Source organism: Verrucomicrobiia bacterium (assembly GCA_035946615.1).
Classification (GTDB): Bacteria; Verrucomicrobiota; Verrucomicrobiia; order Limisphaerales; family UBA8199; genus DASYZB01.
In genome coordinates, this window is record DASYZB010000128.1 from 1 (window position 1) to 43,808 (window position 43,808).

A 43,808-nucleotide genomic window follows, 5' to 3' on the forward strand; every position below is an offset into this window, starting at 1 on the left:
CGAACTGCCGCCCGAAGAGTTGAAGAAGGTGCCCAATGTGGCGGGGAGCCTGGGTGAGGCCCTGGATTGCCTCGAGAAAGACCACGAGTTCCTGCTCAAGGGCGACGTGTTCACGTCGGATTTTCTGGACATGTGGATAGCGGCCAAACGCAAGGAGCATGACGCCTTGCGCCTCCGGCCCCATCCATATGAGTTTTTCCTCTACTATGACGTGTAGTAGAGGATGCTCGGGGGTAAAGCGGAACGACGGCGCGGACGAAAGTCCGCGCCGTTTTTCGCCTCTCTGCCTGTGACGGTGGCGAAACCCTGACCCAACTTTCGCCCCCGGTACGGCAAAGCGCGGCGCGCCGGCCCTGCCTCCCAAAAAGGGTTCAAGGCTGCCCAAAATTCCCAAAATGAAGTATTGCATCCGGCAAGCAATTGGGTGAAAACTATTTAAATTTTAGTGTGATTCAGGCGGGGACGTGATTCCCTAAGAAATTCGGGCAAATCAGATATGAACGATGACGGCAGTCGGAGTTGGCGGAGCAAAGCCCCTGGGCGGCAGGGGCTGTATGACCCGCAATTCGAGCATGAGGCCTGCGGTGTAGGATTTGTGGTCAACATCAAGGGCCGCAAGTCCCATGGCATTATTCAACAGGCCCTCAAGGTCCTGCTGAACCTGGACCATCGCGGGGCGTGCGGGTGTGAGGCCAACACCGGGGACGGCGCCGGCATTCTCATCCAACCGCCGCACGAGTTTCTTAAGCTGGTTGCCAAAGAAGGGAAGGTCAAATTGCCTGGAGCAGGCGAGTACGGCGTGGGCATGGTGTTTCTGCCGCCCGATAGCGCGCAGCGCGCCGAGTGCGAGAAGGTCTTTGCCGGGATTATCGCCGAGGAAGGCCAGCGCCTTCTGGGCTGGCGCACGATTCCGACCAATAACAATTCCCTGGGGGCCACCGCTCGAACCTCGGAACCACTCATGCGCCAGGTCTTCATTGACCGTAACTCGAAGGTCTCGGACAACATGGCCTTCGAGCGCAAGCTGTATGTCATCCGCAAACGGGCCGAAAATGCCATCCGCTACTCGGGCAAGGTTGCTGGAGGCGAGTTCTTTTACATTTCGAGCCTTTCCTTCAAAACGCTGGTCTATAAAGGGATGCTCCTGACCACGCAGCTCAGCGAGTATTATCCGGACCTGTCGCACCCGGCGATGGAATCGGCCTTGGCGCTGGTCCATTCGCGTTTCAGCACCAACACCTTCCCAAGTTGGAATCGGGCCCATCCTTACCGGTACATGGCTCACAATGGCGAGATCAATACCTTGCGCGGCAATACCAATTGGATGCACGCGCGCCAGGCCATGTTCGAGTCCGAGTTGTTCGGTGACGACATTAAAAAGGTCCTGCCCATTGTCTGCACTGACGGCAGCGACTCCGCTATGTTCGACAATTGCCTCGAGTTGCTCGTTCTGTCCGGACGCTCGCTGCCCCACGCGATGATGATGATGATCCCGGAGCCTTGGACCAAGCACGAGAGCATGAGCCCGGAGAAGAAGGCCTTTTACGAGTACCACTCCTGCCTCATGGAGCCGTGGGACGGTCCCGCCTCAATCGCCTTCACAGACGGCAAGAAGATCGGGGCGGTGCTGGACCGCAATGGCCTGCGCCCCTCGCGCTATTACGTCACCAAAGATGACCTGGTCATTATGGCCAGCGAAGTGGGCGTGCTGGATGTGCCGCCCGAACGGGTTCTTCAGAAAGGCCGATTACAGCCGGGCCGCATGTTCCTGATCGATACCGAGGAAGGTCGCATCGTTGCCGACGAAGAACTCAAGCACAAGATCGCCACCGAACAGCCCTATCGCGCCTGGCTCGATGAAAACCTGATTCGCCTGGCTGACGTGCCTGACCCCGGGATTCTTCCCGAACCGGATCACGAAAGTGTCACCCAGCGGCAATTGGCCTTTGGCTATACGTTTGAAGACTTGCGCATCCTGATGCTCCCCATGGCCCGCGATGGCAACGAAGCGGTTGGATCAATGGGAACCGATACGCCTCTGGCGGTTCTCTCCAATCAACCCCACCTGCTATTTAATTATTTCAAGCAGCTCTTCGCACAGGTCACCAACCCGCCCATTGATTGCATCCGCGAAGAGATCATCATGTCCACCGAGACCGCCATCGGCTCGGAGTGCAACCTGCTCAAACCGGGGCCCGAACACGCCCGTCTCATCGAGCTCAAATCCCCTATCCTCACCAACGAGGAATTCGCCAAACTCAAACATTTGGACCTGCCCGGTTTCAAATCGATTACGCTGCCCATTCTTTTCAAAGTGGCCGAAGGCCCGGGCGGGCTGGAAAAGGCCATGAACGAGCTGTTCCTGAAGATTAACCAGGCTATCCGGGACGGTTATAATGTCGTGGTCCTTTCCGATCGCGGTGTCAATAAGGAGTGGGCGCCCATCCCGTCCCTGCTGGCCGTCGCTGGCGTGCATCATCATATGATCCGTGAAGGCACCCGCACCCGCGTGGGGCTGGTCCTTGAAACAGGCGAGCCGCGCGAGGTCCATCATTATTCGCTGCTGATCGGATTCGGTTGCGGCGCGATTAATCCGTACCTGGCCTTCGAAACGCTCGACGATATGCTGCGTCAGAAGCTGCTGACCGGGATGGACCACAAAACGGCATGCAAGAATTACCTCAAGGCCGCAGTCAAAGGCGTCGTCAAGGTCATCTCGAAGATGGGTATCTCGACTATCCAAAGCTATTGGGGCGCGCAGATATTCGAAGCCGTTGGGTTGAAAAAAGAATTTGTGGACAAGTATTTCACCTGGACTCCTTCGCGCATCGAGGGCGTGGGCATTGAAGTGATTGCCCAGGAGGTCCTGCTCCGCCACAAGCGCGCCTTCCCCGATCGGTCCGTCAACGGGCATGTTTTGGAAACGGGCGGCCAGTACCAGTGGCGCGAAAGTGGCGAGTACCATCTGTTTAATCCACAGACCATCCATAAGCTTCAGGCCGCCGTCCGCACCGGCAGCTACAAGGTTTTCAAGGACTACTCGGCGCTGGTTAATGAGCAGAGCAAGAACCACTGCACCCTGCGCGGTTTGCTCGACCTCAAGAAGAGCAAGCCCATTCCCATCGAAGAGGTCGAGCCGGTCGAAACGATCATGAAGCGCTTCAAATCCGGCGCGATGAGTTACGGGTCGATCAGCCAGGAAGCCCACGAAACACTGGCTATCGCCATGAACCGGATTGGGGGCAAGAGCAACACCGGCGAAGGCGGCGAGGACGCTGCCCGTTACGTCCCTCTGCCCAATGGCGACTCGAAAAACAGCGCCATTAAACAGGTCGCTTCTGGCCGTTTCGGCGTCACTAGCCTGTACCTGGTCAAAGCAAAAGAACTCCAGATCAAGATGGCCCAGGGCGCCAAACCCGGCGAAGGCGGCCAGTTGCCTGGCCAGAAGGTTTATCCGTGGATTGCCAAAGTGCGCCACTCCACGCCCGGGGTTGGCTTGATTTCCCCACCGCCGCACCATGACATTTACTCCATCGAAGACCTGGCCGAGTTGATTCATGACCTCAAAAACGCCAATCACCACGCCCGCATCAGCGTCAAGTTGGTCGCCGAGGTAGGGGTGGGCACCATCGCCGCTGGAGTCGCCAAGGCGCATGCCGATGTGGTCCTCATTAGCGGCTATGACGGCGGCACCGGCGCCTCACCCCAAACAGGTATCAAACACGCCGGCATACCCTGGGAACTTGGTTTGGCCGAAACTCACCAGACTCTGGTGCTCAATGACCTGCGTTCGCGCATCATTGTCGAAGCCGATGGCCAGTTGAAAACTGGCCGCGACGTCGTTATCGCCGCTCTGCTGGGCGCCGAAGAGTTTGGTTTTGCCACTGCGCCCCTGGTCGCCATGGGTTGCATCCTCATGCGCGTTTGCCACTTGAACACCTGCCCGGTCGGCGTGGCGACTCAGGACCCCGAGTTGCGCAAGAAGTTCGCCGGCCAGCCTGAGCATGTGGTCAATTTCATGCGCATGATTGCCCTCGAGGTCCGCGAATTGATGGCCCAACTCGGCTTCCGCCAAATGAACAAAATGATTGGCCGCGTCGATCGACTCGAGGTCAAGAAAGCCCTCGAACATTGGAAAGCGCAAGGCTTGGACTTTTCGAAAATCCTCTTCCAACCCGAGGTGCCCACCGATGTGGGGCGCTTCTGCCAGGTCCCCCAGGACCACGGTCTGGAAAAAGCCCTCGATAATACCGTCCTGTTGCGCCTGTGCGCCCCCGCCATCGAGCGGCAGGAAAAAGTGGTTGCCGTGCTTCCTATTCGCAACGTCAATCGTGTCGTGGGAACTATCGTTGGCAGCGAAGTCACCCGCCGCTTTGGCGCCGAGGGCTTGCCCGAGGACACCATCGAGATTCATTTTACCGGCAGCGCCGGCCAAAGCTTTGGCGCGTTCATGCCAAAGGGCATGACCTTTTTCCTCGAAGGCGATTCAAACGATTACCTGGGCAAAGGCCTGTCTGGCGGCAAAATTATCGTGTACCCGCCCCAGAGCGCAACCTTCGTGCCGGAAGAGAACATCATCATCGGCAACGTTGCCTTGTATGGGGCGACCGGTGGCGAGGCCTACATTCGCGGCATGGCCGGGGAACGTTTCTGCGTGCGCAACAGCGGTGTGACAGCGGTAGTTGAATCCATCGGCGACCATGGTTGCGAATACATGACCGGTGGCCGAGTCCTGGTGCTGGGCCCGACCGGGCGCAATTTCGCCGCCGGCATGTCGGGTGGAGTGGCTTACGTGCTGGATGAGAAAGGCGATTTCGCCCGCCGGTGCAATCCCCAGATGGTCTCACTCGAAAAACTGGAAGCCCCAGACGAAATCGAGCAGGTCTGGAAGATGATTCAACGGCACCAAACCTATACCCGCAGCGAACGGGCGGCGATGCTGCTGGCCAAATGGCCTCAAGTCATCCCGCAATTCGTCAAAGTCATGCCCAAAGATTACAAACGCGTACTCCAATCCCTGAAGCGCATCGAGGATTCCGGCCTGAGTGGCGAACAGGCCATCATGGCTGCTTTCGAGGAGAACGCCCATGATACCGCGCGCATCGGCGGCGGCTGAGCCCCGATTTCTCTCCCCCTCGAACCCTTGATTTGCTAAGAAACACACGATGGGCAAACCGACCGGATTTATCGAGTATTTGCGCGAACTGCCGCTGGACCGCGCCGCCACCGAACGCATTCGCGATTGGAATGAATTCCACCTCCACATGGAGGAAAGCAAACTTCGCGAACAAGGGGCCCGCTGCATGGATTGCGGCATTCCCTTCTGTCACACGGGCACCTTGCTCAGCGGGATGGCCTCGGGATGCCCGATTCACAACCTGATTCCAGAATGGAATGATTTAGTCTATCGCGGTCTTTGGAAGGAAGCCCTCGAGCGGCTGCACAAGACCAACAATTTCCCCGAGTTCACTGGCCGTGTCTGTCCGGCCCCTTGCGAAGGTTCTTGCGTCCTGGGCATTAACGCGCCCCCCGTCACAATCAAGAATTTGGAGTGCGCTATCATCGATAGGGGCTGGGAGCAGGGTTGGGTTGCCCCTAAAATGCCAAGGGTGCGCACGGGGAAGAACGTGGCCGTCATCGGGTCGGGGCCGGCGGGCCTGTGCGCTGCCATGCAGCTTAATCGGGTCGGCCACGGCGTCACCGTGTTCGAACGCGCCGACCGGGTCGGGGGGTTGCTCACCTACGGGATTCCCAACATGAAGCTGGATAAGGAACAAGTCGTGTTCCGGCGCATCCGGCAAATGGAAGCCGAAGGGGTCAAGTTTGCCCCCAACACGGAAGTTGGCGTTAATTATCCTGCCGAGAATCTGTTGAGGCAATTCGACGCGGTCATCCTCTGCACCGGCGCCACAAAGGCCCGCGACCTGCCTGTCGAGGGGCGCCAGCTCAAGGGCATTCATCTCGCCATGGAATTCCTGACCGGCAATACCCGCAGCCTGCTGGACCGCCACCGCAACGGCAACTTCATCTCGGCTGAAGGCAAAGATGTCATCGTGATTGGCGGAGGCGATACCGGCACCGACTGCGTCGGCACTGCTCTGCGCCAAGGTTGCCGCAGCCTGGTCCAGCTCGAAATCCTGCCGCGCCCGCCCATGGAGCGGGCTGCGGATAATCCCTGGCCCGAATGGCCAAAGGTCTATCGCCTGGATTATGGGCAGGAGGAAGCGGCCGCCAAATTCGGCGCCGACCCGCGTGTCTATCTCACCACGGCCAAGCAGTTCATCGGCGATGAGAATGGCTGGGTCAAGGCCATCCGCACCGTACAAATTGCCTGGGAACGAAACGACAAAGGCCAGTTCGTGCCTAAAGAAGTCCCCGGAACCGAGCAGGATCGCCCCGCGCAACTGGTCCTCCTGGCGATGGGTTTTCTCGGCCCGGAACAGCGGCTGCTGGATGCCCTCAAGATCGAGCGAGACGCTCGGACCAATATTAAAGCCGAATTCGAAAAGTACGCCACCAGCGTCAAAGGCGTCTTCGCTGCGGGAGATTGTCGCCGTGGCCAGAGCCTTGTGGTTTGGGCTTTCAACGAAGGCCGCGGCGCCGCCCGCGAATGCGACCGCTACCTCATGGGCGAAACCAGCCTCCCGTAGTTTAGGCTGGACGGTGTCTTCCTCCCAATCTTGCTCTTGCTCGTACCCATTTCAACCGCATCGAGTAAGAGTAGGAGCAAGAGCAAGGGTAAGAGTTCCTGTTCATCCCTCCCCAATAAAAAGCCCTCCCGCATTCCACCAGGAACGCGGGAGGGCTGCCGTATGAACAGAGGTTCTAATTAAGCTAGCCAGTCTGGCTTTCGTCCACTACCACGTAGTGGCTGCCCCCGTCACTCCAGACCCGCAACAAGGTATGTTTGTCTTTTGCATTTTCGGTCAACTGCACCGCCTGCTCAGCATCCTTTACCGGATGACGATTTATCGATTCGATGACGTCGCCCGTCTTGAGACCCGCTTGAGAGGCTGCCGAATTGGGCTGCACCTGGGTCACAACAGCGCCATGAACCGTCTCGGGGATTTTGAACTGCTGGCGGGCCTGGCTGTTGAGATCGCTCACGCCGACACCCTGCAGAGTGCCGGTGTCGCGGCTGTTGTTCTGGGCAAGCTTTTGGCTGCCGGGCAATTGGCCAACAGTGACGTCGATTGTTTTCGTCGAGCCATTGCGGATGATTTCAACCGGCACTTTGGAGCCAGGTTTAGTCTCGGCTACCGTCAGCTTAAGGTCACGGCCAGTAGGCACTTTCTTGCCGTTGAATTCCAGCACGACGTCGCCGTCTTTGAGGCCGGACTTCTCAGCAGGACCGTTGGGTAGCACGTCTCCCACCAGGGCGCCTGTGTTTTGCTTCAGGTTGAATTCCTTGGCCAGGCTGGGGGTGACATCCTGGATCATTACTCCCAGGTAACCTCGCGTCACATGACCATACTCGACCAGGCTCGTCATCACCGAGCGGGCCAGGTCTGACGGAATGGCAAACCCGATGCCCTGGTTGCCTCCGGAACGGCTCAGGATGGCGGTATTGATGCCGATCAGCCGTCCATCCGCATCTACTAACGCGCCACCGGAGTTGCCCGGATTGATGGCGGCGTCAGTCTGGATAAAGTCTTCGTAGTCCTCAATCCCCATGCCGCCGCGGTCTGTCGCGCTAACAATGCCGTGGGTAACCGTCTGGCCGACGCCAAATGGATTGCCAATCGCCAGCACGATGTCGCCCACCTGCACCTTCTGGCTGTCCGCGAATCGAACGGTGGGCAAATTGTCTGCATCAATTTTGATGACCGCGATATCGCTCTTGGAATCCCGGCCAATGACTTTGGCGGTAAACTCGCGCCCGTCCTGCAGGGTCACCTGCACGTCCTTGGCGCCATCGACGACGTGATTATTGGTCAGGATATAACCGTCTTTGGTCACGATGACCCCTGAACCGAGGCCGTGTTCGAGCGGAGCAGGCATCTGGCGCTGGGGCATCATCGGCCCGCCAAAGAAATGGCGCCAGAACGGATCGTCAAAGCCGGGCCATTGCTGGTCCGGCAGGTTGGCCGCGCACGATGCCGTGACGACGACTTTCACCACGGCTGGCGCCACCTTTTTGACTATCGGCGCGAAGCTTTCATAAGGACCCGCCGAGCGCGGCACAGCAGTTTCATCCATTGGCACATTCAGTGTTTTGCCATTGCCTTCGGTTGCGGGTTTGTGCTCGAAGCCCCAAACCGAACCGGTGAGTAACAGCGCCCCGCCCAATGCCAGAATGGGCAGCGGCTTGCCTATACGCGTAAAAATCCGTTTCATGTTCGCTTTCTCCAATATGTGTTCTGTTCTAGTTTCTCCAACTGAATCAATAGACACCCAGGGCCATGACGGGAGCCTTTCCGGGAGATTACACGTTTGTAAGGGGCGCTGTAACTTTCCGTTGCCATCCGGCTCCATCTCTTTAGAAATGAGCGCAAAGCGAATCGTGATTATTGGTGGAGTGGCCGGCGGCGCCAGCGCGGCGGCCAGGGCCAGGCGGTTGTCTGAAGAGGCGGAGATCATCCTTTTCGAGCGCGGGCCGCATGTCTCGTTTGCCAATTGCGGCCTGCCGTACTATGTCGGGGGAGAAATCACCCATGCGCAGGACCTTTTATTGAGAACGCCGGCTAGTTTGCGGGCCCGATTTAACCTGGATGTGCGCGTCGAGTCGGAGATTGTGCAAATCGATCGGCGGACAAAACAGGTGAAGGCGCGCGAGTTGGCCGCCGGCAGGGAATACCACCAGGCTTATGACTCGCTGATATTGGCGCCCGGGGCCTCGCCGCTCAAGCCGCCCATCCAGGGTATCGAGCGCGCCGGACACTTTGTCGTGCGCAATATCCCGGATGTGGAGAAAATAAGGGCGTGGATTAAAGCCGGCCCGGTGCGCCGGGCGGTGGTTGTTGGGGGCGGGTATATCGGACTGGAAATGGCTGAACAACTCAAACAACGCGGGTTGGCCGTCACGGTAGTCGAGGCGCTGCCGCAGGTTATGGCCTCTCTGGACCCGGAAATGGCGGCGTGGTTGCACGCCGAATTGCGCGCCAACGGTGTCGAACTGGTTCTCCAGGATGCAGTGGCTGCCTTTGAAGCCCCTGGTCCAGCCGAGAAAAGCCTGGCCTCAGTCGTGGTGCTCAAGAGCGGCAAACGGTTTCCTGCCGACCTGGTTGTGCTAGGCTTGGGTGTGCGTCCAGAGACAACCCTGGCGAAACAAGCAGGGTTGGCTCTCGGGCATTCCGGAGGGATTCAAGTGGACCGCCACATGCAAACCAGTGATCCTTCTATTTGGGCCGTTGGAGACGCCGTCGAGGTGCAGGATGCCGTCACCCAAGGGCACAGCCTCATCCCGCTGGCCGGCCCAGCTAACCGCCAAGGCCGAATTGCCGCTGATAATATTTTTGGCCGCGACTCAGTTTATGAATCGACCCTTGGCACCGCCATTGTGCGCTTGTTCAAGCTGACGGCCGCCTGCACGGGGGCCAACGAGAAGAACCTCAAAAAAGCCGGGATACTTTACCATTCAATCCATCTGCATCCAGGTTCGCACGCCGCTTATTATCCAGGCGCCTGGGCCATTGCTTTGAAGGTGCTCTTCGCCCCAAACACAGGGAAATTACTCGGCGCCCAGGCGATTGGCCGGGACGGTGTGGATAAGCGCATCGATGTGCTGGCCACAGCCCTCAAGGCAGGCATGACGGTTCACGATCTGGCCGAGCTTGAATTGGCCTACGCTCCGCCCTATGGTTCGGCCAAGGACCCGGTGAACCTTGCCGGAATGGCAGCACAAAACGTCCTCAACGGAGATGTCCGGCTTGCACAGTGGACCGAGGTGGCCACCCTGGACCCGGCGCAATCCCTCTTGTTGGATGTCCGGGAGGCTGACGAACGCGCCAAAGGTTTCATTCCAGGCTCGATCCATATCCCGCTGGACGAACTGCGCCAGCGCGCAGGTGAGCTGCCGCGCGACCATGAGATCATCGTGCATTGCCAGAGTGGGCAGCGTTCCTATTTTGCCTGCCGGATGTTGATGCAGCGGGGCTTTCGCGCCCGCAATCTCACCGGCTCCTATCGCACGTGGCAAATGGCAACGGCATGACCGCGAACCGCCTAGCAGTTCTCCCATCCTGCAACTGAACCGCATCATTGCGACGAGTAGAGCCGTCAGGCGCCGCCCGCAACCACCAGCATACCGCACCACCGCGCTCGCGCCCTCGCTGGTTCCAATCCAGGAATCATACTTATAAGTTGGAATTGACACACCAACCGGGCTTTCATAGAATGTCTCTCAGCATTAAAGAAGAACAAACAGGAGAAAAACCTATGAGGATACGGACACTCTCCACGGCTGCGCTTTTGTTTGCCGCTTTTGGAGTCGCGCACCTTTCACTGCAACAAACAGCGTGATGGATTATCAGCAGTATTTTGATGTAGGCGATTGGGCCCAACTCTTCTTCAGGGTGCAGGTTTCGCCTTAAACTCTGGACAGGCGTTCATGAAGCCCGTCGAGCAGGGTAAGGAAAGCTGTCCGATTCCAAAGTCTCAACAGGCTGAACAGGTTGAGGGTGAACCCTGGCGCTGGTGCCCCCGGTGTGGTCACGAACTGCATAACGAGAAATGCAAGCTGCGGTGTCCCCGCTGCCATTATTTCATGAGCTGCTCGGATTTCGACTGAAAAGCCCCCCGCAGTTTTAAAACAGGCCCTTAGCGGCTACTGGGCGCGACAAATTGGTGTCCGATCAGCTCACTCGATATGGCCTGGGCCGTTCTCTGCGAGCAGGCATCCAGTTCCTGGCGGAATAGCTTGGCGTCTGACGCTGCCCAGTCTTTCAACTTTTTCGGCGAGCTTCGGTAGCAAATCCGTCGCGAATAGAGATCCTGGCCATCGGAGGTCCGCAGGACCGTTGCTTGGACCTCCACCGCCAAGGATCGAAACCGGCTGTTCTGATGTTTTCCAACCAATTTTGCATTCACTACCTGAATCTCGATCGCGATTTTGCTATTTACAGAGGCCTCCGCCGCGGTTGTTCCGCTCCCGTTTGCTTCGGCTGGAGTTGCGAATGCAAAGCTCAAAGGCTCTTCGCTCCGGTTGACCCGGGTGACCGCCTGCGAGCGCAGGCGCCGCGCGAGTTCATCCGCCAACGCGCCTTCCAGGTGGCCCCGGTCCGCGACGACGCTCAAGGATTTGGCCAGCTTCTGGGTCTTCTCCCGCGAATGCCTGCCAAACGCCCCCAGGGTTTGTTCCCACAGGCCCAGCGGCACAGCCGCAAGGCAGGAAACAAATTGCACCACTGCATTACGGTCGTACTCCAATCCGTCCAGTGCCCACTTCGTATCGCTTGGAAGCCCCAAATTGTCGCCGGCGGAAGTGGGACTCTGAATGGAGAGGTTCTGATCGGCATTGCCGGTGCGAATCTCGATGGAAGTCGCCTTGTCCTGCTGGAGACTAACAAACTGGAATACAGCGGTCCCCACTGAACGCTGTTCCCAGATTCTTTGAAGCCTCATACCGCGCAAGCCGCCATAGCCATTTGAGTTCCAAGGCCCGGTAGCATCCCGCAAAGCCAAATGGCTTCGAGTCCTGCCAAGGCGCATTGGCCGCAAAGAGCCAGGCACACGACTTGCCACAGAACCATCCGTTGGCACGGCTTTGACCCGCAAGTGCTCCTGCCCGGGACCAATCAAGAGCGGCGGTTGAGAATCCGCCCGGAAGATGTCGTCCGTAATGTGGTCGGCAATGGATTGATATCCAGTTTGAGCTACATTCTTCAGTCCCTCATACGAGGCCCAGTCGATGAACAAGGCCGTGCCGCTCTGGTAATGGTAGGTCCGATCGAGCAGAACCGCCCCATCCGTAGCCCTAAGCAGCCGCGCCCGCGCCTGGATGGCAAGGCAGTAATCCTTTTTGCCCTCTTTCACAGTCCTTAGCTGGAGTTGTTCGACTGCAACTTCAAGGATCACGCTCACCGGCGTATGGCCTACAGGCGCTGCAGAGGCTGACTTGCCACAAACTATCAGGCGATGGGTCTTTTGCCGGGCGGTTTCCCCCACCTTCTGGCACAGAGCCTCCGAACCCGCATTGGAATTCATGGCTTGCGCCAAGTCGCGCTGCGCATCCGAAAGCTTATCTGCTGGAAGCCGCTGATGCCCGGCTTGTATTGCCCCATAGGCGGCAGCGAATGGGGCCAGGGCAAATTCGAAGGCCCCAACGGCAGCCTCGATCTGCGGATTGCCAAGGTTAGGGGTATTCATCACTTTGCGCGCGGCATCACCGGCGCCTTCACGGGCGGATTGCAGCCGGCCATTAGGTGGGTCGAAGCTGATCGCCGCCGCACGTGCAACCGGGGTAATCAGGACGAGGCCGGGCTCGACCCCAGCCAGAGAGACTTTATCATCGGCAGTCCCGCTCACTGGTGGCGGCCTATGGCTGGCACACGCCACAAAAAAAGGCAGCACCCCGAGCCAGCAGAGAATATTGAGGTAAACCAAATGGCTCTCTTTCCAATCACCCTCTGAACCGGAGGATGCCTTATCAGGAGCGCGGGTTTCATCCACCCTTGTTTGACCTTTTCAGGTCAATTGTGTTCACGGCACGGAAGGTAATACCAATTCCACGGGCGGGCGGGTGTTTGTCATCGCAAATAGTTCTTTGAGCTGCTCGACGTGCCGGTCCGCAAAAAGCACATTGCCTTTGTACCGGTGCAATTCCCGCGTCCATGTCAGCGTGTAGGTGCCGCCGAGATGAGCGATGCTCCCCGAGGCGGGCGTGACATTGCGGTCCCCAGCCAGAATAGAGTCCGGCTTGCCGCACTGAGGGACCGAGCCGGCGAAGTAGCTTAGGTTTGTATTGCGCAAATCCCTGAAACTGGATGCTGCGGGGCGGTCGTCGGCGGGGCAGCGCAGGATTTTAGGGGTTTGGAGCACCGGTTCAAGAGGCAGAAAGTGGTGATAGGCAAAATAAAACTCGCCGTTGACCATCCGGCCCGCTTGCAGGAATTCGCCTGAGCCGCCGAGGTTGGTCGAAACCTGGACCGGGAACCTATCGTCGTGTTCGAGCGCGAAATCGACTTCTGCGATTCCGAGCTGGTGAAGATTGTTGATGCATTTCAACTGACGAACCTTGGCCTGGCCGCGGTCCAGCCCCGGCATGAGCATGGCGACCAGCATGCCGATGATGACCACCGAGCAGAGCAGCTCGATGAGGGTTGAACCTCGGCGGCAGGGCCTGGTAGAACCTGGTTTGCTGAACATCGCCTGAGAGAGTGGCCTGTTCTCTTACATTGGTCAAGCGTCATACAATGACATACTAGTGGCGGATACGGAAAAGCTGTTCGGCAACCATGCTTGAGTTTAGCAAAGCAGGGCGGTTAAATTACGGACCATGGCAATGACGATTGAGCAGATGGAGAGGGCCACAAATTTATTCGCTCGAACGTAGCCCTGGTATTCGGCCGACTCCTTTTCAGGGTCGGTGGCCAAGAGGGAGATTGGTGTTGACACAAACTAGTTTGTGGTGCAAACTGGTTTGCTATGAATGCCAACTCGGAACCCCTCTCCAACAGTCCCGAAGCCCGCGACCTCGCCGCCCTCCAAACCCAGATGCTCCGTCCTGCCCTCCGCGCCATCCAGGACGGTGGCCTTGAGCTGGGCTGGGCCGTATTCATCCTCCTTTCTGGCCTCGGCCCTTATTTGAACACTCTGCTGATCCAGTCCCGCTGGTTCTCGGTTTGGACCTCCTGGATTGGTTTTCTCCCGCTCCTGGCTGGGGCCTTTGCCGCGTACGCGGTCCCTAAGATGATCAAGAGGTTCATCACCTGGCCGCGGACCGGTTACGTCACCACTCCCAACGAACCGAAGCTGGCCCACCTCGTTTTGCTCATAATCTTCGGCGGGGCACTCGGGTTCGCTATCAGCCTGACCTTCATACTGACATCGCAAATCCATCGCGCGCTCAACCAGAGCGGGGCGGGTGGGGACATCCACAGCATCGTGCTGAACGGCGTCAAACTACTCGTATGCGTCGCAGTGACAATTTACCTCGGCCCGAAAGTCATCTCGAAACCCAAGTCCGTATCGGCCGCTTATGACGCCAAGCTGATTACGGAGGGCCTCAAGCAAACGGCCTCGGGTCGCAGGCAGCTCCGCCTGGTGAAGGGCGCGTTGCTGGGCCTGTTCATTGGTCTGCCGCTGCTGGTATTCGGCGTCGTGTTCGGCCTGATGTATTGGAGCAAGAGGGCCACGCGCCATGCGGAGATCCACTGGTCCCAATTGGGCATGCCATGTTTCCTGGTGGCGACGAATGTGGCCCTTTATTTCATGGGCAGCGGGGTGGTGCTCAAGCCGAACCGATGGAAGTGGTGTGTCGTGCCCGCGATGCTCCTCGTGCCGGTCCTGGTTGCCCCCGCCATTCCCCAGCCAGTTATCCCAGGCTCGATGACCACGATATTCAACCCAGTGCTCCCGGTCATGTTGTGCCTCGGCGGGGTGTGGCTACTGTCCGGCGCCATCACCCTGGCTCTCTTCATGCGGCGCAACCCGGTTCCTTCCGCTGACGCGCCATGAACGAACAACTGCGCGCCATAGCGGACCTGGACCGGGTGATTCACGAGCCGGGGCGGATGATGATCGTCGCGCTGCTGGCGGCGGTCGAAGAGTGCGACTTTCTGTACCTGCTGCGAGAGACCGGGCAAAGCAAGGGCAACCTCTCGAGCCATCTGGCTCGACTCGAGGAGGCCGGCCACGTGGAAATCGAGAAGACTTATCGCGGGAAAGTGCCGCAGACTCTGGTGCGGTTGACTCGCCCGGGCCGGGCCGCGTTCGAAGGGTACCGTAAGCGATTGAATGCGGCTTTGGCCGAGCAATTGAGACTGGCCCCGGCAACGAACAAATCCCCCAAACCGAAGTGAACCTGGCCATCGGTCTGAGCTGGGATGGGATTGTCGGATTGTCTCTTGGGGCCTAATTTGCGGATCCTCTGGTTTGTCCCGGAGGGACATCAGAAAATAGCCCAACGCTTCAGCGTTGGGGAGGGATGTTGCAGCCCCATTAGTCCCGAAGGGATGGCTGAACCTGCCCCGCACATTCCAGCACCTCGATGTTTCCCTCGATTGTAGTAATCCCCTCTATTCCCAACTTCCCTGGGGTCCGGTTATGGCATTCCTTCCCGGCACAATCTGATTGGCTACTTCCATTAATTCGCACGACTGAAATCCTTGTGCGCTCTCATTTTTTTCTTTCAAAGTCACCGCTCTTTGCTATTCTACCCTGTGTGGGCCGCCGGGAGGCCTCTCCTGAGCCACGATCCGTTTCAACCATTAAAAGGATATGAAAACGAAGCTCTTTATCTTTCTATTTGGCCTGTGGGCAGCCACGTGGACCGCCCAGGCCTCCCAAACGGCCCTGCTCCGGCTGTATAACAATTCCCTCCGCATGTATCCGGGCAAATGCGATTGCGGCCTGGGTGGGAAGTTCTATTTGTATTTCTCGAGCTTTTACACCGAGGACATCCGGCAAGCCGACGGTGAGCTTCTGCCAGTCGCCCAGCCCGCCCCGGCCCCCTACGGCAGTTATCTCATCCTCGAGGACGTTTCGATGTCCACCTCGACTACCGTCATCTATCTCGATGTCCCCTCGCTCGATGACGCCAACGGCGATGGTTTGAATGATTTCCTGAACTCCAGCCAGGCCGTATCGACAACGACCCACGGGAAATACCCTGACCCGTGGGGTGCTCGGGGCTACGATGATGTGACCGCCGTCTGGTTCCGGATCGCCGGAGCCACCAGTGGGTCTTGCGATATTACCCTGGATGACCGCATGTTGGGGCCGCTCGGTCCGTTTCACCATACCTTCGAGTTGGTTGAATACACCGGCACGCTCTCCTATAGCCCCGGTTCAAGTTCGGTGGCGGGCTCAGTTTTGCTGGGCCAAACCGGCGGTGCGGCCGCCCAAATGCAGGGCGAGGCCCGGTTGGTTAAGTCAGACGCCGATCCCTTCAACGTGCTGACGCTCCAGGCCGGCAGTTGGAGCGCCGACAGTAACGCATCGCTGGACTTCTCCGCGAGCATTCTGACCAGGAACCCATCGCGTCCTTCGTGGTACACAGGGCAAATCCTCGCCAACAGCGCTGACTACCGGTCCTGGACTCTCACCATCCAGGATGTCAACGACTCGGACCATGATGGCATTCCTGATCTGAGCGATGCCCTTGCCCAACCCCGGCCCCCGCAACTCTCGCTGGTCTGCGCCGGTGCGAACTTGCGCCTGACCATCCGCGGCGACATAGGCCATGACCATATAATCCAACAAGCCGATTCCCCCAACGCCATCACCTGGACGACGCTCCAAACCCTGACCCTGGCCTCCGACCCGCAGGATATTTCGATTCCGCTGCCTGCTTCGGCCCCCAAGTTCTGGCGCGTCCTGGCCCAATAAACCAGCGGTTGGTTTCAGCGGGAAAGCTCTAAGGTTTGGTGGGGCTTTTGCTCGAGCCACTTTGGATGCCACCCGGGGTTTCGCTGCCGCCAACTGCAGACGGAGCGCCGGAATAAAATTCCCGAACCTGGCTCTGGAACCCCGGCGTATTCAGATTCGAATAATCCCTCTCAAGCGTCGGCGCGCCCTTCAATTTTTGCGCATCCATGTTTAGCGCCAGTTCTTTTCCTGAAGCGGAAGAAATCGCATTCCATGGCACCGGCACCAGCTTCTCTCCTATCCCAAGAAAGCCGCCTTTGCCAATCACCGCGCACTGAATCTTCCCGGTTCGCGGATTAACGAGCAAATCCTGCACTTTCCCAACGTCTTTTCCATCCTCCGATTTAACGGTCGCATCCCGCATTTGGCTGAAGCGTATCTCGCTTGTCGAACTCATCGCGTTCTGGCCAGCCGTGCTGGATTGGATTTGGCCGTGTGTGTTCTGGGCCAGGGCCAATGGCGCCGCCAGAGCCGCCGCCAGACCAAGAACGCTCACCTTCATTTTTGCTGTGTTCATAACTTTTCCTTTCACCACATAAGTTCTCGACCTTTGCGGCGAAACTGCAATGGGGACACCACCTGCCAACTGAGCACGAGACACGAATTTTGTGAATTCACGCGACGTTTTGAAAATTTGCGCAATGGGGGCGGAGGGGTTAGTCTAGCTGCATCCATGAAAAACGAATACCTGGAACGGGTGATTGATCTGCTCGACCCGGCAGCTAATCGCATTATCAACATGACCATCGATGAGGCGCGCGAGCGGGTCTTGCGCGAACCGGCTGCCGGCATCGGTGAGATTGAGGGTTCATTTGCTTTATTGGCGCGCGACGGCAAGAAGGTGCGCATGGCGCGCTCGCTGGACCGGCCAATGCGCTATTTTTTGGCCAAGCGCCAGGAAGGCCCCGCGCTGATCGTTGCCGACCGTATCGATGCGATTTATCAACAACTCCAGGCCGATGGTCTGGCTGCCCAGTTTCATCCCAGTTACACCCGGATGGTGCCCGCCCATTATGTTGTCGAGATTCACCTGGTCGGCTGCCCCGACCCCGACCCAACCTACACCCGCTTCTTCACGCCGCGCCGCGATGCCTTGCCAACGGATTTGGACGAGATTGGCCGCCGTTACATCGGCGCCCTCATGGAAGAAATGACCAAGTGGCTGCGGCAAATACCCGAACGCGAACCAATCGGGGTCGCTTTTTCGGGTGGCATTGACAGTGGCTCGATTTTTCTGGCGGCATATCATGCATTGCGCCGCTTAGGGATGAATCCAGGCCGGCTCAAGGCATTCACTTTGGATCTTGGCGGAGGCCCGGATTTGGGACAGGCGCGCGAATTCCTGAGCCGATTGGGGCTGGAGATGTTTTTTGAGCCAATCGAGGCGGACCTGGCGTCAATTGACACCGCTGAGACGTTGCGGGTGCTCGAAGACTACAAGGCGCTGGATGTCGAGTGCGCAACGATGGGATTGGCGCTCTGCCGTGGAATACGCAACCGCTACCCGAATTGGAAATTCCTGCTGGATGGAGATGGGGGAGACGAGAATCTCAAGGACTATCCGATTGAGGAGAACCCCGAGCTGACGATTCGCAGCGTGGTAAACAATTTGATGTTGTATCAGGAAGGCTGGGGGGTTGGGCGGATCAAACACTCGCTAACCTACAGCGGCGGCTTGAGCCGTAGTTACGCGCGCACTTACACACCCGGCAGACGCCACGGGTTCGAGGGCTTTAGCCCTTATACGCGTCCGCAGGTGATAGCCGTGGCCGAGGGCATTCCGTTCGCAGCGCTGACCGCCCTATCGGTGGATAAGCTCTACTCGCTTAAAGGAGACATTGTCGCCAGAGGAATAAAAGCAATCACCGGCTTGGACATGCCGGTTTATACCAAACGCCGGTTCCAGCATGGGGCGATTGCGGCCACGGCGTTGCGCGGCCAATTTTCGGGGCAGGAATCGGAGTACAGGAAGAAATTCTTGGCGATGTACAGTTAAGGATGAGGGATGAGAGCCGAAATCATCATTCCTCATCCTCGTTTCTTGTCCTCGAAAGTCCTGATAAATCCCTGAGTCATTTACCGGAGGACACAAACTCCTCGGCGCCGATTCCTTTTCCAACACGCAATGAATGCAAGCCTGCCGCTTGATTCAGCATGGGTCCTCGGCCAACGGCCAGCAAGGAATGCGCCTATCGACCCCTTCAAGCCACGCGGAGTTTTTCTGGAAGAGGAATGCGCTGACTCGGGACGCGTCCGTTCCTCAGCGGTGATTTTGCTTGCCAATAAGGAGTGCCCCTGGCGCTGTCTGATGTGCGATCTATGGAAACAGTCACTCGACGGACCCACTCCCCCGGGGGCGATCCCAAAGCAAATCGAGCTGGCCTTGGCTCAATTGGGCGCTGCGCCTGAGCAACTCAAGCTCTACAATAGTGGCAGTTTTTTCGACATGGCCGCTATTCCCGTGGCCGATTATCCCGCCATCGCCGAAAAGATTGCAGCCGTTGACCATGTCGTTGTGGAGTCGCATCCGCGCTTAATTGGGGAGAGGTCCTTGAGGTTTCGGGACCTGCTGGACGGCTCGCTCGAAGTGGCGATGGGGCTGGAAACCGTCCACCCCTTGGTCTTGCCTCGGTTAAATAAGCGATTCGACCTGGAACAATTCGCGCGCGCGGCGAGGTTCCTGGTCAAAGAAGGGATTTCGGCGCGCGCTTTTGTCCTGGTCAAGCCTCCGTTCCTTCCAGAAGAGGAGGCAGTAGAATGGGCGTTGAAAACCGCTGAATTCGCTTTTGATTGTGGCGTGAAGGTGGTCACGCTCATACCGACACGCGCTGGAAATGGGGCTATGGACGCCCTGATGCAAGACGGCGAATTCAGTCCACCGCGTCTGGCCACGCTCGAACAGGCGCTGGAACAGGTCCTGAAGCGCGCACAGGTCAGGGTTTTCGCCGATACATGGGACCTCGACCAGTTCTCGATCTGCCCGGTCTGCCTGCCGGAACGGCGCCAGCGCATCCATCAAATGAATCTGACCCAACGAATCCTACCCGCTGTGCAATGCGAGCATTGCAGTCCTGCATCCATCCTTCACCCGTAGCTCACGGCCCCGCCCGGTAAAAAATGGCGGGGGGCCCGTTTGTCTGAGGATTCACAGTAAATGGGCTAACGGCGCCTGGAACGAGCGTGTAGGTCCCATTCACGGTGCCTGACGAGTAAAGGTTGCCCGTGTAAGTCAGCGTGAGGGTGCCATCGGCGTTCTTGAGGAAACTTAAAGTGGGATTTACCACGGCGGGAAAGGTATCGCCCCAATTGCGATAGATGACCCAGGCCTCGTAAGGCAGCCCGGTTGCGTTATTAATCCCATTCCCGTTTCCAACTCCCGTGTGCGAGCAGGTGCCCAAGCCGACGTAACAAACCGACGGCCACGGCCCTGCGGCTGTGCCGGCGCTGGTCAGGAATCCTGCGTGAGCCGAATCGGTTAAGTCCACGTCCTCCCGCAGGTTCCAATTGGTGCCGTCACCGGAACTGTAGCCCATCATATGATCGCTGCTGCCATCGCTGCTTCGGACGCGGGCGATGCGAATCCAGGCATTTGGATAGGGCACAGGGCTAGTGTTGCCCGCTCCGGTTCCACCCCAGGTATAAGTTTCGCCGGGCCCGCTATTGCCCGTCTCGCGTATCGTCGGGTCGCCCGGGGCGAGGCGGCAGTTGAACTCGTAGGTATTGGCGCCGCCGCCGCTACCATCCAGAGCCGTAGTTGGCCCACCGTAATCGACCTTGCAGAAATAATGTCGCGCCAGTTCCCACCCGCCGCCATTGGTTGTTACCGGGCCTTCGCGCACCTCGATGGCGCCCGCAGACCAGTTGTCTATGCCTTGCACACTGAGAACGCGGACTTTCACATCAAAACTGTTGGTCTTGGGTTCCCAAAGGAAGTTAAATCCGTCGGCATTATTCCAGTAATCATTGCCGCCGCAATGGACATCAAAAGAGCCAGGACCCCAGTGTGTGACTGTTCCGGCCACTAGCGGGTCCGGCCCTCCAGGAACACCGCCAGGCGAACCGATATCGGTGTCTGTAAGCTGAATCAGGGTCCCTGCGATTGTCGTCAACGCCATCGCATTTCCAGAGAGGTCCTTTACGCCCGAAACGGTGACTGTAAAGGCGCCGTTGACAGCGGAGGCGGCTCTCAAGGAAACGAGGTTCTTTTCATTGGTCAACTCGTTGGCGACATTGGTTCGAATGATGACGGACGACACCGCTACGCCGTTGACCTTGTAATTGGCCGGATTTGAGGCGCTGACGGCATCGAGGTCCTTGTTGAAGGTCAGACCAACCTGGGTCGAGCCGGGGAAAGCGCCGACCGCTAAAACCACGGGCGGGTTTGTATCGGCAATGACAGTGAGAGTGGCGATGCCGCTGTTGGTGTTGAAACCGACTGTGGCCAGAAGAGCCCTGAATTGCGAGCCGTTATCGCTCAATCCGAGGGGAGGAGTGCTAAAAGAGCTGCCGGTTGCATTGGGGATATTCGTGAACACACTCGAGCCGGGGGCGGCCGATTGCCATTGGTACTCGAGGGGCGGGGGGGGCCGCCTGCGCCGCCGCCATAATACGCGGCGGCGGCATTCACGCTGAAGGTGGCGCTGCCCCCTTGGGACGCGGATGTGTTCTGAGGAGAAGCGGCAATGGTAACGTAGGCGTTATCGAATGAGAAACTGGCAATCTGCTGTCCTGTCAATTGGGGTGGAGAGCCGTTGACCGGGTCAGGCGCGCCGGCAAATTTGAATGTAGCAGCCAGATTGTCCCCACCGGTGCCCTGGTGATGGACCGCTTCGATATAATACATGGTTCCAGCGGTCAGGTGGATGGTGTTGCCGCCCGGCCAGGTTGTTCCGGTGAATTGGTCCGAGCGCTTGGAGGCCACCACGCTGCCACCGCCTGAACTGAGCCATTCCCGCGCATTTGACCAGGCAGTCTCCGCAGCGATTAAATGTTTGTTGGCCGCCGAACTGTCCGTGCTTAGAAATAAATCCGAGTCGTCATCCGAGCAGACAAAAAACACATAGTTCGTCGTTTGCGCAGGGATAAAAAACCCGCTCACGCGCTCGGCATAGTTGTCACCCTGCCCGGAGGGCGTTTCGAGCGCGGCCACGTAATTGGTAAAGGTGGGCGGAGAAGAAAAGGCCGGGTTTTCGAGATCGGCGCGGGTGGCGCCCGAGTAGAAATCCTGTTCGAAGAAGCCCGGGGCGATAGTCAATGAGGCGCTGTTGAGGAAAGTGGCGGCAACGACGGTGCTGGGGACAAAGCCGGTTTTGAATGCCTGCACCTTCACTACCGTGGTATTTGTAATGGTGAAGGGGCCTGAATACAAAGTGGAATTAGTCGAGGGAGTGGAGTTGTCGAGCGTATAATAAATCGCAGCGCCCGAGGTGGAGTCTGCCAGCGATACAGCGACGGAGTTGGTAAAAACGCCACCGTCAGGTGTGATGGTCGGCACGGCCAGGAAGTTTCCCAGGCCAAAAACCGAGAGGGAATATTGCGCGCCGGCATAAACCTTGCCATTAGCCACAATGGGGAGAGTGAATTTGACCGCCTTGCCCATGGTATCGCGCGTGGGATTCTGAGAGCTATTATAGAGTTCCTGGCTCAGATTGTAAGCATTATAGGCATGCAACACGGCGGGGTTGCCAGGATACCCATCGCTTTGTATGACCCAGGCTATTGCCGTATTGGTGCCATTGGCGGAAAGGACCGGCGTGGCTCCCGGATAACCAAAAGAGGCGCCGGACTGGGAAACCGGCGAAGTGCTCATGAGGGCGTTGCTGATTGAAAAGCATTTCAATACATCACCGCTGCCTTGATAATAAATACGGTTATTAAAATAGGCCCCGGAACTCCAGGTGCCACCCACTGCCCCGCCCAACTCCTGAACGATTTGAGAATTATTGGCCGAATTGAATTTGCCCATATTATCACGGTCCAGGAGGTAAATGGTTCCTTCTTTGCCGCAACCCGCTATCAGATGCGGATGGGCGGTACTTCCGACGGAGTCCGGCAGTAAAAAGGGGCCGCCTGAGCCAAGATCGGTGTCGTTGGCGGCAAGCGTGGCTTGATTATAGGGCGTGAAATAATCGGCAACAGCCAATCCAGCCGAGCTGGAGAGCTTGACGAAACTGTCGCCATATTCGGTGCCGCCTGGGGTGTTTGCATTAAAGCTGCCGTTGCCTACCTCGAAATAGAGATTCCCCGAGGAATCGAATGAAGGGCCGTTGCCGCTCATCCAAAGACCACCTTCGCCGGCATTCTGTCCGAAAGCGGCTATTGTCGCGTTCGGGGTGGTATTGAACACAAAACCAGCCAGTTGTTGCAGATTCGCCGCATTGAACCCGACGACCCAGCCGTGATACGGGTCGGTATCCGCATAACCCGAGTAGCAGACGTATAAGACGCCTCCTTGGAGCGAGAGGGCTGGGCGTTGCAATGAAATTGGGTTGATAGTCACAACCCCTCCAACGCTATCGATACCTGTGCCGGTCACCGAGCCGGTCACCGTGACCGGACTGAACGCCCGTTCGGCGCCATTGGTAAGGGCGAGGGCATGGATGCTGTGATGATAGGCGCCCGGACCATCGTGAGTGAACGAATCGACGTAGATCGTGCCGGAGACCAGGTCGATTACGGGCGTGCCGGTAATGCCCACCTCCGGATCGATGTCATGATAGGGGCCGTAACGGTTGCCAAAATCATTGTTCGGTGTCGCCGCCGAAGGGCCCAGGTTGACCTGCCAAAGCACGCCGCCAGTTGGCCCGGCATTGCTGTCGGCATCCAACGCATAAACGCTATTATGCTCCGTGGCGACGAAAGCGACGTTGTGCGCGCCTTGGCCCGGGATTACCAGGCCAGAAATATAGAGGGGCTGGGCGAACAAATAGCCATCGACCGTGTAGCTGAACAACTGGCCGAACGTGTTCACATTCACACTGGCCGGTGTGAGCACGTTTTCGTTCGTATTCTGCCCCGTTCGGGCGAAGTCCTCATGATACGTCAGGACATTGACCTGGGCGACGGCAGGGAGCAGCTCCAACAGGAATAACGCAAGGAAAATAAGGTGACGGGCTGACGGAAACGCAAATAGAGGGCGGCCGGGCAGATAAGTGACTTGCATAATAAGAGTAAAATAATCTTTCCCGCCCTATTGACAAGGGACAAAACAGCAGCGAGAGGGGATTTGCAATGGGTTGATTACCCCATTCCTGAGGGCCGAAGACTGGCCGATAATGACCCCAGGTCCGAACGTGGTATTGGCCCTGCAATTTATTGGCTGGTCCTTGGTTGCGCCCAGTGGCGCAACGTGCGTATTTGTTGGCTTAATAGTTAAAATTAGATAAGGCGCCGAATGAAAAAGCCCTCCATCGAAATGGAAGCCGCTGCTCCCGAAAGTCCCATCAACCAACCCATGTCCACCACCGCCAGTGGCCCGAACCAGAGACGCAAACGCCCCAGCCCTCCCGGTAAACGGAGTCTTGGTCCCGTCAACGGCAACTCCGGCCAAAGCAACGGGGATGGGGAGCTGGATTCGGCAATGATGCTGGCGGCGTTGATGGCTATCAAACAAGGCGATTTTAACGCGCGACTTCCCATCGCCTGGACGGGGATCAATGGCAAAGTCGCCGATACGTTCAACGATGTGGCCGAGTTGATGTCCCAATCCACCAGCGAGCTGAACCGCATCAGCCGTGTGGTGGGCCAGGAAGGGCGCATCCAGGAGCGTCTTACCCTGGGCCATGTGCAAGGGGCATGGTCCGACCGGGTCAATTCCGTCAACCTGCTGATCGACTGCCTTGCCCATCCCGTGAGCGAAACCGCGCGGGTCATCGGCGCGGTAGCCAAGGGCGACCTCTCTCAAACCATGGCGCTCGAAATGGACGGAAGGAAGCTCGAAGGGGAATTCCTGCGGACGGCCAAGACAGTCAATACGATGGTCAACCAGCTTGGGGCCTTTGCCTCGGAAGTCAACCGCGTGGCGCGTGAAGTGGGAACCGAAGGCAAGCTGGGCGGCCAGGCGAAAGTCAAAGGCGTTGCCGGCACGTGGAAGGACCTGACGGATAACGTGAACCTGATGGCCTCAAACCTGACCTCGCAGGTGCGCAATATTGCCACAGTCACCACGGCCGTTGCCAACGGGGACCTTACCAAGAAAATCACGGTCGATGTGCGCGGGGAGTTTCTCGAACTCAAGGACACGATCAATACGATGGTCGATCAGCTCCGCTCGTTTGCTTCCGAAGTGACGCGTGTGGCGCGCGAGGTCGGCACCGAAGGCAAACTGGGGGGCCAGGCCAAAGTCGAAGGTGTTTCGGGCACCTGGAAAGACCTGACGGACAATGTGAATTTCATGGCGGGCAACCTGACCTCGCAGGTGCGCAATATCGCCGCCGTCACCACCGCCGTGGCAACCGGGGACCTCTCCAAGAAGATCACCGTGGATGTCAAAGGGGAAATCCTGGAACTCAAAAACACGATCAACACGATGGTGGATCAGCTTTCGTCGTTTGCGGCGGAAGTGACGCGCGTGGCGCGCGAGGTCGGCACCGAAGGCAAGCTGGGCGGCCAGGCGGAAGTCAAAGGGGTCGCCGGCACGTGGAAAGACCTCACGGATTCGGTCAACTCGATGGCAGGCAACCTGACCGCTCAGGTCCGCAATATCGCCGATGTCACCACGGCCGTTGCCAATGGCGACCTCTCGAAGAAAATTACCGTGGATGTCAAAGGCGAAATCCTCCAGCTCAAGGACACCATCAATACGATGGTGGACCAACTCCGTTCGTTCGCCTCGGAAGTCACGCGCGTGGCGCGCGAGGTCGGCACCGAGGGCAAACTGGGCGGCCAGGCGGATGTCAAAGGGGTCGCGGGCACCTGGAAAGACCTGACGGACAACGTGAATTTCATGGCCAGCAACCTCACCGTCCAACTCCGGGACGTGTCGAAGGTGGCTACGGCCATTGCCAATGGCGACTTGACGCAAAAAATCACGGTGGATGTGCGCGGGGAGATTCTCCAGATCAAAAACGTCATCAATACGATGGTGGATCAGCTTTCGTCGTTTGCGGCGGAAGTGACGCGCGTGGCGCGTGAGGTAGGCACTGAAGGCAAACTGGGCGGGCAGGCGGAGGTCAAAGGGGTGGCCGGGACGTGGAAAGACCTGACGGATAACGTCAATTTCATGGCGGGCAATCTTACCTCGCAAGTGCGCAACATTGCCGAAGTGACGACCGCCGTGGCCACCGGGGATTTGTCCAAGAAGATCACCGTCAATGTGCGAGGTGAAATTCTCGAACTGAAGAACACGATCAATACGATGGTCGATCAGCTCTCGTCGTTTGCTGCGGAAGTGACGCGCGTGGCGCGGGAAGTGGGCACCGAAGGCAAGCTGGGCGGGCAGGCGGAGGTCAAAGGGGTGGCCGGGACGTGGAAAGACCTGACGGATTCGGTTAACTCGATGGCCGGCAATCTGACGGGGCAGGTGCGCAATATTGCGGAGGTGACCACTGCGGTGGCCAACGGGGACCTCTCGAAGAAGATTACCGTAGATGTCAAAGGGGAAATCCTGGAACTCAAAGATACCATCAATACGATGGTCGATCAGCTCCGCTCGTTCGCTTCTGAGGTCACGCGCGTCGCGCGCGAGGTTGGCACGGAAGGTAAGCTCGGGGGCCAGGCAGATGTGAAGGGGGTCGCCGGCACCTGGAAAGACCTCACCGATTCGGTCAATTCGATGGCGGGCAACCTGACAGCGCAGGTGCGCAACATTGCCGATGTGACGACCGCGGTCGCCAATGGCGACCTGTCCAAGAAGATCACTGTGGATGTCAAAGGGGAAATCCTGCAGCTCAAAGACACCATGAATACCATGGTCGATCAGCTCCGCTCGTTCGCCGCTGAAGTCACGCGCGTGGCGCGGGAAGTCGGCACGGAAGGCAAGCTAGGCGGCCAGGCCTTCGTGCGCGGCGTTGCCGGCACCTGGAAAGACCTGACCGACTCGGTCAATTCCATGGCCTCGAATCTCACCGCACAGGTGCGCAACATTGCGGATGTAACGACTGCCGTCGCCAATGGGGACCTCTCGAAGAAGATCACGGTGGATGTGCGGGGGGAAATCCTTCAACTCAAGGACACGATCAATACGATGGTGGATCAACTCTCGTCGTTTGCAGCGGAAGTGACGCGCGTCGCGCGCGAGGTCGGCACCGAAGGCAAACTGGGCGGCCAGGCGGAAGTCAAAGGGGTTGCCGGCACATGGAAGGACCTCACCGATTCAGTCAATTCCATGGCATCGAACCTCACCGGGCAGGTCCGCAACATCGCAGCCGTCACGACGGCGGTGGCCAACGGAGACCTCTCGAAGAAGATCACCGTGGACGTGAAAGGGGAAATCCTCGAGTTGAAGAACACGGTGAACACGATGGTGGATCAGCTCTCGTCGTTTGCGGCAGAGGTTACCCGCGTCGCGCGCGAGGTCGGCACGGAGGGCAAACTGGGCGGCCAGGCAGAAGTCAAAGGGGTAGCCGGCACCTGGAAGGACCTCACCGATTCGGTCAATTCCATGGCATCGAACCTCACCGGACAGGTCCGCAATATCGCTGCCGTCACGACTGCTGTTGCCACAGGCGACCTCTCGAAGAAGATCACCGTGGATGTCAAAGGCGAAATCCTCGAACTCAAGGACACGATCAATACGATGGTCGATCAGCTTCGCTCCTTCGCCTCCGAAGTGACCCGCGTGGCGCGCGAGGTGGGCAGCGAAGGCAAACTCGGTGGGCAGGCGGACGTGCGTGGCCTGGCCGGTGTCTGGAAAGACCTCACCGATAACGTCAATTTCATGGCGTCAAACCTCACGACACAGGTTCGCAATATCGCCGCCGTCACCACGGCCGTCGCCAACGGGGACCTCTCCAAGAAAATCACCGTAGATGTCAAAGGAGAAATCCTCGAACTGAAGAACACGGTGAATATCATGGTGGACCAGCTCTCGTCGTTTGCGGACGAGGTCACGCGCGTGGCGCGCGAGGTGGGCACGGAAGGCAAGCTGGGCGGCCAGGCCCAGGTCAAAGGCGTCTCGGGGACATGGAAGGACCTGACGGATAATGTGAATTTCATGGCGTCGAACCTCACCAACCAGGTGCGTGGGATAGCCAAAGTGGTTACCGCAGTTGCCAACGGGGACCTTAAGCGCAAGCTGCTTGTGGAGGCCAAAGGCGAAATCGCCGAGTTGGCTGATACCATCAACAGCATGATCGATACGCTGGCCACCTTTGCCGACCAGGTCACCACGGTCGCGCGCGAAGTGGGCGTGGAAGGCAAGCTGGGGGGCCAGGCAAGCGTCCCGGGCGCCGCTGGCACCTGGAAGGACCTCACTGATAATGTCAACCAGCTTGCGGCCAATCTTACGACTCAGGTGCGCGCCATTGCCGAAGTCGCTACGGCCGTTACCCAGGGGGACCTGACCCGTTCGATCCAGGTCGATGTGAAGGGCGAAATCCTCCAGCTTAAGGACACCATCAACGAGATGATCCGGAACCTGAAAGATACCACCATCAAGAATAACGAGCAGGACTGGCTTAAAACCAACCTCGCCAAGTTCACCCGGATGCTCCAAGGCCAAAAAGACATGCTCACGGTCGGCAAGCTCATCCTCTCGGAGCTTGCCCCTGTTGTATCCGCCCAGCACGGGGTCTTTTATCTCATGGAAACTCCCAAGGAGGAGCCGGTCTCTGAGGAGAACCAGAACGATCCTTATCTGAAGCTGCTGGCCAGCTACGCTTTTCGCAGCCGCAAAAATATCGGCAATAAATTCTCCCTCGGCGAGGGGCTCGTCGGCCAGGCGGCCCTCGAAAAGGAACGCATATTGGTGACCAACGCCCCGGACGATTACGTGCAGGTCACCTCGGGCCTGGGCCAGGCAAAGCCGACAAATATTATCGTGCTGCCGGTGCTTTTCGAAGGGCAGGTCAAGGCCGTCATGGAACTGTCCTCATTCGAGCGCTTCAGCCCCACGCACCAGGCCTTCCTGGACCAGTTGGTCGAATCGATCGGCATCGTCCTCAATACCATCGAGGCCAATAGCCGCACCGAAGACCTTCTTAAACAATCCCAATCGCTGGCCAAAGAACTCCAGAGCCGCCAGGAGGAACTCCAGCAAACCAACCTCGAACTGCAGGACAAAGCCAAGCTTCTTGCTGAGCAAAATGCCGAGGTGGAACGGAAGAATTCTGAAGTCGAACAGGCGCGCCAGGCGCTGGAAGAAAAAGCCGAGCAGCTTGCTGTCACCTCGCGATACAAATCGGAGTTCATGGCGAACATGTCGCACGAGCTGCGCACGCCGCTGAACAGCCTGCTCATCCTGGCCGATCAGCTCGCGCATAATACCGAAGGCAACCTCACACCCAAACAGATCGAGTTCGCCCGCACCATCCACGCCTCCGGCCAGGACCTGCTCACGCTCATCAATGACATTCTCGATCTGTCCAAGATCGAATCGGGCACCGTCACGGTGGATGTTGCCGCGCTGCGGTTTCTGGACCTGCATGATTATGTCGAGCGCACCTTCCGCCATGTGGCGGAAGCCAAGGGCCTCGATTTCAAAATCGAGCTGGACCCCGACCTCCCCTCCAACATCTTCACCGATTCGCAGCGGCTCGAACAGGTCATCCGCAATCTCCTGTCCAACGCCTTCAAGTTCACAGAAAAGGGCCAGGTGGTTTTCTCTCTAGGTACCGCTACCGAGGGGTGGAACCCGGAAAACGAGTCGCTCAACCGCGCCCGCTCTGTCATTGCCTTCTCGGTCAGCGATTCAGGCATCGGCATCGCCCCGGAGAAGCAACAGATCATCTTCGAGCCCTTCACCCAGGCCGACGGCAGCACCAGCCGCAAATACGGGGGCACCGGCCTTGGGCTGGCTATCAGCCGCCAAATCGCCCGCCTGCTCGGCGGTGAAATCCGCCTCGCCAGCGCGGTCGGCCAGGGCAGCGTCTTTACACTGTTCCTGCCGCAAACGCATATCCCGATGCGCACGCCGCGCAGGGACCTCACGCACCGGCCGCAAACCGCCGGCGTGCCGGCGGTTGCTCAACTGGCCGAACAGCAGCCCGATGAGGCGGGTCCAGTTCAGCAGACCCTGGTCGAAGATGACCGCGCTCAAATCGGCCCGCGCGACCAGGTCCTGCTTATCGTCGAGGATGACCCTGCTTTTGCGCGCATCCTGCTGGATATGGCGCACGAACAGGGGTTCAAGGCCATTATCACCACCCGGGGCGCCAATGCGCTGGCGATGGTCCGCGACCTCAAACCGGCGGCCGTCACTCTCGATCTGCACTTGCCCGACCTGGACGGCTGGCGGGTTCTGGACCACCTCAAAGTGGATTTGGCCACTCGCCATATCCCGGTTCACGTAATCTCTGTCGAACAAGACCCCGAGCCAACTCGCACGCAGGGCGCCTTGGGTTTTATTACCAAGTCCGAAACCAAGGACTCCTTGCGCGATGCTTTTGCCCAGCTCAAACAATTCGTCGAACGCCCGGTCAAAAACCTGCTGGTGGTTGAAGACGACGAAGTCCAAACCGGCAACATCCGCGAACTCATCGGCAACGGCGACGTGAAAACGACCGTCGTGGGCACCGGTAAGGATGCCCTCGCGGCGCTGCAGACCGAGAAGTACGATTGCATGGTGCTCGATCTGGGCCTGCCCGATATGCCCGGCACCGAGCTGCTCGAGCAAATCAAAAACGCCCAAGGCACCCGCGCTCTGCCAGTCATCATTTATACCGCGCGGGATTTGTCGCCGGACGAGAAATCAAAACTCGCGCACCTGGCCGAATCCATTGTGCTCAAGGACGTGCGGTCTCCCGATCGGCTGCTCGATGAAACGGCGCTGCTCCTCCACCGCAATGTGGCCAAATTGCCCGAGCGCCAGCGCAAAATGCTCGAACACCTCCATCATGGGGTGCTGGAAGGGAAAAAAGTCCTGGTGGTCGATGACGACGTTCGCAACATCTTCGCCATGACCAGTGTCCTGGAACGTTTCAAAATGAACGTTCTTTCGGCTGAAAATGGGAAGGACGCCATTCAACTATTGATGGAGAATCGTGACATCGACGTTGTCCTCATGGACATCATGCTCCCCACGATGGATGGGTACACCACTATCCGCGCCATCCGGGACATCGCTGTCTTCAAGCAACTGCCCATTATCGCCGTCACCGCCAAGGCTATGAAAGGCGACCGTGAAAAATGCATCGCGGCCGGCGCTTCGGATTATCTCTGCAAGCCTGTTGAATCCGAGCAACTCCGCTCGACCCTGCGCCTATGGCTGCATCATTGATTGCGAGGCACCCCATGAATGCAAACGAAGTCGTGCTGAGCGAACCGGCCTCCCCAGCCACCGAGTTTCCCTCCAACGGCTCGGTCCATAGCCCCGGCGCATCGGACCTCAAGGCCAGCATCCTGCTGGTCGATGATCGCCATGATAAGTTGCTGGCCGTCGAAACCATCCTCTCGACTTTGCACCAGAACATCGTCACGGCCACCTCCGGCAAAGAGGCCCTGCGCCGGCTCCTCAAAGAGGATTTTGCGGTTATCCTGCTGGATGTTTCCATGCCCGGCATGGATGGCTTCGAGACCGCCGCCCTCATCCGGCAGCGCCCGCGCTGCGAGCATACCCCTATCATCTTTATCACCTCAATCGGCAATACCGAAAATCAAATCTCCCAGGGCTATGCCCTCGGCGCGGTCGATTACATGCTCACCCCGATCGTTCCCGAGGTCCTGCGCACCAAAGTCTCGGTTTTTGTCGAACTGCACAAGCAAACCCAGCTCATCAAGTTCCAGGCCGAACAGTTGCGCCAGTTCGAGCAGTACCGTTATCAGCAGGAATTGGCTTATGTCGCGGACCGTCTGGAAATCGAGACCCGGCGCAACCGGTTTTTCACGCTGGCCCAGGATATGTTGGCGATTGGCAATTTCGATGGAGGTCTTCTGCAGGTTAATGCGTCCTGGACTAAGACCATGGGCTACTCTGAAGAGGAACTTAAAGGCCTGACCGGATTCGATGTGGTTCACCCCGATGACCGGGAAAAACTAACGGCTGGGCTGACCGCTTTGAAAAGCGGCACAGCCCTGCCTACTTTTGAAGGCCGTTTCCGGCACAAAAACGGGTCCTACATTTGGCTCGAAGGAACCGCCACACCTTTTCTCGAGGAGAAGCTTATCTATATTTTCACCCGGGACATCACTCGCCGCAAGGAAGCCGAAGAGAAGATCGTCCATTTGAACCGCGAACTGGAACACCGGGTGGCGGCGCTCACGGAGGCCAACGCCGAACTTGAGGCCTTCAACTACTCGATAGCGCATGATTTGCGAACCCCGCTTCGGTCAATGAGCGGCTTTGCCAGGGCGCTGCTTGAAGACGAAACCGCCAACCTCACTCCGCTCGGCCTCGAATACGCCACACGCGTCGCCCGGTCGGCCAAGTACATGGACTCTTTGCTGCTCGACCTGCTGGCTTATAGCCGGCTGGCCCGCGCGGAGATGGTTCCGGGGCCGGTCAATCTCGAAGAGCCGATCAACGAGCTCCTGACAGTTCTCGACCAGGAAATTCGCGAGCGCAAAGCCAAGGTCGAGGTCAACTCGCCTCTGGGCGAGGTGTGCGCCCACACCCCCACCCTCAAACAGATTCTCTCAAACCTCATCGGCAATAGCCTCAAGTTCACCGCCCAAGGGCGCCCCCCGCTCTTGAGCATCTTTACCAGCAAACATCCTGGCTTTGTCCGACTCTGGGTCGAAGACAATGGGATTGGGATTGCCCCTGAATATCACGAAAAGATTTTCGGTTTGTTCCAACGCCTGCACGACTCCAATAATTACCCCGGCACCGGCATCGGCCTGGCCCTCGTGAAAAAAGGGGCTGAGCGCATGGGCGGGCGCGCTGGAGTCGAATCCGAGTTGGGCAAGGGCAGCCGCTTCTGGGTGGATTTGCCCGCCATAGAACCCTCCCATGACAGAAAATAGAGTCTCAGAAAACAGAATCCTTCACGTCGAGGATAACCCGGACGATGTGCTCTTGACGGCGATGGCCTTTCGCAAGGCCGGGGCCGACGCAAAACTTGAGGTGGCCACTGATGGCGATAAAGCCATAGCTGCATTATCCAACGGCACTCCCCACCGCCTTCCGGTGTGCGTTCTGCTCGATATCAAGCTCCCCAGCAAGTCCGGTTTGGAGGTCCTCGCCTGGATACGTGGCCAGCCTCGGCTCAAACGCCTTCCGGTGATCATGCTCACCTCCTCGCTGATCCCGGACGACATCAAACGGGCATACGATCTCGGGGCCAATTCATATCTCCTCAAGCCTTCCGACCTGGATGGCCTCATCAGCCTCGCCAAAACAATCGACCACTACTGGCTCCGCACCAACACACCCCCGCCCCCGCCGGGATGAGGCCGCCGCTCTCCGGAGGGCACGTTTTAAAATAGATTGCCGCTACCCTCCTCCACCCTTGCTCTGTCTGCGGGGCAGCTTGATGACCTTATCTTTTAGCCGTTCCCTTGTCTTACCCTCTTCAGGCAATCGGCAGCGGGTCAGCCAGAAATCTGCCACCTGTCGAAGGGCATTAATGAATTCTGTCAGTTCAAGAGGCTTAGTCAGAAAGGAGTTCGCTCCTAATTGATATGCCCGCCTCACATCCGGCGAATAGGTGGAAGTGGTCAGCACCACAGCGGGCAAATGCCTCAAAGCCGGTTCCTGCCTCAACCACGTGAGCACCTCGAATCCGCTCATCCGGGGCATTCCAAGGTCCAGCAGGATCAGCTTGGGCAATGGATAATGCTCGCGGTCGCCATAGGGCCCTTGCCCGAGCAGGTAATGCTTGAGCAACTCGCCATCCGAGACAACGACCAGGCGTTCCTTAATCCCGAGTTTCTTGAACGCCCGCTGTATAAACAGCGCGTCATCGGGATTATCTTCTGCCAGTAAAACTATGCCGCCATTTGCCATGTCGCTTATGCCCGCCCCAGTGTTTCGGCGCCCCTGGTCTGCGCGCATCAGTCTAAGACAGAATCCAAAAATCGCTAAAGAAATTTTTTTGAGCCTCGGATTACGCGCAACAAATCGGGTGATTTCCCAGGGCCAAGGACAAGGTCAGTTCCAAACCTTTGCAGGAGACGACGCAAGGAGTCGAGTCTCTGATCAAGATTGTCAGTCTGGCCACCTTTGTTCACCTGGGGCTAATGACAGAGTCGAAGCAACGAGCCGCCATCTGTTCTCTGTAGTGGCGTTTTGAGGCAAGCCATTATAAAACATAACTGTGCCTCGCAAAATCAGCATCAGCTTTGTAATGGCTTTGCGCCGCCTTTGGCTCGTGCCTGCGCTTTGTCTGGCGCTTTGGCCGTCGCGCGCCAAGGCCCTCGATCAAACCTACCCGGCTGTCACTAATCGCTACGAGTTCCGCCGCGCGCACGACCCGGACGGGATTGGGAAGTTCTACATGGGCCGTGAGATAGCGCAAGTGATGGGCCACCAGGCGGCTGATTGGCTGGAGCGTCCGGAGCGCGAGCTGCAAGAGAATACTTCAGTGCTGATCGAACAACTGGGCGTCAAACCTGGGCAAGTGATGGCCGACATCGGGGCGGGCACCGGTTATTTAAGCCGGCGCTTGGCCCGTAAAACAGGTCCTTCCGGAAAAGTACTCGCCGAAGATATTCAACCCGAGATGCTGGAGTTGCTGTCTAAAAACATGGCGTCACGGGCCATCACCAATGTGGTCCCGATCCTGGGAACAGCGACCGACCCGCGGCTGCCGGCCAGGGCGGTGGACCTGGTTGTTCTGGTGGATGTATATCACGAATTCGATTTCCCATATGAAATGATGCAGGCCATTTGCCGGTCTCTAAAGCCCAATGGCCGGGTGGCGTTCGTCGAGTATCGGGCCGAGGACCCGGCTGTGCCAATCAAGCCTCTGCACAAGATGAGCCGGGCCCAGGTTAAAAAAGAGATGTCGGTCTTGCCGCTGCGCTGGGTCCGGACCATCGAGATACTGCCCTGGCAACATATTTTGGTATTTCAGTTCAATGGCAGTTCGAGCCAGGCAAAAAGATGAGCCGCAACTATTTTTTCTTCAGCAGCAGCGCCCAATCCAGCCAGCCCGGGGTGTGCGGTGAGGTCCAAACCGGGCCTTGAATCGGCGGCAAGGGCGCGGTTTCTCCGGTAAAGGCGTTGAACCAGGTTCCTTCGTATGCGCCCGGTTCGAGGTGTATTGTGACGTCTCCTTCCCGAGGCAGGTACACGGCGTAAATCTCGCCCGGTTTGGCCAGGCAAAACGCGCCGTTGTTGACCAGTTCGTCATGGGGTTGGGTCTTCCACCAGTCGAAGCTCGTGAAGAAATCGACCATGTGCTCATACCCTTTGAGCATCACCATGGTGTCGTCGCCGCGCCCATTAATCCAGCCGCCGCCGGTGTCGGGCCAGATATTGACGCCGCGCCGCGCCGTCTCCCCGGCGGTGCCGTAAGCGCCGGCCATGGCGATTTCCCAGGCCATGTGACGCAAGGTCTCCGCCGAATCCCCGTGCGGGTAAGGTCCCCAATGAGGGTAGTGGTCTTCATAGCCGTATTCTTCATTGCATTGTGGGATGATGCGGCCCGTTTTGAGCTGGATTTGCCTCTCATCGAGCATCAGGGCGTGCTGGCTTCGTGACCAATCCTGGATGGACGTAAACCCGAACCAAGCCGAGGCGCGGTCCTGGTGCTGGCGCTGAACCGGGTGGCTGGAGGCCAGGTGCCTGGCTTGGTCTAATCCAACCAGCATGGCGCCGGTCTGGTGCGCCCAGGCTTCATCGCGAAAACTGTCCAAATCATCCCCGAGGTCCCAGGTGATATTCGAAAATGCGCCCAGGCGCGCGGCGGCGTAGTGGATGTAGCGCCGCTCGTCCTGGCTGCCGGCGGGGGGTTGGGCGTGGTGAGTCGAGATGTCGAGAATCACCGAGATGATCATATCGCGCTGGCGGGCGAAGCGGAGCATGCGCTCCCATTTCTGCCAATAACCAACATTGAAGCGCGCGTAATCCAGGCCGGGGTGCTCGAAATCTCCAGGCGCCTTGCCGGCCCAGGGGCGCAGGGCCATGGTGAAGTTTTCGCCAGTCATCACCGGCTCGCCCCAATAAATGTTGGCATCGCCTGAGAGCAGCACACGCAGCCGATTGATCTTCAGCCGGTGCAGCCGCTCGATGGCGTTCTGGATGATTCGCTCATCCCGCCAACCCATCAGCCAGAACGCCGTCGTGCCATTGAAAAAATAGTGCTCCCCGGTCCCTTCCCAAATGAAATGCCACGGGTATTTTGGGTCCACGCGAATTGGGCCGCGGCGATGACCGGCGGTTGCGTGGAACGTGCCGGTGTTTGTTCGTGCGAAATCGCCCTCGCGGTAAATGACCGAATAGGAATAGTCACCCGCAACGTCGGGCATAAAGCGGATGCGAAACAGACCGCCATCGGGTGAATCGCAGAAACCTTCCACCGGGACGCCGGTGCTTTCGCCGTTAGGGGCGAACGAGCCGCTCAGCGCGGCCTGGGTGAAAGGGTTTGAGGTGTCCGGTCCGTCCACGCGCGCGGACACTTCGGTAAAATCATAGACCTCGACGTCCCTGGCGGGCTCGAACGAGACCCCCCGGGGCGCGGCAGAAAGCGGGTGTCCCACAGCCAAGGAGAGCAGGGCAATGAAGCCAATTCGATTGTTCATAGTGGGCGCGGCTACTTTAGCGCCGAGGGCAGGGGTGAGTCACGGGGAATTTCTATTGACCTATTGACTGCTTACTGCTTCGGTTGGCGGCGTTGTTGCTTGTGTTGGAGCCTTTTTGTTCAATACCGTGGGATCGAGCGCTTGCGCGCGGAGAATATTTCGCTCCTCTTAAGGGTCGCATTACGAAACCATTTTCCGTGAAAGCGGTTCTAACAGGGGCGGAATGGAAGCTAAGCACGTCGCCGCTAGGTGAAGGATGTCTTTGACCGTCCGGACGCACGACGTAGCAACGGCTGGTCGAATTTATTAGGACCGCTTCAGCGCCTCTCAATGCAATCGCCCGCCTGCCGGTTTCATGAGCCAGATGTGCGCGGGGATAAAAGACGGTGAAATCGTCATATTTCATAATCTTAACATATTCTTCTCAGGGCCTCACTCAGGATCAATGCGCACAGGGTCCACATTGAGAGCAATCTTGTTCTTCAGGCAGTGCTGGTAAAACCGCTGGGAAATCACGAGAGCGGGGTGGGTCTCCATGTAGTGCTCCAGCGTCCTGGCGATGTCAAAGGGCCCCATTTGCACCAGGTCGCTTTGCCGGTAATGCACCTGTCTCGGGTGACCGTCTTGATGTCCAGCCCCGGCCGTGGGGTGCCGCCGCAGCTAAATCCCAGCGGGGCGACGAACGTTTCGTAACTGCCCGGGCCGTGCAAGAGGAGGTCCAACTCGATTTGAGGGTCGCAAGCAGGCGGGTTGGCGAGACCATTGTTCAAGGTTGGCCACGTAGTTGGCGCAGGGCCCTGGGTCGCTGGTCGACTGGATTTACTCCGGGTCGATTCGAGCGGGCATGGCCTCGAGTCGGATTTTGTTCTGCAGGCAATACCGGTAAAACCGCTGGGAGACGACCAAGGCATGCTCTCGCATCCCCAGCCGCTCAAATGTCTGGGCGATGTCGAACGAGCCTACCTTCTCAAGTTCGCTCCGCCGGTAATGCGGCTCCCCGTAGCGGTAGGGCTCATCCTCGATGCCGTAAGTTTCGACGGGGCAGTCCCTAAAGGGAACCGAGTTGACCATCTTCGGCAAGCTCAGGTGGCTCTTTAGCTCCCAAAAGGGCTCTCGAGAGCCGTGTATTGACTTTCCTTTTATGCAGACCTCCCCGAAGGCCAAGGAGGCCAAGTTGCCACTCTCCAGGGTGCGACGGACGCTATCCGATACCACGATCCACGGCTTTGGGTAGATCGAACCCACCTTCACGCTGCTTTTGGCCTTGGTAGCTGGAAGCCACAACCGGCCTGCAGCGTCCCGCTGGTCGGCGTCCTGGAACATCTTGCGCTGGATCAGCAGTAGAAGGAGAGGCGCCTCTTTTAGATCGACCGCATCATAAATGCGGACCAAACCGTACACATAAGACCCGACCGTCTCTCCCCGGGTCTCTTTCAGGCCTTGCTCCTTGCAGAGCGCCAAAACACGCTCAACAAGGCGCCCCGATTCCTCGTCGCCCGGCTTGGCCTCCAGAAAGAAAAAGTCTGATTTTCGGCTCGTCGGGTACAAGCTGCAGATTGACTCATAGAGGTCTATAGGAGTTCGCCGTTGACTAACTGAGATGCTGCGAAACAGTTTCATTCGGTGATCGGTATGTAGTGGACTTTTGAAAACGCCCGGACTACCGGGACCATGTCAGCATATTCGGGGTAACTTTTGAGGAATCTGAGGTACTCATCAAGCACCTGATAGGCCTGTGCGTAACGGGCCGCTCGGCGTGGCCTTGATATCCGGCAAGTTCCAGTCGCTGAGGATGTTTTCGTTCCGCATGCTCTATGGCACCTATCGTGCCCTGGGCTTCTTCTACGGCTCTGGCGTCGTGGTGGCGGGCTGCAAAACGGTCATTGGCGGACGCTGCAAGGGCTCCGGTATGCTCTGGTCCGAGCCCGGCTCACCTCAGGGTGGCTGGTTTTGATTCGCCCGGTGACCCTCCTGCCAACGTCAATCAACTGGCACCCTCGTCAAGTCGTACTGGCCAAACAATCACCGGTACTCCGCGGCTGCGTAGAAGTTTGTACAATGCATTAGAGATTACGATGGATTGTTGTGGGATCCATAGGTGCTCGAACGTTTGGGCGATATCAAACGGCCTCAGTCCCTGCAGGTCGCCTCGAGCGTAGTGGATCTCACCGATGGCGTATGGAGGGTCGTGGATGAATACCATCCGGGAATAGTCGCCGTTGAATGGTTCCACCGTTCCCGCCGGCCCCCTTCCGTAACACATTAGTCTATTAGTGTTCGCGAGCTTCGGAAGTGTAATGGAAGTGCCCAACTCCCAATATGGGGCAGAGTGGGTTTCCGAGAGTGGGCCCTCGGTGACAACTTTGCGGAATTGGACTCCCCGGAAGCGCCCTTGCTCGAGCATTTGGCGGGTTGAATCCGCTGCAACAAGCCAGTGATTAAGCTCACCGAAATCCTGGAGCCGGCTAGCTTTCGCAGACTGCAGCCTGAGCCGGCCCTCAACATCGCGGTTATCGTCGGAGCGCACCTTCCGGTCCCTGACCTCAACGATCCTGAGAAGCTCGCAGGCGTCCAGATCACTCTCTTCGTATTCGCGGTCCAAAACGTAGCCATAACTTCCAGGATCACCAAAATTGGTCCGACCGAGACCAAACGACCGACACATGTTGACCAGCAGCGCGATTTTGAAACGTTTTGATGACTCGCCGCTGCGAGCCTCGAGTTTAACGTCCTCGGCACGGGCCCCGGACGGGGCAAGCATCCTGCATAAGCGATAAAGCCCAGGCGGCGAACCTCGCTGTCGGATTCGGAAGGCGATCTTGTATTTCATTGCGTAAATGGAATATTGTGCTCCTGTGCCCACCCGCGCAATGGTTTCGAGAACTTTGTTACATCACTGTTTGGATTGTTGTCGACAAATTCCAGCAGTGCATCCATTAACTCCTGCGGAGTAACGTATCGGCTAAGAGCATCCTGCGCTTCAGGAAAAGGTCCGCCGTTCATAAGGGTGTGAATACTGCCCGCCCTCCCCTTTGCATGCTCGAACACGGTCAATATCTGTACCGGGCAGTCATCTTTGTTGAGAATCTGCACGCCAAGCTCAATAAATCGGTCTTGGAGGTACTTCGGCGGCCAATGATGCCCAACGAGCCAATCATCGGGCATAAAGCCCTCAATCGAAGTGATTAGACCGATGTCCTCTTCATCGGCCACAAGCACATGCGTCACGCCCTTTTGCGCCTTTAAGGAGTCAAAGTCGGCATATCTTAAAACGTCCTCATACTCGCCGGCTGAGGGAACCGTGGCGCATTTATCGACAACGGCTGCCTGGTACGTCCTTAGACGTGCGGCAATGTTGCGTTCGCCCGCGTTCGGCAGTTCATTCATCAGGCTTTCCAGCACTTTCGCTCGACGGCTCGCAACGCCATCACTAGCGAGCTTGATAGCCATCCCCCCAGAAAGCCGCTCCCCTGCAGCACCGATTTCCGTGCCCGTGCGCAGGGCCGGTACCTCAGATGCTCGCAAGCCAATAATTGGCGGAGTGGGTTTATTCCCTTTAGCCAACTCTATGACCTTCAGAATGATGTTCAGCAGTTGCGGATTTTCCTTGATCCACTGGACCTCGGAGAGTTTCGTGAGCACCGCCACTTTGCTCACTTGGGCCGCCTTGGTGACGGGCAAGATGATAAGGACTGCCTCAAGTGTGATCCGCCCTTTGACCTCGCCACGTTTGAAAGCGGAGCTCTCGATGTATTCATTATTGATGGCGACCATGGCCTCGACCATGTAGGCGGCCAAGAGGCGGACGGTCTCAGACTGGCGCCAGGCTTCCGGCCAGTCTCCACTCGCGGCGGCCTCCAAGCTGGCCAATTCACCGCGCTCGAGTGACGACCATAAATCCCAGACTGCCTGGGCGGCACGAGAGGCTTGTTCCGTTTTGGTGTTGAGATTGATTACGAATTGCAAGTCCTGCTCGTTCGCTATACCAAGAGATAAGTGCTGATAAGCGATGAAGTATTTCGCTTCGAGAACGGTGACTTTCGCGTTTATGACCGCAAATTGGAACAAGCCTTTCACGTCATCCATGCCCTGTACCCCGATTCCGTAGAAGTACCCTGCGCTTTCCTCAAAACCGTCAAAGGGACCGGCAACTGCGGGCAGAAGGCGGGCGCTCTTCAGGGCGGTCAGAATCCGTGCTTCTGGGGTGCGGTCCGGACCGGCAGCGTAGAAATTATTGTCCGGTCCTTTCGCCACTTTCTCAGGATGGGCTGCGGAAAGGTTGGCAAGCACGTCGAACGGGCCTGTGAATCGGAGGTAGTAAGGGTGAATTTCTCCTCCTTCAGAGCCCGTGAGGAAGGTCGCTGGGGTGAATTGGAATATCCACCCGTCGAACGGACTGGCGTCGCTATCCAGCCCATCCAATGACGCGAGCGCAGGCGAGGCGAGGGGATTGGACGTTGCCAGCACGGTCCAGGAGTACTCGGCAGAGCCAGTCAAACCGACTCCCGGAACTTTGTCCGTCGCCGCCAGGCGCAGCCAATTCAGCCCGGTGGACACATCCACGTCGTTGAAAACCAAGTCAAATTCGGTGTAGGTGGCGTATGGTTTTGTGAACGATATATCTGCTGCGCTTTTAGGTTGGTTAAATGCGAAGATTGTGGGGTTAGGCAAGGGCTCGCCGTTAAGCGAGATGGAGATGTCCTGGAGGCTGCCATCCAATTTACTCCCAATCTTTCCCTCATCGCCTGGGGTCAAATCGCACAGGCTTGACCGAATCCTGCCGCTGATCTCGAACGATCCCAGGAGCCTGGTGCCGTCCTCACTGGGATGCGGCTCGCCAAGAAACACGATACCGACATCCTCGAAGTAAGGCGCTGGGTGGGAATCTTTGAGTGAGGAGCGAACCTCCGCTGTCGAATCGCTTGTCGGCTCCACCGCCTCGACACCGATGACCGTTATACGGACTGCATCCTGCGTAATTTGGGATTGACCGTCCCCAGTGGGATCAAGCTCGACAGTGATCCGCTGGTCCGCCCTATAATAGCTGGGCGCAATTCCTTCCGCGTAGGCGGTAATAAGGTGGGTGGTATCGTTGAAGCCCAACTGTGCTGGTGTATAGACCCCCGGAGCAAGATAGTCGCCGGCAGTTGAGGGAGAGTTGGCGCTGTTCGGGTTTCGTGGTTGGTCGCCATCCTTAAGCCAAAGACGGAGATGCCCAGGGGCCGGCTGCCAGTTTCCAGCCTGGTCCCGGGTCACGCCCGTAGGATCGGAAGCGTCGTAGGCCAGAGTAACGCGGGCCGCGGAAAGGTTTAAGCCGTTGGGTATTTCCATCACCACAGGAACGAAGTGGTTCGGGCCAGCGCTGTCATCGTCGTTTCCAGCAATGCCATCGAGGTCGAAGCCGTCTGCGAAATCCGGAATGCCATCGAGGTCGGCGTCACCCGCATTGACGTAGATGATCTTGCCGGACCTGAGGGGATTGTCCTCGATGAAGTCCTCGTATGTACTGCGGTCGGCAGGATTGATGCCATTGTTGTTATCCGAATCAATGTCCACATCAATTCCGGTAGCTTGGGTTGGGTTTCCCCCGTAGCTGAACCCGAGGGGTACCACGAAGGTCTCGTAACCGCCTCCGCCGTTGGGGAGGGGATGCCAAACCAAGTCCAATTCGATCTGGGGGTCACAGGATGGGTGATTGGCAGTGCCGCTGTTGCGGTTGGCGACGTAATTCGCGCAGGCTTGGGAATCGCTGGTGGATTGGTCCACACGGCCCATCCAGAGGGAGCCGTATTGGTCATCACAGGTGGCAGCCGGCATCGGAATGAATACTCCATTAGTGCAGTCCGCGCCGGGGGAGTTGGGCTGGACATAGACGGCGGGCTGGCAGCAGTCGTAATCGTAATGGATGGGCTGGCAGTTCATCCCGGACACCCACCATGAGCCGGGTCCGATGTAATACCTCTGGTCAGGATCGTTTGCAGGGTTGGTGATTGGCGTGAAACCGACCGGGGCGCACCCAGCCATTGCTGGACAGGTTGTCATAGAGTCGTTCCAGAATCTGGCAGCGGCCGTGCATTGGTAGCTCTCGATAAAGCTGCGGAAATCGAAATCCCAGTCTTTAAAGACAAAATCCATGCCGGGCGCGGCCGCAGAGTCGAGCGTTTCAGCCCACTTGCACTTGATCAGGCAGCCCGCGCCGTACCCGCCCTCCTCGTACTCTCCATCGGTATCAGTGATGTAGGGGCTTTTGAGCCGGAACATCAAATGGTCGCTGCCCTCAACAGAGGATCCATAGGCCCAAAAAGGCCCGCCGGGGAAAACGCGGGCCTGATCGGCGTCCACCCATTGTGTGGCATTGGGGAACGGGGATGCCGCGCCGTAGGACTGGATAAAACCCTGGGGATGTCCGCGGTCGGTTTCCTCGAAGCCCCAGTTAATGTGATAAAAATTGAAATACGGCTCGTGTGTGTAGAGTTCGCCATTGGGACCGTGAACCTCGAGTGGTGCGCCAAGCACAGCGCCCTCTGGCTGAGAAGGCCATGGGAGCGGCTTGGGCGGTGGGTCGCCGGACACCACTATTGGCGCGGTGGCGCCGAGTTCGTTGTACGTTACCAGCGGACCCGTGGTGATGGCGCCATCATTGCGCCACGGGTATTGGACATCGTCAAGGAGGTTCCATTGGGCGAGGAGGGCGTCGCAATCCTGGTTTACCTGATCGCTTGTGTATGGCTCTCCATACGTAATCGTAGCATCATGGTGAGCGGAAGAGTCGTTCCCGCTGTTGTCTGTGTATGTGTGGTCATAAGAGTACTGGGCGCCGGCGTCGGACAACAGCAACGACCAGTCGTAGATGTCGTTCGGTTGCAGGTCAGACTCCTGGTCCCGGCAGCCATCGAAGCTGTAGAGGCCCGAAAATACATCGTGGTGGTAGGTGACCGATCCACTGAGGAGATCGCATGTAATCGTGCCGATATCATGCCCGTAGTGTCTTACGATGACGTCTGCGCAGTCTATAGATCCCTCATCTGTCCAATCCCATTGGAAATTCCATGAGCATTGGATGCTGCTGCCGAACCCGCTGTATGTCACGGGGAGGCTTCCCTGGCCTGGCACGTCGATTGTTCCGCCAGGTGGGAGAGCCCCGGAATAATAATCGATGATGTTCCCAAGATTGGCCTTCGCGGAAATGTCGATTGCATCCCGTGCGTCACCGCTGTCCCCGGTCTCGCTGGTGCTCTCTGTGGTCCTGCCGCTAAATCGGCTGACACTGCAGGTGCTGGAGGCGGTACCTTCAAGTCGAGGGTAGGGAATCCCCCTGTAGCTCCCTTGACTCCAGCAATTCCCAACCGCTTGCAAATCCAGCGGCGGTTCCGAATTAGGGATTTTTCGGGTTCGTCCGAGTTGTAACTGTGCGCTGGCTGCTGGCGGTTGCCTAACAGTCGCCCCCTCTTTTCCCAGGAGCCCAGGATGTTTTTCTTCGGGTGGCGGTTTTCTGGACGGCT

General features: G+C 58.0%; 26 protein-coding genes. 14 read left to right on the plus strand and 12 right to left on the minus strand.

Going from position 1 to position 43,808, the window contains the following annotated elements; all coding sequences use genetic code 11:
• The 3 genes from glnA to VG146_18690 form a co-directional block, all read left to right on the plus strand.
• Nucleotides 1-217, plus strand: a 217-nt coding sequence (gene glnA, locus VG146_18680; GenBank protein HEV2394380.1) for a glutamine synthetase, incomplete at its 5' end; no start/stop codon positions are given.
• Between the two features lie 279 nt (nt 218-496).
• A complete protein-coding gene (gene gltB / locus VG146_18685; protein HEV2394381.1) occupies nt 497-5,116 on the plus strand; it encodes a glutamate synthase large subunit in 4,620 nt (1,539 codons plus the stop codon).
• A 49-nt stretch (nt 5,117-5,165) separates the two neighbouring features.
• Nucleotides 5,166-6,650: a glutamate synthase subunit beta gene (locus VG146_18690; GenBank protein HEV2394382.1), complete on the plus strand. Its 1,485-nt coding sequence runs from the start codon at nt 5,166-5,168 to the stop codon at nt 6,648-6,650.
• 184 nt (nt 6,651-6,834) lie between these two features.
• On the opposite strand, the gene VG146_18695 is transcribed toward VG146_18690, so the two are convergent.
• On the minus strand, nt 6,835-8,337 hold the full coding sequence (locus VG146_18695) for a DegQ family serine endoprotease (protein ID HEV2394383.1): 1,503 nt from the start codon (nt 8,335-8,337) through the stop codon (nt 6,835-6,837).
• A gap of 148 nt (nt 8,338-8,485) precedes the next feature.
• Between VG146_18695 and VG146_18700 the strand changes: the two genes are divergently transcribed.
• Nucleotides 8,486-10,153, plus strand: a complete 1,668-nt coding sequence (locus VG146_18700; GenBank protein ID HEV2394384.1) for an FAD-dependent oxidoreductase — start codon at nt 8,486-8,488, stop codon at nt 10,151-10,153.
• 605 nt (nt 10,154-10,758) lie between these two features.
• Here VG146_18700 and VG146_18705 read toward each other — a convergent pair.
• From VG146_18705 to VG146_18715, 3 genes are all read right to left on the minus strand, one after another.
• Nucleotides 10,759-12,609 (minus strand): hypothetical protein, encoded by a 1,851-nt coding sequence (locus VG146_18705; GenBank protein ID HEV2394385.1) that lies wholly within the window; start codon nt 12,607-12,609, stop codon nt 10,759-10,761.
• A gap of 30 nt (nt 12,610-12,639) precedes the next feature.
• A complete protein-coding gene (locus VG146_18710; protein ID HEV2394386.1) occupies nt 12,640-13,305 on the minus strand; it encodes a type II secretion system protein in 666 nt (221 codons plus the stop codon).
• Between the two features lie 99 nt (nt 13,306-13,404).
• On the minus strand, nt 13,405-13,554 hold the full coding sequence (locus VG146_18715) for a hypothetical protein (protein ID HEV2394387.1): 150 nt from the start codon (nt 13,552-13,554) through the stop codon (nt 13,405-13,407).
• Nucleotides 13,555-13,584: 30 nt separating this feature from the next.
• Between VG146_18715 and VG146_18720 the strand changes: the two genes are divergently transcribed.
• The 3 genes from VG146_18720 to VG146_18730 all read left to right on the plus strand — a co-directional run bounded on the left by VG146_18720 (nt 13,585) and on the right by VG146_18730 (nt 16,488).
• Nucleotides 13,585-14,616 carry a hypothetical protein gene (locus VG146_18720; protein ID HEV2394388.1) on the plus strand — a complete coding sequence of 344 codons (1,032 nt, stop codon included), beginning with the start codon at nt 13,585-13,587 and terminating at the stop codon, nt 14,614-14,616.
• Nucleotides 14,613-14,960 (plus strand): transcriptional regulator, encoded by a 348-nt coding sequence (locus VG146_18725; GenBank protein HEV2394389.1) that lies wholly within the window; start codon nt 14,613-14,615, stop codon nt 14,958-14,960. The genes VG146_18720 and VG146_18725 overlap by 4 nt, the downstream gene beginning before the upstream one ends.
• Before the next feature lie 418 nt (nt 14,961-15,378).
• A complete protein-coding gene (locus VG146_18730; protein HEV2394390.1) occupies nt 15,379-16,488 on the plus strand; it encodes a hypothetical protein in 1,110 nt (369 codons plus the stop codon).
• A gap of 28 nt (nt 16,489-16,516) precedes the next feature.
• Here the strand turns inward: VG146_18730 and VG146_18735 are convergent, their stop codons facing one another.
• Nucleotides 16,517-17,044: a PRC-barrel domain-containing protein gene (locus VG146_18735; protein ID HEV2394391.1), complete on the minus strand. Its 528-nt coding sequence runs from the start codon at nt 17,042-17,044 to the stop codon at nt 16,517-16,519.
• Nucleotides 17,045-17,200: 156 nt separating this feature from the next.
• Between VG146_18735 and VG146_18740 the strand changes: the two genes are divergently transcribed.
• A complete protein-coding gene (locus tag VG146_18740) occupies nt 17,201-18,523 on the plus strand; it encodes an asparagine synthase-related protein (protein HEV2394392.1) in 1,323 nt (440 codons plus the stop codon).
• Nucleotides 18,524-18,652: 129 nt separating this feature from the next.
• Nucleotides 18,653-19,621, plus strand: coding sequence for a radical SAM protein (locus VG146_18745; protein HEV2394393.1), 969 nt, complete (start codon nt 18,653-18,655; stop codon nt 19,619-19,621).
• 1 nt (nt 19,622) lies between these two features.
• Here the strand turns inward: VG146_18745 and VG146_18750 are convergent, their stop codons facing one another.
• Together VG146_18750 and VG146_18755 are read right to left on the minus strand one after the other, a co-directional pair.
• Nucleotides 19,623-21,005, minus strand: coding sequence for an Ig-like domain-containing protein (locus VG146_18750; protein HEV2394394.1), 1,383 nt, complete (start codon nt 21,003-21,005; stop codon nt 19,623-19,625).
• Nucleotides 21,002-23,689: a chitobiase/beta-hexosaminidase C-terminal domain-containing protein gene (locus tag VG146_18755; protein HEV2394395.1), complete on the minus strand. Its 2,688-nt coding sequence runs from the start codon at nt 23,687-23,689 to the stop codon at nt 21,002-21,004. The genes VG146_18750 and VG146_18755 overlap by 4 nt, the downstream gene beginning before the upstream one ends.
• A 417-nt stretch (nt 23,690-24,106) precedes the next feature.
• Between VG146_18755 and VG146_18760 the strand changes: the two genes are divergently transcribed.
• From VG146_18760 to VG146_18770, 3 genes are read left to right on the plus strand one after another with little or no spacing between them, the layout of a single operon-like run.
• The gene (locus VG146_18760; GenBank protein HEV2394396.1) at nt 24,107-30,901 is read left to right on the plus strand and encodes a HAMP domain-containing protein; all 6,795 of its coding nucleotides are present in this window, start codon (nt 24,107-24,109) and stop codon (nt 30,899-30,901) included.
• 14 nt (nt 30,902-30,915) lie between these two features.
• Nucleotides 30,916-32,586 carry an ATP-binding protein gene (locus VG146_18765; protein HEV2394397.1) on the plus strand — a complete coding sequence of 557 codons (1,671 nt, stop codon included), beginning with the start codon at nt 30,916-30,918 and terminating at the stop codon, nt 32,584-32,586.
• Entirely contained in the window at nt 32,573-33,013 is a 441-nt protein-coding gene (locus VG146_18770; protein ID HEV2394398.1) for a response regulator, read from the plus strand. The genes VG146_18765 and VG146_18770 overlap by 14 nt, the downstream gene beginning before the upstream one ends.
• Nucleotides 33,014-33,055: 42 nt before the next feature.
• Here VG146_18770 and VG146_18775 read toward each other — a convergent pair whose 3' ends face one another.
• A complete protein-coding gene (locus VG146_18775; protein HEV2394399.1) occupies nt 33,056-33,616 on the minus strand; it encodes a response regulator in 561 nt (186 codons plus the stop codon).
• A 262-nt stretch (nt 33,617-33,878) separates the two neighbouring features.
• Between VG146_18775 and VG146_18780 the strand changes: the two genes are divergently transcribed.
• The gene (locus tag VG146_18780; protein HEV2394400.1) at nt 33,879-34,670 is read left to right on the plus strand and encodes a methyltransferase domain-containing protein; all 792 of its coding nucleotides are present in this window, start codon (nt 33,879-33,881) and stop codon (nt 34,668-34,670) included.
• A gap of 7 nt (nt 34,671-34,677) precedes the next feature.
• Here the strand turns inward: VG146_18780 and VG146_18785 are convergent, their stop codons facing one another.
• The 3 genes from VG146_18785 to VG146_18795 form a co-directional block, all read right to left on the minus strand.
• A complete protein-coding gene (locus VG146_18785) occupies nt 34,678-36,306 on the minus strand; it encodes a DUF5060 domain-containing protein (GenBank protein HEV2394401.1) in 1,629 nt (542 codons plus the stop codon).
• Nucleotides 36,307-36,738: 432 nt separating this feature from the next.
• Nucleotides 36,739-36,912, minus strand: coding sequence for a hypothetical protein (locus tag VG146_18790; protein HEV2394402.1), 174 nt, complete (start codon nt 36,910-36,912; stop codon nt 36,739-36,741).
• A 213-nt stretch (nt 36,913-37,125) separates the two neighbouring features.
• Nucleotides 37,126-37,926 (minus strand): hypothetical protein, encoded by an 801-nt coding sequence (locus tag VG146_18795; protein ID HEV2394403.1) that lies wholly within the window; start codon nt 37,924-37,926, stop codon nt 37,126-37,128.
• 115 nt (nt 37,927-38,041) lie between these two features.
• Here VG146_18795 and VG146_18800 point away from each other — a divergent pair, with 115 nt between their 5' ends.
• Nucleotides 38,042-38,260 carry a hypothetical protein gene (locus tag VG146_18800; protein HEV2394404.1) on the plus strand — a complete coding sequence of 73 codons (219 nt, stop codon included), beginning with the start codon at nt 38,042-38,044 and terminating at the stop codon, nt 38,258-38,260.
• Nucleotides 38,261-39,132: 872 nt separating this feature from the next.
• Here VG146_18800 and VG146_18805 read toward each other — a convergent pair.
• The gene (locus VG146_18805; GenBank protein HEV2394405.1) at nt 39,133-43,395 is read right to left on the minus strand and encodes a hypothetical protein; all 4,263 of its coding nucleotides are present in this window, start codon (nt 43,393-43,395) and stop codon (nt 39,133-39,135) included.
• Nucleotides 43,396-43,808 lie beyond the last annotated feature (413 nt).

Bases quoted from the DNA above. Each gene is read 5' to 3' on its own strand.
- gltB (HEV2394381.1), top strand. From the start codon at position 497: ATGAACGATGACGGCAGTCGGAGTTGGCGGAGCAAAGCCCCTGGGCGG.
- VG146_18690 (HEV2394382.1), top strand. From the start codon at position 5,166: ATGGGCAAACCGACCGGATTTATCGAGTATTTGCGCGAACTGCCGCTG.
- VG146_18695 (HEV2394383.1), bottom strand. From the start codon at position 8,337: ATGAAACGGATTTTTACGCGTATAGGCAAGCCGCTGCCCATTCTGGCA.
- VG146_18700 (HEV2394384.1), top strand. From the start codon at position 8,486: ATGAGCGCAAAGCGAATCGTGATTATTGGTGGAGTGGCCGGCGGCGCC.
- VG146_18710 (HEV2394386.1), bottom strand. From the start codon at position 13,305: ATGTTCAGCAAACCAGGTTCTACCAGGCCCTGCCGCCGAGGTTCAACC.
- VG146_18720 (HEV2394388.1), top strand. From the start codon at position 13,585: ATGAATGCCAACTCGGAACCCCTCTCCAACAGTCCCGAAGCCCGCGAC.
- VG146_18725 (HEV2394389.1), top strand. From the start codon at position 14,613: ATGAACGAACAACTGCGCGCCATAGCGGACCTGGACCGGGTGATTCAC.
- VG146_18730 (HEV2394390.1), top strand. From the start codon at position 15,379: ATGAAAACGAAGCTCTTTATCTTTCTATTTGGCCTGTGGGCAGCCACG.
- VG146_18735 (HEV2394391.1), bottom strand. From the start codon at position 17,044: ATGAACACAGCAAAAATGAAGGTGAGCGTTCTTGGTCTGGCGGCGGCT.
- VG146_18740 (HEV2394392.1), top strand. From the start codon at position 17,201: ATGAAAAACGAATACCTGGAACGGGTGATTGATCTGCTCGACCCGGCA.
- VG146_18745 (HEV2394393.1), top strand. From the start codon at position 18,653: ATGAATGCAAGCCTGCCGCTTGATTCAGCATGGGTCCTCGGCCAACGG.
- VG146_18755 (HEV2394395.1), bottom strand. From the start codon at position 23,689: ATGCAAGTCACTTATCTGCCCGGCCGCCCTCTATTTGCGTTTCCGTCA.
- VG146_18760 (HEV2394396.1), top strand. From the start codon at position 24,107: ATGATGCTGGCGGCGTTGATGGCTATCAAACAAGGCGATTTTAACGCG.
- VG146_18765 (HEV2394397.1), top strand. From the start codon at position 30,916: ATGAATGCAAACGAAGTCGTGCTGAGCGAACCGGCCTCCCCAGCCACC.
- VG146_18770 (HEV2394398.1), top strand. From the start codon at position 32,573: ATGACAGAAAATAGAGTCTCAGAAAACAGAATCCTTCACGTCGAGGAT.
- VG146_18775 (HEV2394399.1), bottom strand. From the start codon at position 33,616: ATGCGCGCAGACCAGGGGCGCCGAAACACTGGGGCGGGCATAAGCGAC.
- VG146_18785 (HEV2394401.1), bottom strand. From the start codon at position 36,306: ATGAACAATCGAATTGGCTTCATTGCCCTGCTCTCCTTGGCTGTGGGA.
- VG146_18795 (HEV2394403.1), bottom strand. From the start codon at position 37,926: ATGAAACTGTTTCGCAGCATCTCAGTTAGTCAACGGCGAACTCCTATA.